The following is a 53,090-nucleotide window of genomic DNA, read 5'->3' as shown; positions in this document are numbered from 1 at the left end:
TCAATCCACGCGATACCATCGTTGAGGCGGTCGAATTCTGCCATAGACACTCAGAACTCGTCCGCCTCATCCTCTAACTTAACGCGACCCGGTGAGCCTGGCAAGCAGTTTTATAATTTCGTTGAGTCTGTCGGCTTGTGAGTAGCGACGTTGAGCCGAGTGACTGGGCACGTCTTGATCCGTGGTTTGAGGCGTACCTCGGCTCCGGAAGCGGTGCGGGGACGCAGCGGTCTGATCGGGAGAGAGTACTCCGGGAACCGGGACAGGAGTGGGAAGCGATTGATTCAGTGGCCCAAGCCGGATTGAACTCAAAGTCCACGCTGTTCTGTAGTCCACCCCTACAAGTTACGAACCAAGACCAATTGACCGAGTGGTGGACCGAACTCGATACGTGGTGGGATACCTTCAGTAAAGCGGGCCACCAGAATGCAATTGAGATCGCTGATCTACTTGAACAATCCAACGAGTCGTGGGCAACATCCGCGGCTCCCTTCGAGACGGACCCGTTGGCTGCGGACATAACGGGGACGCGAACGCTTAGGGGGCCAGTACGACCGAGCGGTGAACTAGACTGGTCGCAGTGGCTCGCGCAGTTACTTGAACCATCTGCGGCGCTCGTCAGAGAATTGTTTGGTGTTCCAAGTGACGAACCACCGAACAAAGTACTCCGTGAGGCTCGACTCCCGAAAGAAGACGGTGGGCGACGCCGGGCAGATATTCTGGTTCGGCATCCCGACTACGGGGTCTCAATCGAAGTGAAACTCGGCGATGAGAACTATCGAAAAACGCCGGAGACGGCGCGGCTCATCGAACGGCACTACGATGACGTGCGGTGGGATCACATCCTCCTGTTACCAAAGCGGCAGCGTGGTCGTCTCAACGCAGTTGTGTCGCCAAGTATCGATGAGCACGCGGACGGGACGCGTGAGATCGTGTGGGACGAATCGGGACCAATTACCGTCCTGTACTGGCAGGACGTCGCTACAGCGGTTCGAGCGGTACTACAGCGAGGTGATGTTGTCGACGATCACTGGGCAGCCAACGCGTATCTCTTCTGTGCGACGGTTGAACAGCACATCTCGGGCTTCCAATCGCAGCCGGTGATCGACCGAATGGTCGATCCATCAGGTGTCGTTGAGACGGTGCGACCGATCGTTGTCTCAGACGCACTCGACGAACAGTTAACATATCTCCGGTCGAGACTCGGCCTATGACCGACGAGTTTCTGACCGAGGGGTTGCGTTCGGATCGCTACCTGAAGGCACTCCAACTGATTTCGCAGTTTGAAGACGAGATCGAGGCACGCCTCCGCGTGTTCGACCAAGCGTTGGTCGACGAACAGCCGGAACTTTTCGACCCGGAGACGGATATTAGCGTGAAGACCAATCGAAGCACCGGGTCGGCGCTCACGATCCATCGCATTAATCACGAGATGGAGGGGCCGAAGGCACCGGCGGATCGCAGGCAGCGACTGAATGTACACCTGTATTGGATGTCCCCGACGGACTACGATCGGACCGATGTCGACGGTGCATTACGAGCGTTCGGCTACAAAATCAAAGGTGCTGACGAAGCTGATGACCAAGCGGTTGTTGACAGCACGCGAGAGGAAGACTGGTCGCTTTCAACTGCCGGTAATCCGTTCGACTCGAACACGGTTTTCTACAAGCATGTCGGATCTGTCGACGAGCTCGAGGCGGCGCAGGCGGAACTCGTTGACCACTTCGCTACATTTGGTGGACGGTACAGCGGGGACTGAAGCCGGGCGGGTTACCGTTGATCATGACCTCGGACGAAACAAGCTCAATTGGGGCAATCAGTCACAAACATATTATATGTGAACTGGTCAGTTAGCATAACAGTCGATGTCCCTCCAATATGACGGTGGAGATCGAATCCGAAATCCGGACCGTACTGATTACCAGGTAGGGAACCGATTCAAAAAGGTTCTAGAGACACTCCCAGATTCGACGGTCCCGGAAGCGTTGGTGATAGTCGGGATTCTGACTCGTGAGCTAACCCCTGTCGATACCGATCCATCAGAGCATCGAGAAACAGCGGCGACGATTACAGACCCACCGTCTGCTGAGGCACCCGTTGAGACGGTTAAGCGAACTCTCTGGTTGCTTAGCAAGGTTCGAGAATCACTTTCGGAGGAGCGCAAACAGGCGATCGGAACGGTACTCTCCGCTTCGGGTTTGAACACGCCAGAAGGGTCTGAGTCCGAGAGGGCCCAAACGAGCGAGACGGGCGAGAGTGTCGACTCGAACGTCGATAGTTCGAACCCGACTACGAGGGACATACACGAAGACGAAGGCGGGCAAAACAATCTTGAGAAAAACTACGAGTGTGAGTTTTGTGCGGAGCCATTTGCTAGGGAGCGTGAGTTGATGTCTCATCTAACGTCGTGTACTGAGCGGCCCGATGGTGCTCGCTTCGGGTGCGACCACTGTGACCGCACATATCACTCTCAGCACGCAGTAGACCGCCATGTCGAACGCACTCATGATCCGGAGCCAGAGGAGAAAACAGTGCATCGCTGCGCTGACTGTGGCGATGAGTTCGATGCGCCGATGGATCTCCTCAGCCACAGAGCGAGTCACACGGGGCACTCGAACAAAACCGCTGACATGGACGACTCCTCAGCACCAACTGGTGGACAGCAGCTGAACGACGAATTCGTGGCTCGGGACGATGTCGGTGTTGTTGACCACTCTAATCCGGAGGATGGGTATGGGTTCATTTCGACAAGTGAGGTGACTGATGATGTGTTTTTCCACGTGAGCGACGTTGCAGGTCGATTCCCCACTGAGGACGACCTACTACAGTATGATATCCGTGAGACCGATCGTGGGTACGAAGCGGTCGATATCGAGCACAAAAAACGAGCAGAGTCAGTAACCGACCCATTCGCCAGTACACGTACGCGCTGGGGAGGGAATTGATTTCAGAAGCTCTGTTGAAATACTATTTTCAGACATAAATTGAGATGAAACACCCAGTCGCTGAAGGGTGCTTATACCGTGGTCAGTTGGTCTCGTTTTGTGTAGACAATGAGGGTAATGTAACCACCAAACACTGTGTGTGCGGCATACAGCGTCTCTCTTTCAATCATGCCGGAATACCGTGTGACTGCTAACATAAAGAATACGCCGTATAGGAGACAAGGGAGCGTAATGTATACTGTAATAGCCTTCTTCGGGGTCATGTTGCTTCATTTTCAACAACAGCATTAAAACCGTCAGATACGGGTGATTTCCACTTCGTCTGTACTGACCACACTCCGGTCAGAATGTATCACTTCCTAAGGGTTTCAACAGACCCGATAGAGTGTATATTCAGACCTATCAAAACGAATCCGCTAGAGATAGCTTGAGTCGCCTGCTTACAACCGTTTACACTCGGGACACCCCCCTCCCCCTTGGAGACAATCGTTGGAGGAGTGATTCATTTCGAACGCGATCAGTACCAGTTTTGAGCATCGTCCCCATCAGAACTCTACCAAAATGAGACCTTGGTTCAGGTCGATAACGATATGCGATTTTTTGATGGCTAGCTACGTTCTCTCGGGTCGCTTGACTACTCTCTACAGACCTTCCTGATGGTGTCGAGATGTCTTTGGGGGACCGAAGATACTCTACTACCACTCCACGGCACGGGTTTATTCGTCGCAGACGGATGGCATGTTTATGGACGAACTGACGGCGAACATCTCGTTTGATCGGTTCGCAGATATGCCAGAATTCTACGGGTCAGGTGCGGCGAAGTACCGGTTAGCGATGGTGAAAAGCCGTGATGACTTCTTAGAGTTGTTCGAAGGCGCAGACCACGTGGACGCAGTGACGTACGCGGAGACGCCTGAACTGATGGTGCAGATGCTGACCGAGTACGGTATCGGGTCGCTCGACGTGCTCATCGGGAACGCCGACGATTACGCCGGTCAGGTGAACGAGGTGGCGACGGCTCGGTCATTGGTACAGCTCCGGCAGGACGACCGGCTCGTTGTGCGTCTGAAGAATCGGAAGACAGTACACTCGAAGATCTACCGGATCGTCATGCCGGACGACACGGTGAAACTCGTTCAAGGATCGGCGAATCTGTCGCGGAATTCGTGGGAGTACCATACGAACCAGATCTCGGTGATGACAACCGAACTCGGCACGGAGTTGGACGAGTCGTTCGAACGGTTCATCGATCAATACCGAGAGGGGTACAGTAGCCAGACGCTGCTCGAGGGACTGGTCGAAGCGCTCGAAGATGCGGACTCTCCCGAAGAGCGTGAAAATCGGATCGAGTACTGGGTCGGAGCCGGCGACCTCGACGTGAGTGACACTGCGGCACTCAATCAGGACGCGGTCGAGGATCTGAAAGCGGTCGCAGACCACGTCACGGCCGTCGTCGATGATCCTGACGAGGCCGAGGAAACAGTCGCGTTCGTCGAAGACCCCGACACTGCTGATCGAACCGTCGTCGAACCAGAAGAGACCGAAAGCGAGGACTCCGACGAACCCGACGACGAGGAGACGGAACCAGACGTGGGGCTCGTCGAATCAGAGCACGAAACCGGGCTGACGGACACGCTCGATCGCCCTCGTGTCAGGACGCCCGACGAGCGGATACGGATAGGGACGAGCAAGGTCGATAAAGACACGGCGGACGAGTTCGGGGCGAGTCTCCGCGATCGCGGCGCGACAATTGAGGATCACAGCATCACCGCGCCGCTCAGCGCATACAACACGCAGGTGAAGGAATCGACGGCGATTCCGACAATGACGGTGTTGCCGGACGCGGAGCAAGTCGTGATCGGTGAGCAAGATGAGATGATTCTCGTCGCTACCGAGGAACCGACTCCTGCGGTGTTGGATCACTGCCTCGAAACGATCGAGGACTACATCGAGACCGTGGAAAATCACGGCCACACGCAGTCCGAGACGGCGGTGATGGCACAGATGTACGAGGCGTTCCTCTACGGGTTCTGGGCCCCGTTCGCAAACCAGTACGCCGAAGCGTTATCATCGCCGTCACGCACACTCGATAACGTCCTGCAGCACCTGTACATCGAAGGGAAGAGCGACGCTGGGAAGGACAAACTCACCGAGTACATCCTCCGACTGGTGTCCGACAACACCGTGATTTCCGGGGTGGACGCCGACGACGTCGGCGTCAAAGAGATCCGCGGGATTCGTGAGTGGAACACGAGCTTCCCCTACGCTATCATTGACGCGGAGAAAGAGAAGATACAGCGGTGGAGCCCGATCCGGAACTACTGGGGCGATTGGACGCCGACGAGCGTCGATCAGCCGTGCCTGATTTTCACGACGAACGATGCGCTCCCGAAATCTGAGTTCCGGAACAGAATGAAGATTCTCAGCATGGACGTGTCGTTCCCGTCAAACCCAGAGGATCCGGGATTCCGCGAGGCGCAAGAAGACCTCGCAGACGTGCTCGAACGGCAGAATCCGATCTTCAGTTACGTCGCGCGACGCATGCTCACCGACAAACCGTGGACCGACGGAAACGGCACGATCGAAGACGTTCGCCGTATCGTTCGGGAGTTCTACAAAGAGGCCGGAAGAGAGCAACCGGAGTACTTCCCTGCCGACGAACCTGCTGAGAAAACGTACGACACGGGGCGGCTCAAATGGCAGCGCGACATTCAGGGCGGCCGCGTCACGTTCGAGTCGGAGCCCGACGCGATCACGGCTGATTTCGACCGCGAGGAGTACGAGGTGTACGACTACGAGAAGCGACTCCCTAAGCGGTTCATGTCGGAGAAGTCCTCAACGAGCGTGTACATCGGCGCACCGAACGAGTTCGCAGAATGGATCGGGTACTCCGTCGAAGATCTTCTCGGGAATCCCGCGGAGACCGAGACACGGCCAGAACACTCAGTAGAAAACGAAACCGACGACAGCAACGCTGACGAGTCAAGCGGGTTCCTCTCTCGGCTTCTCGGCAGGTCATAGCGATTGCGGCGTCGGAGCGTTTCGGGTAGTATCCATCAGAATACCTCGAACTCGGTACGATACTCTCACACTTCTCTGTACACCAACCATGGGGCCTCATATTGGGTCTAAAATCGGAACGGTATTTCAGAAATCACGATTTCGGAAATCGTCGTTTCCGAAACTGGGAGCTCCATTTTGTGAGGGCGTGTTACTTGGAGAGGGTTTCAATAGACCCTTTACAGCGGAACTGACACATTGGAGTACACTCGATGTCTGTCCTCGATGATCTCTCCGGATTCGAGTTCGAGGACGTGATGGAGGACGTCTTCCGGAACCTCGGGTACGAGAACGTCCGGCAGGCGGAACGGACGGCCGACGAGGGGCGCGATATCCTGATGGAAGAGGTCGTTGACGGAACCCGGAGAGGGATTGTCATCGAGTGTAAGCACACGGGAACAGTCGGGCGGCCAGTCGTGCAGAAACTGCACTCAGCGATTGCAACCTTCGAGTTCGATGGGCCGAAACGCGGGATGGTGGCAACGACCGGTCGATTCACCGGCCCGGCCATCGACTACGCCCAGCGGCTGCGGCGGAACGACGACCCGTACCCGATCGAGCTCATCGACGGCGAGGACCTGCGTGAGATCGCTGACGAGATCGGGTTGGACCTGTACAACGGTCGGATAGAAATCCTGTGCGACGAGACGCTCCGGCCGTACGATCCGGCGACGTCGGTGACGGCACCCGTCAAGGAAGCGTTCCACGACATCGACAACATCGAGTCAGCGGATCTCCCCGATCCACATTCTCAAATTACGTTCCGGCCGGTCGTTGCTGTGACAGCGGACACAAACGCGGTCTTCGAAACGTCGGTCGGCGTGATTCACCGGGTCAACGACCGGTCTCAGTTAGTTGCCCACACCGAACGCGGCCACCCGAAAAACGCGGGAGAAGACGTCTCGGATCTGGTGGTAGAGAACCTCCACGCGACCGTCGATCTCGACACGGAGCAGTTCAAGAAGCTGTACGATACCATCGAAGAGCGACGATTCGGGCAGACGCAGACCGAGTACAAAGACTGGGCTGTCGACCGGCTCAGAGAACGCCACACGACGACGGTCTCCTACACGGGAGACAACAACGTCACGTACACGAAAACGTGCGAACCGAAGAGCTCCGACGTCTCAGTACAGTCGATCGAACCGGTGTATCTCCCGCAGGTACGACACACGACTGAACTGCGGGAGTACGCGTATCCGTACGAGTACTTCGCGGCGGGACCGTCACGCGTGACGAGCGAAGACGGGATTCATCAGTGTGTTCACTGTGATACAGCCGGACCCAATAACGACTACACGTACTGTGCGAACTGCGGGAGTATCAACTGCGACTCGCATATCAAGACCGAGCGGTTGGAGGGCACTCCCGTCTGTACCGGGTGCGCGGTGACCGAGCGGTTCGCGTTCAAGACCAAGTACTTCTACGACGCGGAGAACCGGGACGCGTTCCGCGAAGAGTACGAGTCGATGCCGTTCTACGAGAAAGCGATGGAGAACACGCTACTCGCCGTCGGCACGGTCGTCGTAGCCGTGCTCATCTTACTCGGAGTGCTGGTCAGTCTCGGTGGAATATAACCCGGTTAGTCCGCGTGTAGTTCCGTTTATAAGCGCAACCGCAGATTCGTTATTGGAACAGGGGTGCGCACCGAATACAACCCGTCGTATATATAAACGAACGGCGGAATCGCCGAACCCGGATCGTTGCCCGTCGCTGTCTCGACGGGCAGTCACGCGGGTCGCCCACCCCCCGGTCAGAAATCGACCCGCCGAGTCGAATATTACTCTAGGGCAATTACCTGGGTCCCTTTTTAACCTGCAGACCATATGGTCGCTCACACGGCGAAAAAACGGAGTTTCAGACGTCGGATCTGAACGAGGGCGGATCAATGCCGCACAGGCAACGGTAGCCCTCTCACGGCAATGACCTGGGTTCGAATCCCAGCCGGAGCATCCTAATCCGACGCCTTCTCCCGATTTTTGCCGTGAACTAACCAGAGGTAAACCGATGTTCACGGGCAATACGACTCCAAAGGTGTATCGAACCTACCGCTGTCTGGCGATTAGTAAAAGTGAGGCAACGACCGAGGGTATCGCCGAGAGGGCCAAGCAGCGACGCCGAGTGACGGATTCACCGCCCACCCGGACGGGTTCGGGCCTGAGCACACGGACAGCTCCCTCCCTCACCGAGCGAAGTCGGTAGACTGAGCGAAGTACGGCGGGGGTGGTGACCAGAGTCTAAGGGTGCCTACTGATTTATTCAGCCTCGTCAGTTAGTTATGGCAACCGTTGACTATTCACGTGCTGAGTGATGGCAGTAGCATATGGCGATTGACCGTGTGACCGTTTCACTCGATAAGGATGCGAAGGAGGCACTTGATGATCTCACTGAACGAACGGGACACGGGCAAAGCGAGCTACTGCGGCGTGCGTTGACGTTCTACGCGGCTAATTACCAGGCCGCAGCGACTGACGCGGGGACGAAACTCGGCGATTATCATAAAATGCTCTCGGGCGGTGAACACGTTCTTCTTGACGTCGACTTCCTCCACTGCTTCCTCGATTACGTGTCCGATAGCGACGACGAGCCGGATCCCGACTTCTTAGCGAAAGCGGACCAAGTCTCTGAGTATCACGCACACGAGTACGACGGTGAGTTTGAGACGCTCGATGAGTTGCTGGAGTGGCTCTCGCTGTGCGGGTTTTTGAGTGTCCGCCGTAGCGACGATAATCGGTATCACGTCGTGTTCCCGTCAGATCAGATCCGATGGTTTATGACTCGCTTCATCGAACGGAGCGCGGCGAATCTCCCCTTCGACATCGTCATTGAGGAGGGGTTAACGAAGGTGCTAATCACTGAGACGAGACCGGACAACTGAGAGCAATCCCTGGTCGGTAATCGGCGATACTCCAGTAGTATGCAGAATTCATACTGATTCATACGGCAACATCGCGCGGCGCATTACGTGTGAGTTTCTAACAACTATATATTTATACAGAGATACATATGTGTCTCGTAGCCATGTCAGATGATAGCACGTTTGCGGTGCGGCTCAAACGGCGCCGGTTCGTTCGGCTGAGTGGAGCTGCCGGCGTCGCAGCCTTGGCAGGGTGCAGTAGTCAGGAGGACCTCCAAGGCGACGGTGGTGACGGTGGAGACGGCGGTGACGGGTCCGACGACGGCGATGACGGTGATGATGGCGGTGACGGCGACGACGGCGATGACGACGGGTCAAACGGCGGCGACCCGATCGGTGTCGGTGTCGTGATCCCGTTCAGCGGTGATCTGAGTGACTTCGGGCAACCGATGTTGAATGGCCTGGAAATGGCACAAGAGGATATCAACGCCGCCGGTGGGCCGCTCGGCAGAGAGATCGAACTGTTCGATGAGGATTCGGAAACCAATTCGACTGCGGGGGTCAACTCGGCGAACTCCCTCGTGAACACGCAGAATGTCTCAGGACTGATCGGGGCGGTTTCGAGCGGCGTGACGATCAGTATCGCCCAGTCAGTGAGTATCCCGAACGAGATTCTACACATCACGTCCGCGTCGTCGTCACCGACGATCAGCACGCTAGACGACAACGACCTCGTGTTCCGGACGCGGACGAACGACCGGTTTATCGCACAGGTCATGGCGCAGGTCATCGAAGACGAGGGAGTGGACTCCGCGGCAGTTCTCTACATTAACAACGATTTCGGGGCGGCGCTCGCGGACACGTTCGAGGAAACGTTTAGCGGGACGACGACGGCCACGGTCGGGTACGAGTCCGGACAGTCCTCGTACCAGCAGGCGTTGTCCGAGCTGTACGCTGACGACCCGGAGTTCATCGCGTACGCAGGGTATCCGGAAAGCGGGACCACCATTCTGAATCAGTGGAACGAAGAAGGGTACGGTGGGAACTGGGTGCTGCACACGAGTCTCCTCTCACAGGACTTCCTCACCAACGTCGGCGCGGATATCCTCAACGGGATGTACGGCGTGCGGACGCTCCCGCCGACCGGCGACGCAACGAGTACTTTCGAGGAGGATTACGCCGACGCGTACCCGGACGCCGACCTGTTCTCGCCGTACTCGTGGAACTCGTACGACGCGCTCGTCTCCTACGCGCTCGCGGTCCATCACGCTGGCACGACCGATCCCAACACGGTCAAAGAAAGCATGCGGCCGGTCTCGAATCCCGAGGGCGAGGGCGTGAGTTACGCGGCGGTCGGTGACGGGTTCGACCTGATCGATGACGGGACGGCGATCGATTACTCGGGGCCGAGCGGCGAGGTGAATTACGACGAGAACGGCGACGTCGCCAGTGACATGGTCATCGTGCAAGTCGAAGACGGCGAGTTCGTCGATCAGGAAACGATCCCGGCCGGTGACCTGATCTAACGGTTTCGCATCCTGTAGCCGCACTACGGGATGCCCGCGCTCTATCACCAACCCATCCATGACTAGCAGCTACACTCAACGGGTGCATCGACCGCTCCGCGGCGGGGGAGCCAATGACTGACAGCGATATCCGTGTCGGTGTGGATATCGGGGGCACGTTCACCGATCTTGTCACGATCTCGGACGGAACGCTTGACGTTACGAAGACGTCGTCGACGCCTGCAGCGCCGGAAGACGGAGTAACGGATGGCCTCGAAAAAACGCGCGAGAAAACCGGGGTTCAGTTCGATGCCGTCGATTTCTTCGCACACGGGACGACGGTCGCGACGAACGCAGTACTTGAGGAAGAGTGGGCGGACACCGCGTTGGTCACGACCGGCGGGTTCCGTGACGTGCTCGAAATCGGCCGGCAGGCGCGCCCCGACATCTACGATTTCCAAACGGAGAAACCGGCGACCGTCGTTCCGCGAAACCACCGGTATGAGATCCCGGAACGGCTAGACGAACGGGGCGACGTTTCGACACCGCTCGATGAAGCGGCCGCTCGTGACGTCGCAGCGCGACTCGTTGACGCGGATATTTCGAGCGTTGCGATCAGCCTCCTCTTCTCGTACGAGAACGACGTGCATGAGCGTCGTATCAAAGAGATACTGCAGGCAGAGGGCGTTGACGCGTCGTTCTCGTTGTCGAGCGAGGTACTGCCCGAGATCCGCGAGTACGAGCGGACGCTGACGACAGCGCTTAACGCGGCGCTGAAGCCGGTGATGGACCGGTATCTCGGAAGTCTCGAAACCGAGATCGCCGATCTCGGTATCCGCCCGGATCTTGAGATCATGCAGTCGAACGGGGGTATCATCACCGCCGATATCGCACGGACGCGCCCGGTCAACACGCTGCTTTCGGGCCCGGCAGCGGGCGTCCAGGGGGCGAGTTACGTGGCCGGGCTCGCCGGGATCGAGAATCTCATCACGATGGATATGGGCGGCACGTCGTGTGACGTCTCGCTCGTCGAGGGCGGCGATCCGATGGTCGCCACCGACGTGGAGGTCGGCGAGTACCCGGTCAACGTACCGATGATCGATATCCACACGGTCGGTGCCGGCGGCGGCTCGATCGCGTGGATCGACGACGGTGACGCGCTCCGCGTCGGACCGCGGTCCGCGGGCGCTGAACCGGGGCCGATCTGTTACGGTCGCGGCGGGACCAGCCCGACAATCACGGACGCGCAGCTCCTCTTAGGGCGTTTGAACCCGGACGCGTTCCTGTCCGATGCGCTGTCAGTCGATGTGGATCGCGTCGAGGAGATCTTCGAACGGGAGCTCGCCGGCCCGCTCGGGAAGTCCGTCGAGGGTGCCGCGCAGGGCGTGCTCGACGTCGCCAATGCGAGCATGGAGCGGGCGTTACGCGTGGTGTCGGTCGAACGCGGGTACGACCCGCGGGAGTTCGGGCTCGTCGCGTTCGGCGGGGCCGGGCCGCTCCACGCGACGACGCTCGCGGCTGAACTCGATATCCCGCGGGTACTCATCCCGCGGACCGCCGGTGTGCTTTCTGCGCTCGGGTTACTGATCAGCGACATCCTGTACGACTACAGTACCTCCCGCGTTCGGAACTGGGAGAGTGTCGATCCGAGCTCCCTCCAAGCGACCTTCGACGAGTTCGTCGCTCAAGGCCGCGAGCAGCTGGAGAACGAGAACCTGGCGGAGTCACAGATGCGGTTCGAGCGGTCAGTCGATCTGCGCTACGCCGGGCAGTCCTTCGAACTGTCCGTCCCAGTCCCTGACGGGGAACTTGATTCACAGACCAAAGCCACGATTCGAGACCGGTTCCACACCACGCACCGGCAGCGCTACGGGCACGCCTACGACGACGAGCCGATTGAGTTGGTCACGCTTCGCACACGCGCTCGCGGCCTCGTCGAGACGCCGAATCTCCGGCACGACACGACCACGGGCGACACTGCGGACGCGATCACCGAGGAGCGCCCGGTTCACTTCGACGGCGAGGTGCGTGACACGCGCGTGTACCGGCGGGAGCAGTTACCGGCCGCTGGCAGTTTCACCGGGCCGGCGATCGTGGAAGGCGCAGAGAGCACGGTTGTCGTCCGTCCGGAGCAGTCCGTCGAGGTCGACGAGTACGGCAGTCTCATCGTGGAGGTCCAATCATGAGCGACTCCCCACCCATCGATTCGGTAACGCTTGAGGTGACCCGGAACGCGGCCGCGGCGGTCTGCGAGGAGATGAACGCGAACCTGATTCGAACGGGGTACTCGCCGAACATCAAGGAACGACGCGACTGCTCGTGTGCCCTGTTCGACGCGGACGCCGAGATGATCGCGCAGGCGGAGAACATGCCCGTCCACCTCGGTTCGATGCCGTTCTCGGTTCGGGCCGCGATCGATCGGTTCCCGCGAGAGTCGCTGGACCCCGGCGATGCGATACTGCTTAACGACCCGTTTTACGGCGGGGCGCATCTCCCGGATCTCACGCTCGTCACGCCGGTGTATCACGACGGCGAGCTCATCGCGTTCACCGCGAACCGCGCGCACCACGCGGACGTCGGCGGGTCACACGCCGGGAGCGTCTCCGCGGATTCGACCGAGATCTATCAGGAGGGTCTCCGGATCCCGCCGGTGAAACTCTTCGAAGGGGGCGACCCGAACGACGCCGTTTTCGAGATGATCCTCTCGAACGTCCGGACGCCAAACGAACGCCGCGGCGACCTCCGGGCGCAGGAAGCCGCGAACGAGACCGGGCGGCGTCGCTTCGGCGAACTCGCGGACCGGTACGGGGCAGCCAAATTGGGAGTCGCGCTGGAAGAGATCAAAAACTACTCCGAACGCCGCATGCGGTCGGAGATCGAGTCGCTGCCCGACGGGACGTACTCGTTCGCGGACGTACTCGATGACGACGGCGCTGGGAACGTCGACCTCCCCATCGAAGTCGCGCTGACGATCGACGGCGACGAGATCCTCGTCGATTTCACCGGCTCCGCAGATCAGACCGCTGGTCCAGTCAACGCGGTCTTCGCCGTGACCGCGTCCGCGACGTACTACGCGGTTCGATGCGTGACCGACCCGGAGATACCACCGAACCACGGGTGTTACCGACCGATCACGATCGATGCCCCGGAAAAGAGCATCGTGAATCCGGACCCGCCCGCGGCCGTCGTCGGCGGGAATCTGGAGACGTCGCAACGCGTGACGGACGTCGTGTTAGGCGCGTTCGCCGACGTCGTCCCTGAGAAAGTCGTCGCGGGGTCGCAAGGCACCATGAACAACGTCACCTTCGGCGGGGAGGATCCCCGGTCGAACGAACCGTACGCGTTCTACGAGACCCAGGGCGGCGGGTTCGGTGGACGCGCCGGGAAAGACGGACTGGACGGTGTGCACGTCCACATGTCGAACACGATGAACACGCCGGCGGAGGTGCTCGAAACCGCGTACCCGCTCCGCGTTGCCCGGTACGAGCTCCGAGAGGATTCGGGCGGGGCGGGCGAGTTCCGCGGTGGACTCGGACTGCGTCGTGACATCACCGTCAGGGACCACACGGCATCATTTAGCCTCCTCGCGGACCGGCAAACGCACCGTCCGTACGGACTGCTGGGCGGCACCGACGGTGAGTCCGGGAGCGCAGTCCGTATCGACCCAGACGGTGGGACTGAGCGCCTGCCGCAGAAATCCACTCACTCACTGCGTCCGGGGACGACGGTGAGTATTCGAACGCCCGGAGCCGGCGGGTACGGCGATCCGGCCGCCCGGTCGAAGGCGGCGATCGAACGGGACCTTCGCACGGAGAAACTCTCGATCGAGCAGGCCCGAGACGCGTACGGTGACGTGGTTATCAACGAGATCACTGGGTCGGACACCAACTCCGTGAACAACGGTGGACAATCCGATGAATGAGCCACACCAACTCCCCGCTTGGCCTGCGGCTTGCGCCTCACCTCGCCGTTGTGAGCATGGGCTACGTGATGTTCGGGTACGCCGGCGTCCCGGACTTCTATCTGAATCAGTACGACATCAGCTACGCGTCGTTCGGCCTCATGCTCTCAGCGACCCTGCTTCCGTTCGTCTTGGTGCAGTGGCCAGCGAGCAGACTCGTGGAGCGAACCACGACGACCCGACTGCTGATTACTGCGACGGTCGTCCAAGCGGGGCTCGCGGTGACCGTGGACTTCGCTCCGACGTTCCCAACGGTACTCGGCCTCCGGTTCCTGTGGGGAATCGCCGCCGGGCTGGTTCTCAGTGTCGGTGCGACACACGTCGCTCGCCTCTACAGTGGGGACGCCGCGAGCCGGCAGCAAGGCGTGTACGGCGGGATGCTGACGCTCGGCGGGGCATTCGGCTTCCTGATCACGCCGTGGCTCGTGACGGCGACGAACGGGATCGGTATCCACGCGCTCGGCACGCTCATTGCGATTCCCGCCGTCGGGACCTTGTATCTCAATCGTGCCGACCGACTGACAGCCCCGTCGGAAACGGCGTCCGACGCAGCCGGCGCATCGGTGCTGACGAACCCGGTCGTCGTTCTCGCGTCGCTCTGCTACGTCGCCGCCATCGGGTCGTACCTGACGCTCTCAGCGTTCATCACCTCGTACTTCGAAGACCTCGGAATCCTCGGTCCGCTGAACGCGCTCGTTCTCGGGGTCGCAACGCTCGGCCGGGCGGCCGGCGGAAGCGCAGTCGTCGGCTTTCGGATAACCGACCCGAAAATCATCGCGGGAGCGTCGACAGTGGCCGCACTCGGGTTTGGCACACTCGCCGCAGCGCCTTCGGGCCAGTTTCGCGTCGGACTGCCGCTCCTCACCATGTTGGCGGTGTCACTCCCGTTCGGGGCGATATACAACGTCGCCGCGGACACGACTGCCGCCGAAGGCAGCGCGCTAGCGATGGTCATCGCGGTCGGCAATCTCGTCGCACTCGTGTTGCCGGTCGTCACCGGCTCCATCCGGGACGCCACCGGGGGGTACGAGGGCGCATTTATGCTACTGGTCGGACTGAACGTACTCGCAATCGGTGCAGCGGTCCTCATCACACGAACACGCTAATGACACGACACTCGCCGCCATACCGGAGTCGTCCCGCTTGCGGAGGTGCACTCCATGGTTAGCGCCGGTCTCCTGGACGCGACGGTCCAAGGGCTAATCACCGGTGCAGTGATCGCCGGCGGAGCGCTGGGACTCTCACTCATTTACGACATCGCGGAGGTCCCGAACTTCGCACACGGTGACATGATCACGATCGGCGCGTACCTCGCGCTCGTCTTCAACAACCCGGGAGAGATACCGTTCCTCCCGGACTTCGGATCCGTGCCGTTCGTGCTCGCAGCGATCATCGGAGTCGTACTGGCCGGGGTCCTCGGCGCGGTGTACGAACTCGCTATCTTCCGGAAGTTCCGCGACAACGACGCAGACCTGATCACCATGGTGATCGTGTCGCTCGGCCTCGCGCTCGTGTTACGGAACGCCGTGTTGTTCCTCGTCGGCTCGAAGAACATCCAGTACCAAACGCCGCGCGTCATCACCACGAACTTCGATTTCCTCGTCACGCAGACCGGTCTCACCGTCATCACGACCCAACGACAGGCCGGTGAGCTCGTCACGACCGGGGAGTGGGGGTACCCGTGGTGGCTCATCGTCGCCGGGATTCTCGCCGCCGTCGCGGTCGGGTACGCGGTCTTCGCGCTCTACCGCGAAGAGGAAGATTTCACCACGGTTTCCCTCATCCCGCCGAAAATCCTGGGTGCCGCCGGGAGCATCGGTACCGTCCTCCTCCTCGGCGTGTTCGCCCGGCTCGACCCGCAGGGTACCGATTACATTCTCGGCACGCAGATCGGTCTGAACGTCAAGCACATCACGATACTCGCGGTGGTCATCGTGGCGATGTTCATCCTGAACGTGATCTTGAAAACCACCAAACTGGGGCGTGCGATGCGCGCGACCGCGGACAACATGGCTCTCGCGGAGGTCCGCGGCGTTGACGCTGACAGAGTTCAGCTCGTCGTGTGGGTCGTCGCCGCGATGCTCGCCGCGCTCGCCGGGATCCTCACCGGGTGGTTCGCAACGAACCTCACGCCGAACATGGGATTCGCGTTGTTGCTGCCCATCTTCGCGGCCGTGATTCTCGGCGGGATCTCCTCGCCGTACGGGGCCGTCGCGGGCGCGCTGATCATCGGGCTGAGCATGGACGTCGGCGTCTATCTGATACCGGGCTCGTCGACGTACAGAGTGGCGATCGCGTTCGTCATCCTGATCGGCGTCCTGCTCGTCAAACCCGAAGGCATCTGGGGTGATGTCTAATGGCGGTCGCTGACTTCATCATCTCGCTCCTGACGTTCATTGCGATTTACAGCCTGTTCGGTATCGGGCTGAACCTCAAATTCGGGTTTACCGGCCTCATCGACTTCGGCCACGTCGCGTACTTCATGATCGGCGCGTACGTGACCGTGGTCCTGACGATGCCCGCCGGTGCCGCCGGGTACAGCGGCATCGGCGGATTCGCACTCCCGGAGCTATTCGGTGTGCTCGGCCCGATCGGGAGTCTCTTCGGCTGGCTACTCGGCGTCCTCGGCGGCATGATCGCCGCCGCGTTAGTCTCTCTCGCAGTGGGGGTCCCGACGCTGCGCCTCCGGGAAGACTACCTGGCGATCACGGCGCTCGGAATCGCCACGATCCTCACCACCGTGGTGAACGACGAGGAATGGCTGTTCAACGGGCCCTTCGGTATCAACACCGTTCACGCACCGCTTCGAGACGTCTTCCCGCTCAGCCTGGGCAGCTTCACGCTGAACATGGCCGTCTTCGGTATCCTGTCACTCGCCGCGTTCGGGCTCACCGGCTACTGGCTCGCGAGGGCGTTCCGACGACAGGGTCGCCGCGGGAAACTCGTCCTCGGCGTCTTAGTTCCCCTCGTCGCCGTCTGGTACTTCGTCCTTCCGACGCTGAGCGACGGCATGGTCGAACTGACCCGGAACACGCTCTGGCTGTTCGACCCGACGGCCGGCCCCAAGGGCGGAATGGATTACGACCGGTTCGTCCTCCTGCTATCGGTCGCGGCGCTCGGTGGCGGGTACTGGTTAGTCGAACGGACGATCAACAGCCCGTACGGCAGGGTCTTGCGAGCGATCCGCGAAGACGAAGACGTCCCGCGAGCGCTCGGTAAGGAGACGTTCCAGTACAAGTTGCAAGCGCTGATGCTCGGGTCGGCGCTCGCGGGGGCCGCCGGGGCGCTGTGGGCGATCAACATCGGGTTCATCGCGCCCGACCAGTTCGCCGCGACGATCACGTTTTACGCCTTCACGGCCGTCATCGTCGGCGGCACCGCCAACAACAAAGGCGTCATTCTCGGCACCGCGTTCTTCTGGGGCATCCGCAACGGAACGCGGTTCATCGACGTCCCGTCTCAGTACTCCATTCAGCTCGCAGCGTCCCGGCTCATGCTGATCGGCGTCGTGCTGATACTCATCCTGTACTACCGGCCCGAGGGCCTCCTCGGCGAACAGGACTACGACATCCCGCTACCGTCGCGGGACTCCTCGGGAGGGACCGACGATGTCTGAACAGAACACACCGACTCCGACACCCGGCGTAACGCCAACTGACAGCCCGAAAATCGGAGACGACGGCGACCCGATTCTCCGAATAGAAGGGATCACAAAGCAGTTCGGCGGCATCACAGCGCTCGACGGCGTCGATCTGACCGTCGATCCCGGTATCACCGGACTGATCGGCCCGAACGGTGCCGGGAAAACGACCCTGTTCAACTGCCTCACCGGCTTCCATAAGCCGGACGACGGGCGAGTCCACCTGTACGAGACGGATATTACTGGTAAGGAGCCGCCGGCCATCGCCCAGCAGGGCATGGTTCGGACCTTCCAAATCCCGCGTGAGCTCGCCGACATGACCGTGTTCGAGAACCTGCTGCTGGCCCCGATGAACCAACACGGTGAACGGCTCCGCGGGGCGTGGATCCGGGGAGACCAGTTCGTCGAGGAAGAGCAGGTGATCCGGGACCGAGCCCGCGAAATCGCGGTGTTCTTCGAGATCGACCACCTACTCGACGAGCCCGCCGGCAGCCTTTCAGGAGGCCAGCGGAAACTCCTCGAAATCGCCCGTGCGCTGTTGACTGACCCAGATATCGTGTTGTTGGACGAGCCGTTGGCCGGGGTGAATCCGACCCTCGAACAGAAGATTCTCGGTCGGATCGAAGCCCTCGTCGAGGATGGCTACTCGTTCCTCCTCATCGAGCACGACATCGATCTCATCATGGACAACTGCGAGCGCGTCGTGGTCATGCACCAAGGCGCGGTCCTGACGACGGGCGCTCCGGAAGCGGTCCAGTCAGACGAGCGTGTGATCGAGGCGTACCTCGGCGGTGATGACGTATGACGGTGCTCGAAATCGAGGGGTTGGACGCCGGGTACGGAGACCTTCAGATCCTCTCGAACGTCGATATGACCGTTGAAGACGACGAATACGTGACGATCGTCGGGCCGAACGGCGCGGGGAAGTCCACGGCGATGAAATCCGTCCTCGGGCTGACGACGTACATGGACGGGTCGATCACGCTCAACGGAGAATCCGTCGAGGGCATGGACACGAACGCCGTCATCGAGCGAGGGGTTAGCTACGTGCCACAGAGCGACAACCTCTTTCCCTCGATGACGGTTCGAGAAAACCTCCTTATGGGCGCGTTCAGTCTGCCGGAGGTCCCCGAGGACCGGCTGGAGGAGATTCTCAACCGGTTCCCGATTCTGAAAGAGCGACAACGGCAGCGCGCCGGAACCATGAGCGGCGGCCAACAGCAGATGCTAGCGATGGGGTCGGCGCTGATGGTAGACCCAGACATCCTGTTACTGGACGAGCCGTCCGCGGGGTTAGCGCCAGACCTCGTCGAGGACATGTTCGACCGGATCGACGAGATCAATGCTGCGGGAACAGCGGTTCTGATGGTCGAACAGAACGCCAAGAAGGCCTTACGACGGTGCGACCGAGGGTACGTCCTCGTGAACGGCGAAAACGCATACGAAGGGCTGGGCGACGAGTTGCTACACGATCAGGAGGTCCGCGAGCGGTTCCTCGGCGGGTGATCAGCGTAGGCACCCGCTCGGCGCAACTGCACCGTCGGCGTGGACTGATCGGCGGTCGTGTCAGTCGGTGACACGTTTGTCGAGAAAGCGTTGCCGCGAAGGCGGTGACAGACGGGTACCGTCCGTTCCTCGATACCCGTCTTGGATGATCTCTCCGGTTTCGAGTTCGAGGATGTGATGGAAGGCGTCTTCCGAAACCTCGTGGACGAGAACGTGGGGTCCGCCGACCGGCCGCTGCCCCTCGCGCCCCGTCACAGGCGAGACGCGGAGACGCCGAGGTCCGCGAGCACGCCCTAGACGTTGCGCACGTTCGCCTTCCAGAACGCGTCGAAGAGCGTGCCGACGCACGGGGTCGAGGCGCTGACCAGGTCGCCGGTGACCGGGACGACGTCGAGAATCGGATCGATCCCGACGCTGGCGTTCGTCCCCGGAATCTGGACGCTTTCGTCCAGCGCGTGCGCGACGATTTTCATCCGGCGGAGCGCCGCCTCGTGTTCCCTCCGGCGGAGCGCCGCCTCGTGTCGGGCTGCGCACGCACAGCCGCAGCGGAACAGCCCGTCGCCGCAGCGCATCCGTGGACCGCTCCGTGCTCGCCGCCGCTGACGCCCCGGTTTGCGGTCGTCCCCGTCCGAGGGAGTCGAGACCGCCGGGATCGACGATACGGATTTACCGCCGGGGCGTCTAGCGGAACCAATGACACAACGATCCCTCCTCGTCCGTGCGCTGTGGTTCGTGTTCGTCGGCTGGTGGGCGACGCCGATCGTCGTCAACACCGCGTGGCTGCTCAACGTCACGGTCGTCCTGCTTCCGATCGGCATCAAGCTGATCAACCTCGTGCCGACGGTGCTCACGCTCGCGGAGCCGCGGTCGCTTTCGGAGCCCGAGTCGGCGAGCGGGCAACGCTCGCTCGTCGTCCGGGCGATCTACTTCGTCGTCGTCGGGTGGTGGCTGAGCCTGCTGTGGGCGAACGTGGCGTCGTTCCTCGCGATCACCGTCATAGGGCTCCCGGTCGCGATCTGGATGCTCAACCGGCTGCCGTACGTCACGTCGCTGTACCGGTTTCACGGGTGACGCCGACGGCTACCGCTCGCTCGGCGGTGTTCGAAACGAACGCGAGAATTCGGGAGCGCTCCTGACTCTGCTCACAGCGATCGCGAGCCGTCGAGCGCGACGAGGACGGCGTTCGCACGCGGCGTAGCGCGGTACATCCGCCACTTGCCCTCCTTCCGGCGCGTGACGAGACCGGCGTCGGTGAGCTTCGAGAGCGCGTGGCTGATCGCGCTGTCGCTCACGTCCAACAGCGGCGAGAGCTCGCACACGCACAGCTCCTCGTCGTCGGCCGTGTGGAGCATCCGAACGATCTTGTACCGCGTCTCGTTCCCGAGCGCCGACAGCAGTTCGATGTCGGTCTCGAGGGCTGACCCGCCTGCGGCATCGGTCAACTCCTCCAATTCCGCCAGCCGTTCAGACAGATCCTCGTCGGTACAAGAGCCGCACTCGTCGGCGACGTACCGCCGCAGCCGATCGGTCGATGACATACAGTCGATTGAGCCGATACGAGATTAAGCGTTGTGGACTCCCGTCTCAACTCCGGTAGCCATCGACACAGACGATAGAGAGATCGTTCAGCCGTACCGTCTCGTTTGAGACGGTCGAACCGACGCCGAGACCCGTGAGGAGTGTGACGGCGAACGGCGTTCGTCCCGGTGAGAGTCCCGGTTCGACGGCGTTCAAAAGCGTCTCGTGCGACGGATAGAGATCACAGCTACCAACAGATCGAGTGTGCTGTGCCGGACCGTACTGAGCTCTCGACCGCACGGCCGACACGGGAAACCCGACCGAAGCCCTTATCATTGTATGAAGATTTGTTCAGATGAATCGGTCGCAGCGGACGCGCGGACAGCGCGTCTCCCTGTGAACGACAGCTCAGGCGATCGACGACGATCCGACTCCACCATGACCGAACTCACCCTGTACGAAGAAGCGATGTGTTGCTCCACCGGCGTCTGCGGTCCCGACCCCGACGACGAACTCGTCGAGGTCAGCGCGGCGCTCGACCAGCTCGAGGACGCGTTCGACGACCTCGAGGTCACCCGTGCGAACATGCAGCACAACATCGACCAGTTCCTCGAAACACAGTGGATCTACGACCGCGTCCAGGAGGACGGCCCGTCGATCCTCCCGATCACGGTCGTCGACGACGAGATCGTCGCCGAGGGCGAGTACCTCTCGTACGACGAACTGACCGCGGCCATCGACGAGAGCCCGGCGCCCCAGGAGGCCTAACGAATGGCACAATCACAGTCGACGGCGACGAGCGCGCGTGACGTCGTCGAACCGAGTAGCGACGAGACCGAGTTCGTCTTCTTCAGCGGGAAAGGCGGCGTCGGCAAGAGCACGGTGAGCTGTGCGACCGCGACGTGGCTCGCCGACAACGACTACGAGACGCTGCTGGTGACCACCGACCCCGCGCCGAACCTCTCGGACATCTTCGGGCAGGACATCGGCCACGAGGTCACCGCGATCGACGGGGTCGGGAACCTCTCGGCGATCGAGATCGACCCGGACACCGCCGCGGAGGAGTACCGCCAGGAGACGATCGAGCCGATGCGCGAACTGCTCGGCGAGGAGGAGATACAGACGGTCGAAGAGCAGCTCAACAGCCCCTGCGTCGAGGAGATCGCCGCCTTCGACAACTTCGTCGACTTCATGGACAGCCCCGAGTACGACGTCGTGGTCTTCGACACGGCGCCGACGGGTCACACCATCCGGCTCATGGAGCTCCCCTCCGACTGGAACGCCGAACTCGAGAAGGGCGGCTCGACCTGTATCGGGCCGGCGGCCTCGATGGAGGACAAAAAACAGGATTACGAGCGCGCGATCGACACGCTTCAGGACGACGAGCGCACCTCGTTCGCCTTCGTCGGCAAGCCCGAAGACTCCTCGATCGACGAGGTCGAACGCAGCGCGAGCGACCTCGCTGATCTCGGGATCGAGTCGCAGCTGCTGGTCCTCAACGGCTACCTCCCTGAGTCGGTGTGTGACGACCCGTTCTTCGAGGGGAAACGCGCGGACGAGCAGGCCGTCGTCGAGCGCGCGCGAGAGGAGTTCGACGCCGACGCGACGGCGACGTACCCGCTTCAGCCCGGCGAGATCGCCGGCCTCGACCTGCTCGCGGACGTGGGTGGCGTCCTCTACGATGGCAGGGAAGCGACCGTCGACGTCGGCGCGGCGACCGACGCTGAGGAGACGGGCCGCGTCGACGCCGACGGCGCGGTCGACTTCGATTCGATGGCGGACCCCAACGCGGTCGTCGACCAGCTCACGCCGGGCGAGGAGACGCAGTACCTCTTTTTCACCGGCAAGGGCGGCGTCGGTAAGAGCACGATCGCCTCGACGGCGGCGACGAAGCTCGCTGAGGCGGGCCACGAGACGCTCGTCGTCACGACCGACCCGGCCGCGCATCTCGAGGACATCTTCGGCGAACCAGTGGGCCACGAGCCCACCTCGGTCGGCCGGGAGAACCTCGACGCGGCGCGGATCGACCAAGAAAAGGCGCTCGCCGAGTACCGGGAGCAGGTCCTCGACCACGTCACCGAGATGTACGCGGACAAAGAGGACACCCAGATCGACGTCGACGCCGCAATCGCGAACGTCGAAGAGGAGTTGGAGTCCCCCTGTGCCGAGGAGATGGCCGCCCTCGAGAAGTTCGTGAGCTACTTCGACGAGGACGGCTACGACGTGGTCGTCTTCGACACCGCCCCCACGGGCCACACGCTCCGCTTGCTCGAACTCCCCTCCGACTGGAAGGGGTTCATGGACCTCGGCTCGCTGACGAAGGGCGCCGCCCCCGCGAAGGGCGACCAGTACGACGAGGTCATCGAGACGATGAAAGACCCCGAACGGAGCACGTTCGCGTTCGTGATGTACCCCGAGTACACGCCTATGATGGAAGCCTACCGGGCCGCCGCCGACCTCGAAGATCAGGTCGGCATCGAGACCTCGTTGGTCGTCGCCAACTACCTCCTCCCCGAGGAGTACGGCGACAACGCCTTCTTCGCGAATCGGCGCGCTCAGCAGGCGCGGTATCTCGAGGAGATTCGCGACCGCTTCGACGCGCCGCTGATGTCGGCGCCGCTCCGGCAGGACGAACCGATCGGGCTCGACGAACTCAGCGCCTTCGGCGAGGAGATCACCGGGCTCGCGGACATCACCGAGGCAGACGCACCGGAGGTGACGCCCTCGTGAGCGACGCGCAGGATGCAGACGACGCGACTGAGGGCGTCGCGAGTGGACCCGACGAGGACGCCGTGGAGACGAACGTCGAGGCGGCGCTCCGCGAGTTCCTCGACGCTCTCGGCGAGTCGGAGACGTACCAACAGTTCGTTGCGGCCGACGAGGCGTTACAGGACGACGACGACGCGATGGCGCTGCTTCGCGAGTACCAGCGGAAGCAACAGGAGCTGCAGCGCGGCGGCTTCGACGACTCGGTGATGGCCGAGCTGAAGCAGCTCCAGACCGAGCTGTCGAACGACGAGACGATCCAGCGTCAGCAGGCCGCACAGGCCGAGCTGATAGCACTCCTCCAGCGGACGAACGACGCCATTAGCGACGTGATCGGCGAGGAGTTCGCGCGGTCCACCGGAGGTGGGTGCTGTTGAGCGCTTCCGATCAGGGCGCCGTCGAGGACGGGGTCACGGACGACGAGGTCGTCGCGGCCGCCGAAACGCTCGGCGAGGCGCTCGCGGCGGCGAGAGCGTCGTCCTCGGAGTTCGAGTTCACCACGATGGTGAGGCAGTGTAACGAGGCGATCGGCGACGAGACCGGGATCGACTACGGCGGCGTGTGCGACACCGACGACTGCTGTTGACTGAGTTCTGGTCGGTGCGAGCGTCGCACCCGCTCGCGTTCAGTTGACGTCGATGATTTCGACGTCGAACTTCAGCGTCTCGCCGGCGAGGCGCGGGTTGAAATCCACCCGGACGACGTCCTCGTCGACGTGGACGACTTCGCCTTGGCTGCCGTTCTGAGCCTCGAGGTACGTGCCCTCCTCGGGCGTCTGGCCGCCGAGCATCTCGCGGAGCTCCTCGGTTTCGAACTCCTGAACGCGGTCGTCGCTGGGCTCGCCGTAGGCCTTCTCCGGCGGGATCGTGAGGGTCTCCGTCTCTCCGGCCTCCAACCCGATCAGCCCCTCCTCCATCCCCTCGATGACCTGTTCGTCGCCGACGTCGACGGTCAGGGGCGCGTACTCGCGGTCGGGCTGGGCCTCGGTGAGGCCGGCCTCCTCGGCGACGGATTCCCGCGAGGTGTCGAACACCGTTTCGTCGTCCAGTCGACCCGTGTACTCGAGCGTCACCGAATCGCCGATAGCTATCGTCATACGAAAACGAAACGCGCCACACGGAAAGTCTGTTGCATCGAGAGATCCGTCGCCGCCGCGTCAGCTATTTGATCGGTCGGACCGATACTCCGACATCGCATCGAACACCGCTCCGGACGACCCGAACGGACCGACCGCCTCATCGGGGGCAGACGACTCGGACGGCACGGCCGACGCCTCAGGCGGTGTCGTCACTCGCCGGCGACTCCTCCTCGGTCTCGCGGGCGGCGTCGGCCTCCTCGGGGGCGGCGGGCTCTACGTCGCGCGATCGCTGGACGGCGATTCCGGCGGGTACGACGCCCCGGAGACGCAGCCGATGGTGACGACGCGAGGGCGTCTCGACGCGGCGGACCCGACGGAGCGAGCGGGCTCGTGGGACTTCGGCGGGGCCGACGCGGTGGTCCTGTTCGTCCACGGACTGGGCGCGGACGCCGAATCGGCACGCGATCTGGCGTACACTGCCCGGTTGGGGCTCGCGGCGGCGACGGGGGCTGCCGCGGCCGCTGACGCCCCGCCGGTGGTCGGCTACTCGTGGGCGTCGAACGTCGACTGGGGGCCGGCGAAGCGGACCGCGGACGCCAACGCCGCTCCGCTCGCCGACTGGCTGACGGCGTGGGCGGCCGACGACGGTCGACCGGTCCACCTGTTCGCCCACTCGCTCGGTGCCCGCGTGACGGGGGCGACGCTCCGGGAGCTCGCCGACCGCGGGCGGGCGGACGCCCTCGCCTCCGTGTCGCTGTTCGGCGGGGCGATTCCGAGCGACGGCGTCGCGGTCGACGGGCGGTACGGGTCGGCCATCGCGGCGGTCGACGCTCCCGTCTTCAACTTCCACAGCCGGAACGACCGGGTCTTGGGGTGGGTGTACCGCGCCTCGGACCGGACCCGGGCGGTCGGCCACGGCGGGCTCGCGGCGTCCGCGAGCCCGCCGGCCGGGTACGCGGACGTCGACGTCACCGATCTGGTCGCGGACCACTACTCGTACGTCGAGCCCGAGGAGGGGTGTCTGGCGCGCGCGGTCGACCGAATCGGGCTCGAGTGAGTCACCGGGAGCTCCGCGTTGCAGCCGTGAGGGGGTCGTCTGAGACGGCCGGTCGCTGAGGGCGGAAGTCGCGCCTCAGCGGTCTCTGAACTCCACCGTGTAGCCGTTGTCGCGGAGCGCTTCGACGAGGTCGTCCTCGGGTTCGATTTCGAACTCGTGGAACGAGTTGGAGGGGCTGTCCGCCGAGTACAGCTCTGAGTCGATGTTCTCCGGAATCTCGTTCTGATGGGTGTCCTCTTGGACGACGACCGGCTGACTGGGAACGCGGTTGGAACTGCCGTCTTTTGTCATTCGGATACATGCGGTTACGACCGTCCGGCTATTTGCATTCCGATCGCGGTTCCCGTCGAACCGACCCCGCGGCGATGGCCCAAGAGACGATCCCGGCCGGAGCCTCCGACGTCGGCGTCTCGCGCTTTCTCACGAGCCCGAGGCGCCGGAGAACGCGTCGGGACCGTGGTCCGGGTCGCCGACGTAGCCGTCCCCGAACGTCGGGTCGTCGACGCTCGGGATGGCGACCTTCGGGAGCACGGAGACGACGTTCGCGGTCGGACCGTCGGTGACAGGCGTCAGCGTCGGTGACAGGCGTCAGCGTCGGTGACAGGCGTCAGCGTCGGTAACAGGCGTCAGCGTCGGTCTCGACGTCGGCGTACTCGTTGGCGTAGTGGACGCTCGCGGCGACCGGCAGGAGCGCCGCCAGCCCGAGCGCGACCGCTCCCGCCTCCGCCGTCGCCCCCGCCCGAGCGCCATCGCGACGCCGAGGGTGTACACGAGCGCGATCAGCGACGATCTGTGCGGGCCGCGACATCCGCCAGAGGGCGACGAGGACGGTGCGAGGGTCTGACCCGCCCATCCCTCAGTCGTCGCGCAGCGCCCGGATCTCGTCGAGCAGGTCGTCGATCTCCGGGCGGTCGGCGGGCATGCGGCCCTCGTAGGTGTACGCCACCCGCGGCTCGCCTGACCGGGTATCGAGCACCAGCGCCACCGGCATCCGCCCGACGAGGTCGTGGAGCGAGCCGAGGACGCCGAACCGCACCGGCTGGTCGTACGCGTCGCTCACGTCGGTGTTCGGGTCCGCGAGCAGCGGGAAGGGGAGGTCGTACGAGGCCTGCCAAGAGCGGGCGCGCTCGATCGACTCCGGAAGGATCGAGACGACCGAGGCGCACAGCGCCTCGAACTCGCCGTATCGGTCGGCGACCGCCTGCACCTGCTTCCGGCAGTTGCCGCAGTGGTAGTCCCGCTGGAACAGCAGGACGATCGCGTCGGTGTCCGAGTCGGCGGCGGCCGCGGCCAGCGAGAACGTGTCGGGACCGGCCGCGACGTTCCGCAGTTCGAAATCGGGCACGTCGGCGGTCCGGGACGCGTTCGTGTCGCTCATGCGTCCGATACGCGGAGCCGCGGGATAACGTCGGGTCGGTCTGACGCGCGGCGCGCCAGACCGCGGCACCTATTCGCACGCGGAGACAAACCTCTCCACATGACTGTTCCCGAGTCGACGCTCGCGCCGGACTCGGTCCGCGGAGTCGACGACGCCCCGGCGCTCGATGCCGACTCAGCCCGAGAGCCCGACGGGGCCGACCTCGTCGCGGACTCGCGACGGTTCCTCCGCTCGGTCCGGTCCCCCGGCGATCACGGGTCGGCGCTCGACGCCGTCCGCGAGCGGCTCGCCGACGCCCCGCAGGCCGCGCTCGACGCGCTCGGTCCCGACGAACGCCTCGCCTTCTGGCTCAACGTCTACAACGCCGCGGCTGGGGACGCGCTGCTGGCGGACCCGGACCGGTTCGCGGACCGTCGCCGGTTCTTCGGGGAGCCGGTCGTCACCGTCGCCGGGACCGACCTGAGCCTCGACCGGATCGAACACGGGATCCTCCGCGGGGCCCAGTGGAAGTACGGGTTGGGGTACGTCCCGAACCCCGTCCCCACGGCGTTCGTACGGCGACACCGGGTCGCCGACCCCGACCCGCGCGTCCACTTCGCGCTCAACTGCGGCGCCGCCTCCTGTCCGGCGGTCGTGGCCTACGACACGGGCGACGTGGACGACCAACTCGACCGCGCCGCCGCTTCGTATCTGAAAAGCGAGACGGTCGTCGAGGGCGGGACCGCCCGCGTCCCCCGACACCTCCTGTGGTACCGCGGCGACTTCGGCGGCGGGTCGGGCGTCCGCGCGCTCCTCCGGAAGTACGACGCGATCGACCCCGACGCGGTCTCCCGGATACGGTACCGCGAGTACGACTGGTCGCTCGCGCTCGACGCCGTCCGCGACGGGGGGAGCGACCGGTGAGCGACGACGGCCTGTTGGGCTCGCTGTCGGTCGTCGGACTGCTGAGCCTCTGTTGTATCGGGTTCGGCGGGATCGCCGGCGGCGCGGCCCTCGCCGGCGGGACCGCCTCCGCCACCGTCGTCACCACGGGCGCGTCGAGCGCCCGCGGTGCGCTGATCTCGGGGGCCGTCACCTTCGCGACGGTGTTCGTCGCGGCCGTCGCGATCCGGTGGCACCTGAACCGGTGAGCCGATGGCCCGGACCCTGCGGACGCGCGGCGGCGCTGACCGGCCTCAGAGGACTCCCGCGCCGCCGAGAATCAGCCGGACGCCGATGAGCGTCAACAGCCCGAGGACGGTCCCGCGCCGGAGGCGCTTGCTCACGCGGCCTCGGAGGCGCTTCCCAACGGCGACGCCCGCGACCGCGGGGACCGCGGCGGCGACCGACGCGAGGACGAGGCCGAGGCCGGGATAGAGCCCGAGCGCGCCGGCGGCGACGACGCGGAGCCCGTTGATTCCGACGAACACGAGCGCGACGACGCCGACGAACAGGCCGTGCGAGAGGTCGAAGCTCCGGACGAACGCGACGAGCTGCACGCCGACGTTCGTCGCGCCGAACAGGACGCCGGAGACGGCCCCGACGGCCGCCATGACGAGGGGCGACTCGGCGAGCGTCCGGTCGGTCGGCCCGGGGAGCGCCGGGAGCGGGACCGCCCGCTGGGCGGTCGCGACGAAACCGAGCGAGACGAGTCCGAGCAGGACGCGGAGCGGGGCCGCCGGGAGCCGGTCGAGCAGCGCCATCCCGGCGATGGTCCCGACGAGCGCGGCGACGAGCAGCGGGGCGAACCGGGTTCCGCACGTGCGGAGCTCCTCGCGGGTGAGCTCCCCGACGAGCGCGACGTTCACGGCGAACATCGGGAGGATCATGAACGCGACGGCGGTGGCCGGGTCGAGCGCCGACGCGAGCACCATCGTCCCGACGACGGCGAAGCCGAACCCCGCGACCCCGTTGACGGCGCCCGCGACCGCGACGACGAGAGCGATCGTCGCCACCAGTTCGACGGAGAGCGCGAGGGTCATACGTCTGAGACGGGGCGGGCATTTATAAACCGCAGTTGGGTGTGCGGCGGCGAGACACGCTCGGCGGTCGACGACGGCGTCGGTTCTTTCCATCGGTCCCTTTCGCATGTGTGTGACGAACCCGCACGATCGGCCGAGCCTCATACGGGTCGCCCGCCGAGTTTCAGGTATGCTCCAGACCGGACAGAGGGCGCCGACCTCACCGACGTCGAGTACGGGGGCGTCGGGCGTGGCGAACGGCGCTCGCCGTGATCGACAGAACCGGCGCCGGTCGGGTGAGCCGCCGCGGCTCCGGCGACGACGACCCACTATTTAAATAGCGGACTCGAACGAGGGCGCATGGAACGCGTCAGCGTCGACGACGTCGAGAACTCAGTCCAGCCGGCGGCCGTGATGCGGCCGCTCACGGACGCCCTCGGGCTCACCGACGCCGCGATCAACTACTACGAGCTGGACCCGGGCGACAGCTTCGCGTTCGCCTACCACAGCCACGAGATCCAGGAGGAGGTGTTTTACATCATCTCCGGCACGGCGACGTTCGAGACGGCGGACGGGCCGGTCGAGTTGGGCTCCGACGAGGCCGTGCGGTTCAATCCCGGGGAGTTCCAGCGCGGGTGGAACCGCGGCGACGAGCGCGTCCGCGCAGTCGCGATCGGCGCGCCGCTGGAGTACGGGAGCCAGGAGACGCTCCGGTACTGCGCGGCGTGCGACGCCGAGACGGACGCCGACCTGAGCGCCGTCGAGGACGGGGAGGACGCCGTCGTCGCCCGGTGTGTCGAGTGCGGGGCCGAGACGGGGCGCTGGTACCGCGGGTCGATGGACGGGGAGGTCCCCTGAGTCGACGGGGCGCCGATCGCGGCTCAGTCGCCGCCGTACGTGTGGAAGTCGACCGCCTGTTCGAGCAGCTCGTCCGGGATCCCGGGGACTTCCTTGTCGCGGACGGGGCCGGCCTCTCGCAGCGCGTCGACGGGAGCGGCCGGGTCAGGTGGAACTCGAACCTCCAACGGAGCCAGGCGGCGTACGTGCTGCTCGTCGAGAGCCACGTCCGCGGCGAGGCGTTCGGGCTCGCGCCCGACGGGGAGGGAGACTGACCGGCGGCCCGCCGAAGCTCACCGGGGGTGACGGGCTCCAGCGGTCCCGCCGATGGGACGCGCCGACACCACGGTTATCGGGCGGGACCGCGTACGGAGTCCATGACGGGTGAACGGGAGAGCGAGCTCCTGACCGAGTTCGATGAACGGATAGCGCGCCTGCCGGAGTCGGTCGACCGAGCGGCGATCGAGCGGATGCGGTTCGCGGCGTACGTTCTCGACGAGGGAGTCCGCGTTCCGGGGACGAACTACCGAATCGGTGTCGATCCGCTGCTCGGCGTCCTCCCGGGCGCGGGCGACGTGGTCACCGGCGGGTTCTCGCTGTATATCGTGCTCGAGGCGGCCCGCCTCGGCGTGTCCTACGCGACGCTGCTCAGGATGATCGCGAACGTCGCCGTGGACGTGGTCGCGGGGACGGTCCCGGTCGCGGGCGACATCTTCGACGCCGTCTGGAAGGCCAACAAACGCAACTTCGAACTGGTATTGAACGACCTCGCGGCGAAGTAGGACCGACCGTGCGGTCACCGAGCGATACGGTGTCGCAATCGAGCGACCCGCTACGTCCAACGGCCTCGGGAGCGGCGCTACGCGTGCTCGATGAGCACCACGCGGACGCCACCGGGATCAGTCAGGAACGCGATCCGCAGGTCGCCGAACGCCGTCGACTCCATCACGAACTCGACGCCGGGCTCGCGCGGTTCGTCGTGCTCCAGCCCCGTCACCGACGCCCGGACGGGCACGTCCTCGCCGTCGTCCCGCGGAACCGTCAAGTTCCCCGCGCCACTCCCCGGACTCCGCGACCGCGGGCCGGTGTCGGCGTCGACGCCGGCGCCCTCCGCAGACGCGTCCGCCCGGTCGCGGGTCCCCGACTCCGCCCTCTCGCGGGGCGGAACGCCGCGAGCGACTCCCGGAGGCGAGTCGTCCGCTCGGCGGGCCCGCCGAGCGGCCATTTAATATCAGATCTGAATGATACCTCGATTCCTTATGTATCTGCCCTCTCGTCGCTCGCGAAGCGGCGCCGAGCCCCGTGGAGCGCTGGTAACACGCTCGCCGAACGCCGCGGATCGCTTATAAATGCTCGCGGGCGCCGGTTCACTCGTCGTCGCCGGGCTCGGACCCCGCCGTGCACTCGCAGCCGCCGCGCCGGATCAGTTCGCCGACCGGCGCGTCGGCCCCGCAGTTGGGGCAGACGGCGCGCACGTCGACGAGCACGTCGTAGTCGCCCCGGTCCAGTTCGTCCGCGTTCGCGAGCGAGGAGATGGCCGACTCGGCGACCGCGGAGACCCGCCCTTGGAGCTTCTCGATGGTCTCGACCTTCCGGTCGGCCATGCCGTCGGCGGCCGCCGGGAGGCTCGCCTCGCGCTCCTTCGTGAGGTACGTGTGGACCGCCTGGTGGGTGACGAAGTTCCCGGTCAGCTCGTCGACGTCGACGCCCTCGCGTTCCAGTCGGCGGCGCGCCCGCGTCGACGACGAGCCGGAGTCGCCGCTGAGCGCCTCGTACGTGCTCGACACGTCGACGCTGAGCGACGAGACGCTCGCCTCGCGGAGGGCCGCCTCCAGCACCGCCTCGTTGAACTCGTCAGCGAGGTCCCGCAGGCTCGTCCGCTCGCCCGCCTCGCCGGTCCACGCGGCCTCCAAGCTCGCGCCCATGCCCTCGAGATCGTACTCCCGGATCACCCGGGCGACCTTCGTGTTCGTCCCGCTCGCTTCGTTGCTCATACTGTGACTTCACCCCCGAGCGTGACAAAAACATCGGTGTTCCGACCCGGCGATGCGACCCCCGGCGACTCGGCAGCCCGGCGACTCGGCGACGGCGACTCGGCAGCCCGGCGACTCGGCAACCCGACCCTCCGACCACTCGGCGGTCCGACCCTCCGACCACTCGGCGACGGCGACTCGGCGGCCCGACCCTCCGACCGCCCGGCGACGGCGACCGCCGGGCCCGTCCGCTCGTCCCGATCGAGGACCGAGCGCACCGAACTGCGCTCCGGACGAGAAGTTATTTCAGAATACACATAATTCGTCGAACGTGCAATATACAGATAACATCGGCGACGGCGCATCGGACCGACACCGGCCGTGACGCGACCGACTTACCGCGCGCTTGCCGACCGCCGGGCCGTTCCGTCGTTGCGACCGGACACTGTTACAAACGTAACTTTGTAATTTTTCTTCCCAACGGCTCCTTGAAAACGGGCGGGTCGTCGCGGATCCGGACCCGCAGCCGGGCGTCGATCAGTCGATCTGTTCGACGTAGGCGTACTCGTCAGAGAGGGCGGCGGCGTCCTCCGGCAGGAGCGCGGCGACGAAGTAGTCGGCGTGCGTCCGGAAGTAGTCGACGACACGCGCGATCCGGTCCGAGTCGATCGCTTCGAGCGAGTCGAGCAGGACGAACGGGACCGTCTCGTGGACGTTGTGGACGAGGTACCCCGCGAGCGCGAACACGAGCCCCGTCACCTCGCGCTCGCTCTCCGAGAGGTGGTCGACCGTGTCCTCGTAGGCCGTCCCGTCGGGCGACGAGCGGACGATATGGAGGTCGAACCGGGTGCGCGTGACCTTGCGGCGCCCCTCGCGTACCTCGGTCTCTCGGCGCTCGATCCAGATCCGGTCGAGGTTCTCGTACTCCAGGATGTCGAGGACGGTCTCCATGTGCTCGTTGAACTCCTCGACGGCGTCGTCCTCGATGCGGTCGACGCGCGTCCGCAGCTCCGTCAGCCGGTCGGCGAGCTCCTCGCGCTCGGCCTTCAGGTCCTCGCGGCGATCAATCGCGGCCTCCCGCTCGTCGATCTCCGCGTCGATCTCGTCGATCTCGTCTTCGAGCCGCTCGATCCGGAGCTCGATCCCGTTCGCCTCGCGGTGGAGCTCCAGCGCCTCGTCGTAGCCGTCGACGTCGACTGACTCGGCTTCTTCCTCCAGCTCCTCGATCTCCGCTCGTTTCGACTCGATCCGCTCTTCGAGGTCGGCGATCCGCGACTCGGTCGACCCGATCTCCTCGGCGACCGCGTCGAGCCGCTCCTCGGCGCGCTCGATCTCGCGCTGGGCCTCGCGGATCGACGACTGCCGGTCTGTGAGCTCCTGTATCTCCGCGCGGATCTCGTTGCGCTCGTCGAGCTTGTCGGAGCGGAGCTGGCGGAGGCGGTCGAGGGTCGACTCGATCTGGTCGGTCTCGACCTCGGACCCGCAGGTCCAACACACCGTCCGGTCGCCCGTGGTCAGCGCGGCCGTCGGGTCGTCGCCGGCCGCCTCCTCGTCGATGTCGACATCGATGCCCGAGCCGTCCACCAGGTCCTCGTTGAAGCCGATGACGCTGCCGAGCTCGTTGATGTCGTCGTCGAGCGAGCGCTTCCGGCGGCGGAGCTCGTCGATGCGGCCGGCGAGGCGATCCGGGTTCTCGTCGGGGTCCTCCGCCGCTTCGACCGTCTCCTGCAGCTCCTCGCGCTCCGATTTGAGCTCCGTGAGCGTCGAGCGTTCCGTTTCGAGGTCGAACTCGAGGTCGTCGAGCTCGGACCGGGCGTCACGGACCCGCTGGAACGCCTCCTCCATCTCCTCTTTGCGCGTTCGGCTCTCCTCGACGCCGGCGTCGAGCTCGTCGAGCTCCTCGCGGACCGACTCGAGCTTCTCTTGTGCCGCCTCCAGCTCCTCGGCCTTCTCGCGGCGGTCGGCCTCGAGGTCGGGCAGGTCGCGTTCGAGGCTGTCGAGCTGTTCGATTTCGCTCTCCAGCTCGTCACGCTCGCGCTTGCACTCGCGGATCTCCGCGTCGATCGCGTCGGTGTCGATCGGACGCATGATGATCTCGCGGAGGTCGTCGCCGCGCGCGACCGCGCGGCGCGCCTCGTTGTCCTCTAACAGGAACGCGAACAGGTCGGCGAGTTCCGGGTCGTCGAGGTAAGGATCGCCGCCGAACGCGACGGAATCGCCCCGACGTGTCAGCGTCCGCGTGTACGTTTCGTCGCCGAGTTCGAGCGTCACCCCGCCCTCCTCGGCGTCGCCTTTCAACGAGGTCTGCCGGCTCCCCAGTCCGGCCATCAGCGCCTGCAGGAAGGACGTCCGGTTCGTCGCGTTTCGCCCGGTCAAGATCGAGACGCCGTCGGAAAGCGTGACGGACGCCTCGTCGATCCCGCCGACGTTTCGGACGTCGACGTGAACGGAGGGTTTCGAGATCTGAGCCATCGATATGGACCGAAAACGATGTTCGTGGTGTTAAATGTATCCTTCGTTCACCGGGCCACCGAGGTGACGAGCCGATCCGCCGGCGTCGGTTCGCGGGGGGTCGGCGGACGGATATCAGCCCGCGTCGTCGCAGACATTATTTATGAAAATGTAGTATTTAGAAATGATATAAGAATAAATATATTATTTCGTTACTGGAATTCGAGATAGACAAGGATCAGATATTTGGTCAAAACTTCCGTATTCGCATGCAGAAATACACTGTACAATCAGAAATGGCAAGAATACCGAATAATTGGTATATAGAGCCCATGTTTTAAATAAACACATAAATTTAGTGAGTTCTACCAGTTTATTTAGACACAAGATTCCGCCGAATTCACTGTGTGCCGCTCATTACTGTGCCTCAGATTCAGATCTCGTAGCGTCAGTGGAGTGAATTTGACAGATAGTAGCAAGACTAATTAGCAGATACCTTTTTAATACTGAGATATGATATATTGACAGAGACACACGAACAGACCCAGTCGCTCACCCGAAAAGACTCGGATTCGTTCGGGAATCGGATCCGAACCGGTAACTCCCCCCGTGTCCCACGCCCGGACATGGACCGCTTCCAGAACACGGGGCAGCCGGACTGGGACTGGTGGGGTCGGGTGTGGCCGACGCCGGGCGCCACCCTCAGACGGCTCGGACTCTCGCCGGGGGACCGCGTCGTCGAAATCGGCAGCGGGAACGGGTACTTCGCGCTGCCCGCCGCGCGGATCGCCGACCCGGCGACGGTGTACGCCGTCGACGTCGACGGGTCGCTGCTCGACGAGCTCGCCGCGCTCGCGGCGGAGCAGGGGATCGACAACGTCACTACCGTCGAGGGGGACGCACGCGCCCTTCCGGAGCTGCTTCCGGAGCCCGCGGACGTCGCGCTGCTCGCGAACGCGTTCCACGGGGTCGGAGGCCGCGCCGCGTTCGTCGAGGCGGTCTCGGCGGCGCTCGCCGTCGACGGTCGATTCGTCGTGGTGAACTGGCACGATCGGCCGCGAGAGGAGACGACGATCGGCGGCGAGCCGAGGGGACCGCCGACCGACATGCGCCTCGGGCCGGAGGCGACCCGGCGGGCTGTCGAGGAGGCGAGCGACCTGCGTCTCGCGCGGGAGGTCGACCTCCCGCCGTATCACTACGGGCTCGTCTTCGGACGCTGAGCGGGCGCGGAGCGCGTCAGTCCAGCGCCGCCAGCGCCTCCGCCGCCTCGCGAGCCGCCCGCAGGTGGTCGCGGGCGCGGCGCGGGTCGTCCGTCTCCTCGGCCGCGCGAGCGAACCGCGCCAGCGTCCGCGTCAGCGACGCGCGGGCGTCGGCGACGGTTCCCGGCTCGGCCGGCGCTGCCGGCGCTGCCGGCGCTGCCGGCGGGCCCGAAGCCGGTGGCTCGCCCGACTGCTCGGCGTTCGACGCGGGCGAGGGCGCCGCGTTCGGGGGTTCCGGGACTGCGTTTGCCGCGTTCGCGTTTGCCGCGTTCGCGTTTGCCGCGTTCGCGCTTGCCGCGTTCGCGCTTGCCGCGTTCGCGTTTGTTCCGCTCTGAGCCGTCGCGTCCTGACTCGCGGTCGAGGGAGCCGTCTCCCCTCCCCCCGGAGCCGTCGACGTGTCTCGGCCGTCCCCCTGCGGCGGGCGCTTCGCGTCGGCGTCCGCGGGCTGTGCGTCGTCACCCTGCGTCCCGCCGCCCGAACCGGTCGCCTGACAGGTCGGACAGAACTCCTGCCCGTCGTGGCGGAAAATCGGGTCGCCGCAGTCGTCGCAGTGGCGGTTCGTCATCGTTGCGCCCTGCAACAGCAGCTCGGACATCCGCTGGGTGTGTTCGCGCTTCTGTTCGTCCTCCGCGAGCTTCTCGCGGAGCTTCTCGCGTTCGGCCTCCTTGTCGAATCCGTCGCTCATGGGCGGACGAACGTGACTCACGAGCAAAAGTCCGGTGGGCTCGGGACGAGCCGGAGCGCGTCGGGCGGAGGGCGGGCGCGTCGAGCGGAGCGAGGCGAGCTGGGGGGAGGCGCGTCGAGCGGAGCGAGGCGAGCTGGGGGGAGGCGCGTCGAGCGGAGCGAGGCGAGCTGGGGGGAGGCGCGTCGAGCAGAGCGAGGCGAGGCGGCAGCGAGGGCGTCAATCCTCGGTCTTCGTGCGGTCGTCGGGGTCGAGCTCGCCGCGGTGGATCTTCGAGCCGTCCTGCGCGACCTGCCGGCCGAGCACCGCGCACTTCACGCGCATCGGCGAGATGTCGACGCCGAGCATCTCGGTGACGTCGTCCGTGTCGAGCGCGTCGAGCTCGTCGATCGACATCCCGTGGAGCCGCTCGGAGAGCATGCTCGCCGAGGCCATCGAGATGGCACAGCCATCGCCGGTGAACCGCACCGCGTCGATCGCCTCGCCCGCGTCGTCGAGCGCGACCTCCATCCGGATTGTGTCGCCGCAGGAGGGGTTCTCGCCGACGTGGGTGAAGTCGGGGTCCTCGAGCTCCCCGTAGTTACGCGGGTTCTTGTAGTGGTCGAGGATCTGCTGCCGGTACATGTCCGAGCCCAGTCCCATATCGGTCACGAGTAGGTCCGTGCGAGTCAAAAGGGTTCCGTCGTCCCGAACGACGGGGTCACTCCTCCGAGCGGACCGTCTCCGAGAGGGCCGACGAGCCGGCGACGGACGTCGGCTCAGCCGGCTCGGACCGACGCGGGTCGCGCTCTTCGACGAGGGCCCGGAGCCGGTCGAGAATGCGTTCGTACTGCCCGCACGCGGGTCGCTTCTCGAAGTACGCATCCGCGCCGGCGCCGAACGCCCGCGCCTCCATCCGCTCCTCTCGACAGGTGGTGTGGAACACGACCGGGAGGTCGCCCGCGGTGCGCTTGAGCCGCTCGACGAGTTCCACGCCGGAGCCGTCGGGGAGCCGCTGTTCGGTCACGACGCAGTCAGCGCCGTCGACCGCGGCCAGCGCCGCCGCCGCCCCGCCCACCGATCTGACGGCGACTCGGCCGCCGACGTGCGCCGCGAACGCCGCCAGGAGCTCCGCCGACCGCGGGTCGGGCTCGACGTGGAGGACGGTGAGCGAAGCGGGGCCTCTGTCGACCGGACGCGTCGTCGCGCCATCGGACGCGACAGGTGACGCGGCGGCGGAGTCGGTCAACCGGCTCGGTTCAGGGGTATCGGACGGCGTGGGCGGATTTCGGTCGGGCATAGTGGGATCCGGGCGACGGGTCGTCAGCGCGGTGCGACGTGGGTTGGTATTCTTCTCCGCGTGAATTATCGGTCACGGAGGAGATAACGGTAGTGGGACCACCGTTGTCACGGCTCAGATCGAGGGATCTGGTTCGAGGCGCCGATCGGACGTCCGTTCGGGTGCCCGAACCCGCGCGTCGAATCGGGCGGAGGCCGCCGCCGGACCAGAGTTAAGACGACGCCGGACGATCCGTTCGCCATGTCGACACCATACGGCGAGTGGCCCTCGCCCATCGCACCCGAGGACGTCGCCGAGGGCGGGCGCGGCTTCGCCGACGTCCGCGTCGATGGCGGACACGCGTACTGGCTCGAGCGGCGCCCCTCGGAGGGCGGGCGCGGCGTTCTCTGCCGGTCAGCCCTCGGGAGCGCCGGGGGCGACTCCGCCGGAGACGACGACGCTCCGACCGAACTCGCCCCGGCGGAGTTCGACGCGCGGACGCTCGTCCATCAGTACGGCGGCGGCGACTTCGCGGTCGCCGGCGACGCCCTCGTCGCCGCGAGCATGGACGACCAGCGCCTCTACCGCCTCCCGGCGGACGGGAGCGCCGACCCGGTTCCGATCACGCCGGAGCCCGCCGAGCCGCTCGCGCTCCGATACGCCGACGTGGCGATCGCCCCCGACGGGGAGACGACGTACGCGGTCCGCGAGCGACACGCCGGTCCCGGCACCGACGACGAGCCCGTCAACGAGGTCGTTCGGCTCCCGCTCCGGCCGGGAGGCGATCCCGGCGGCGGTGACGCGATCCCGGACCCGACCGTCGTCGCCGCCGGCGGCGACTTCTACGCGGCTCCCCGGGTAGCGCCTGACGGCGACCGGCTCGCGTACCTGCGGTGGGACCACCCGAACATGCCCTGGGACGGCACCGAGCTCGTCGTCGCCGACCTCGACGACGACGGTGACCCGGTCGAGGGCTCCCGCCGGGTCGCCCTCGGCGGTCCCGACGAGTCGGTCTGCTCGCCGGCTTGGTCGCCCGACGGCGTCCTCCACGCCGTCTCCGACCGGACCGGCTGGTGGAACCTCTACCGGGTCGGGGACGGCGACGCCGAGAACCTGTATCCCGCGGACGCGGAGTTCGGGGTTCCCATGTGGACGCTCGGGGTATCGACGTACGCCTTCCTCGACGACGGGCGGATCGCGACGCTGTACACCGAGGCGGGCGAGCCGAGCCTCCGGCTGCTCGATCCCGGCTCCGACACTGGGGCGTTCGACCTCGTCGACCCCGACCTCCCGTACACCTCGCTCCGGCCGGCGGCGGTCCGGTCGGCCGGCGACCGCGTCGCCTTCCTCGGGCACCGGCCCGACGCTCCGAGCGCCGTCGTGGAGTGGGCGCCGCCGGACGAGGTCGGCACCGGCGGGCCGGGCGAGGCCGACGCGTCCGTCGAAACCGACGCGTCCGTCGAAACCGACGCGACCACCGAGGCCGACGCGTCCGTCGCGCGCCTCCGCGAGTCCACCGACGACCCGCTCGATCCCGCGTTCGTCTCGGTCCCGCGGTCCGTCACCGTGCCCACCGGCGACGCGGTCGGCGCGGACGACGCCGTCGCGCACGCGTACTACTACCCCCCGCACAACCCCGACGTGACGCCGCCGGAGGGGGAACGGCCCCCGCTCGTCGTCACCGTTCACGGGGGACCGACCAGCCGGTCGGACGCGACGCTGTCTCCGTCGACGCAGTTCCTCACCACGCGCGGGATCGCCGTCCTCGACGTGAACTACCGCGGGTCGACCGGGTACGGCCGCGCGTACCGCGACGCCCTCGACGGCGAGTGGGGCGTGCGCGACATCCTCGACTGCGTCAACGCCGCGCGCCACGCGGCCGAGGAGGGACTGGCCGACCCCGACCGGCTGGCGATCTCAGGTGGGAGCGCCGGCGGGTTCGCCGTGTTGAGCGCGCTGGCGTTCCACGACGCCTTCGACGCCGGCACGAGCTACTACGGCGTCGCGGACCTGCGCGCGCTCAGCGAGGAGACGCACAAGTTCGAGTCGCGCTACCTCGACGGGCTCGTCGGGCCGCTTCCCGAGGCCGAGGCGACCTACCGCGAGCGCTCGCCGCTGACCCACGCGGCGGGGATCTCCGCGCCGCTCCTCCTGTTGCAGGGCGGCGAGGACGAGGTCGTGCCGCCGGCGCAGGCGGCGTCGATGATCGACGCGCTCGTCGCGAACGAGACGCCGTACGCCTACGTGGAGTTCCCCGAAGAGCGCCACGGCTTCCGCGACGCCGACAACATCGCCCGGGCGCACGCCGCCGAACTCGCCTTCTACGGCGAGGCGTTCGGGTTTGAGCCGGCCGGCGGTCTGGCCGGCGTGAAACTGTTGGTCGGCGAGCGGCCGCCGGAGCTCGAGTGAGGTGATCGTAGGCGTCCGCGACGTGAGCGTTTATAAACAGCACCTCGATCGTGCTGATCCTTACGCGAACAGGTCGCGCGCCTCACCCACCGCATCGACGAGCGCGTCGACCTCCTCGGTGGTGTTGTAGAGGTAGAAGGAGGCGCGCGCGGAGGCGGCGACTCCCAGCTCGTCGTGGAGCGGCTGGGTGCAGTGGTCGCCGGCGCGGATCGCGACGCCGTAGTCGTTGAGGATGCTGGAGAGGTCGTGCGCGTGGACGCCCTCGACGTTGAACGCGACGAGGCCGCCGCGGTCGTCGCCCGGCGGGCCGTAGATCTCCACGCCGCCGAGCGCGTCGAGCTCGTCGTACGCGTACTCCGCCAGCAGGTCCTCGTGGGCCCGGACGTTCTCCATGCCGATCTCCTCTATGTACTCGATCGCGGCCGCGAAGGCGATCCCCTGCGCGATCGACGGCGTGCCGGCCTCGAACTTCCACGGGAGGTCCTCCCACGTGGAGTCCTCGAAGGAGACGCGCCGGATCATGTCGCCGCCGTAGAGGTACGGCTGCATGGACTCGAGGATCTCCTCCCGGCCGTACAGCGCCCCGATGCCGGTCGGACCGCACATCTTGTGCCCGGAGAAGGCGAGGAAGTCGACGCCGAGGTCCTCGACGTCGACCGGGCGGGTGGGGACCGACTGGGCGCCGTCGGCGAAGACGTACGCGTCGTGGTCGTGCGCGAGGTCGGCCAGCTCCGCGATCGGGTTGATCGTGCCCAGCGTGTTCGAGACGTGGACGACCGACACCATCTGCGTGTCGTCGTCGATGCACTCGGCGGCGTGCTCCATGTCGAGCCGGCCCTCGTCGGTCACCTCGATGAAGCGCACGTCGGCGCCGGTGCGCTTCCCGATCTGCTGCCACGTCACGAGCGACGCGTGGTGCTCCATCTGCGAGAGGACGACGTTGTCGCCCGGCCCGAGCTCTTCGAGCCCCCACGCGTACGCGACGAGGTTCATCGCCTCCGTGGTGTTCTTCGTGAAGACGATTTCCTCGCGGCCCGACGCCCCGATGAAGTCGGCGACGGTGTCGTGGGCCTCCTCGTAGGCGACGGAGGCCTCCTGGCTCAGCTGGTGGATCCCGCGGTGGACGTTGGCGTTGTAGCTGCGGTAGTAGTCCGCGATCGCGTCGACGACCGGGTCCGGCGTGTGCGAGGTCGCCGCGCTGTCGAGGTAGACGAGCGGGGTGTCGTCGCCCGGACCTTCGCCCGGCGACTCCGGATCGCCGCCGACCTTCCGATCGAGGATCGGGAAGTCGGCGCGGACGGCCTCGACGTCGAACGGGTACTGTTCCTGAACTCCCATTACCCGGATTTGGGCCCCGAGCACTAACACACCTTCGGTCCGGTACGTGTTGCCAGTGTCTGCGAGGCGGCTTCGTTGGCCCCCACCGCTGGTTCGGCCTTATTAACCCCGTTATGACTCTCGCACAAGAGAGTACGTTTCGTGTGTTCTTTGCTGTGTGGTAGGGATCGCAGATAAACAAGGCGGAAGCCCACGACTGAAGTCGCGGGTCACTGACTCAGAGCACTGACTCAGAGAGTACATTTCGTGAGTTCCTCGTGACTGAGAGACCCCGGCCGTCCCACAGATCAGCAAGGTCGAAACCCGCGACTCCAATCGCGGGTCACTGACATCGAGAGAGTACGTTTCGTCTGTTCCTCAGCAGACTCGGAAGTGATCCCGTCCACATTCGGAGAGAGTACGTTTCGTCTGTTCTGTGAAAGACGGTGGGTACCTTCGAAGAGAGTACCTTTCGTTTGTTCTTCGGTTCCGTATCTAACTGCAGACTTGCGGCCGAAAATCCATTCAGCTGGTCTGCTCAACGATCTTCTGCCGTGTTTGGACGATGATGTCCGGATCGAGATCCAATTCGTACTCGTAGTACTGTCCGCCGCTTCGGCCCTGGTTCTGTTCGTGCCGGATGAGAAAGCCGAGCATGTGGAGATCGGAGAGGTGGTCCTGCACGCTTTTTAGCGTCGTCAACGGTGACGCCCCGTGGGCGTTGGCAACCGTCTCGTACACCGTCTGGATCTCCTTCGATCGCGCCGGAAGTTCATCGCTCTTGGCCAACGTGGCGATCGCTTCGAGAATATACTGGCCATGCTGGGTCTGATCACGGATCTTGTTCTGGAGACGGCCCCGCTGGACGAGCGCCCGCGCGCGCTCGATGTGATCATCGATCACGTGTCGGTCGCCCTCCCGCTCTGCGACTTCTGATCCGACACGGAGGAAGTCGATCGCTTGTCGTGCGTTCCCCATGTCCTGTGCGGCGAGTGCCGCCGCCTTCGCGATAGCCGACTGGTCGCAAACACCGTCAACGAACGCCGTCTCCGCCCGGTGACGAAGGATCGTTTGGAGTTCGCCCGCGTCGTACGGGCTAAACGAAATCTCCGTCTCCATCAGCGTATCCTTGACCTTCGGCGACAGCGACTGGCGAAACGTGTAGTCGTTGCTAATGCCGACGATACCGACGAGCGCCTCCGAGATGTGGTTGTTCGCACGTGCCCGCGGCAGTTCGTACAAGAGCGTGTTTGCGTCGTCGAGGTGGTCGATCTCGTCGATGACAAACAGGTGGGTCCCACCGATTCGGTCGAGCTGTGTGTACAGTTCGTCGAACGCGTCGCCCGTCCCGAGCCCCCGCTTTGGGAAGTCGCTCGCCCCTTCGGGTAACAGCCGGTTGACTAACTGCCGAACGACCATAAAGAGCGTTCGACCGTTACAGTTTATCTGGTGGATGTGCAGGTCGTCCGCCTGCTCACGGGTCGCTGCCTCTTCCCGCAACTCGTCCATCATGTACTCGGTGACAGCGGTCTTCCCGAGACCGGCCTTTCCGTACAGAAAGACGTTCTCAGGCTCGCGTCCGAACAGTACGTCCTGAAGAGCATGGCTGTACGCTTCGATCTCCTCATCGCGTTCGAGGATCGTCTCCGGTTGGTAGCTTTCCGTGAGAACCGACTTGTCGGCAAAAATCGTTTCCGTAATATTGCTGAAGGGCCCCGACATCCGTTGAGAACAGCAACTACCTATTTATTTATAAAACTACTGTTCGTGAGTTTCGTGTGATACCGATCCGTACCGTATCTTCTACAACCGGCCTGCCTGCACTCGGTTTTCTACGTTGGTTTCTCAAGAACACACGAAACCTACTCTCTCACTGTGAGCAGTTCGCGGATATCGGCTACCCGATACACCACGTAAACGTCTCACGAACACACGAAACCCACTCTCGCAATTCGTCGGACTGGATATCCGACACAGCCTGCAACCGCCTCGGAGAACACACGAAATGTACTCTCTCACTGTCAGCGACGGTTCAGACGGTTTCGGGCTCGCGATGATTTTGTTCCGCACATCCTCGACTAGAATGTTGGTTATAAGTCGTTGACACCGGATCGACGGCGAACACCGCCAAAGCCCCAGCCGAGCGCGGCTACCCTTTTGAGTCCCGCCCGCCCCGCACAGCAACCGCACCTCACACCTCCCCAGCCTCGTCAGTCGCCTCCGCTTCGCTCCGGCGACTGACTCCCTCGCGCGTGCTCTTCGCGGCCGCCAAAGGCGGCCGCTCGGAGGCACGCGCCACCGCAGCACATTTCCACCGCAGTACATTTCCACCGCAGTACATTTATAAACCCTCACGTCGGGCTCCCGCTGTTCCGCCGGCATCCCACCGCCACGGCCGAACTAGTGCGCTTTTGAACGCGGGGGACCTCACTTCGGGTATGACCGATACGCTCAGGCTCGCCACGCGCGGGTCAGACCTGGCCCTCCGACAGGCCGGGACCGTCCGCGACGCCCTGTCGAGCCGCCGCCGCGACGTGGAACTCCGACGCGTCGAGACCCGCGGCGACCAGATCCCCGACGAGCTGATCCACCGCCTCGGCAAGACCGGCGCCTTCGTCCGCGCGCTCGACGAGGAGGTGCTCGACGGCGACGCCCACCTCGCCGTCCACTCCCTGAAGGACGTGCCCACCGAGGGGATGGACGACATGGTGATCGCCGGCGTCCCCGAGCGCGCCCCGTCGGGCGACGTGGTCGTCAACCCCGAAGGGCTCGGCATCGAGGATCTCCCGTCCGGCTCCGTCGTCGGGACCGGCTCGCTCCGCCGGACCGCCCAGATCAAGGCCGCGCGACCCGACCTCGTGGTCGAGCCGCTCCGGGGGAACGTCGACACCCGGATCGAGAAGCTGCTCGCCCCGCGTCTGCAGGCGGAACACGAGCGCCGGCTGATCGCCTCGGGCGAGTCGCGCGCGGCGACGGCCGAGAAGGGCGGCGAGGGGAGCGACGGTGACGAGAGCGACGGAGACGCCGACGAGCCGAACTGGGACGCGCTCGGCGAGGGCGACGAAGGAGACGCCGACGAGGAGAACGAAGTCGACGAGGAGTTCGACCAGAGCGTCGAGGAGTGGTTCGACTCGCTCTCCGATCTGGAGCGCTCGGCGATGGAGCGGAAGGTCGAGACGGAGTACGACGCCATCGTCCTCGCGGAGGCCGGGCTCCGGCGCTCGGAGCTGTTCTACGAGGTCCCCACGACCCGGCTCCCGCGCGAGGAGTTCGTCCCCGCGGCCGGGCAGGGCGCCATCGCGGTGACCGCGACCGACCCGGACGTGATCGAGGACGTGCGCTCCGCGATCGACCACCCGCGGACCCGGGTGGCCGTCACCGTCGAGCGCACGATCCTCGCCGAGCTCAACGGGGGCTGCGTCGCCCCGATCGGCGTCTCGGCGCTCGTGCAGGGCGAGCACGTCCACACCCGCGTCCGCGTCCTCTCGACCGACGGCACCGAGGAGGTGGCCGACACCCGCGACCTCCCGATCCGGTCGCACGCGAAGGCCGCCGAGGAGTTCGCGGCCGATCTGGCCGACCGAGGGGCCGCGGACCTCATCGAGGCCGCCCGCGAGGAGGCCGGAGTCGACGAGGGAACCCGCGAAGGGGCGGACGATGAGTGAGGGAGACGCCCTCGGAACGGTGTACCTCGTCGGCTCCGGGCCGGGCGACCCGGACCTGCTGACGGTGCGGGCCGCCGAGCTGATCGAGTCGGCCGACGTGGTCCTCCACGACAAGCTCCCCGGCCCGGAGATCCTCGGACAGATTCCGGAGGCGAAGCGCGAGGACGTCGGCAAGCGCGCCGGCGGCGAGTGGACCCCGCAGGAGTACACGAACCGGCGCCTCGTCGAACTGGCGCGCGAGGGGAAGTCGGTCGTCCGCCTGAAGGGCGGCGACCCGTTCGTCTTCGGGCGCGGCGGCGAGGAGGCCGAACACCTCGCGGCGGCCGGAGTCCCGTTCGAGGTCGTCCCGGGCGTCACCTCCGCGATCGCGGGCCCCGCGGTGGCCGGGATCCCGGTGACGCACCGCGACCACGCCTCCTCCGTCTCCTTCGTCACGGGCCACGAGGACCCGACCAAAGAGGAGTCAGCGGTCGACTGGGACGCGCTCGCGGCCACCGGCGGCACCATCGTCGTGCTGATGGGCGTGGGCAAGCTCCCCGCCTACACCGCGGAGCTCCGCGACGCGGGCCTCGACGGCGACACCCCCGTCGCGCTGGTCGAGCGCGCGACGTGGCCCGACATGCGCGTCGCGACCGGCACCCTGGACACGATCGTCGACGTGCGCGACGAGGCGGGGATCGAGCCCCCCGCGATCACCGTGATCGGCGACGTGGCCGCGACGCGCGACCGGGTGGCGGAGTTCCTCGAGAACGACGGGGATCGGGGTGGCGACGCGTGAGCGACGAGTCCGACGGCACGGGCGACGGCGACTCGGATACCCCTCGCGTCGCCGTCTTCCGGCCCGACGACGAGCGGATCGACGACGCCGAGTCGCTGTTGGCGTCGCTCGGCGCCGACCCCGTCGCCGACCCGATGCTCGCGGTCGAGCCGACGGGTCAGACCCCCGAGTCGGCGCCGTGCGTCGTCCTCACGAGCAAGACGGGCGTCGAACTCGCCGCCGCGGCGGGCTGGGAGCCGGGCGACGCGACGCTCGTCGCCATCGGCCCCGCGACCGCGGACGCGGCGCGGGCGGCGGGCTGGACCGTCGACCTCGTCCCGGACGAGTACACCTCCGCCGGGCTGGTGGCGGCGCTGGAGGGCCGCGTCGACGGCGAACGCGTCGAGGTGGCGCGCTCGGACCACGGCAGCGACGTGCTCTTGGCGGGGCTCCGCGAGGCCGGCGCGACGGTGAACGAGACCGTTCTCTACCGCCTGACGCGCCCGCAGGGAGCCGGGAGGTCCGCGGAGTTGGCCGCCGCGGGCGACCTCGACGCCGCCGCGTTCACCTCCTCGCTCACGGTGACCCACTTCCTCGACGCCGCGGCGGCGCGCGGGGTCCGCGAGGCGGCGGTCGGGGGCCTGAACGACGCGGTCGTGGGCGCGATCGGACCGCCGACCGCGGAGACGGCCGCGGACAGCGGGATCGACGTCGACGTGGTCCCCGACGATGCCGACTTCGAGGCGCTCGCGCGGGCCGTCGTCGACGCGGTCGGCGGAGGCCGAGGGGACGGAGAGAGAGGCGGAGAAAGCGGAGAGGGAGGCGCGGGTGACGACGAGGGAGGCGCGGGTGGCGACGAGGGAGCCGCGGGCGGCGACGACCGGAGTTCGCGGTGAACGCGCAGACCGCTCGTCGAACGATCGCTCGAACGGACAGGTCTCAGGATCGATAGTGGGACGTGAGACAGTCGTCGCACCAACGGCAAAAGTGTTCTTTTTGGCTCTATACGGCGTTTCGGTGGGGTTCAAACGGTACTTCGCAGCTATCTAATTATCTTATCTGATACTGAAGTGCGCACATTTATTAACCGACACATGCGAAGGGTTAGCATGGAACCGAGCGAGCGATGGTCGATCCGGGTCGACGACGGGGTGCTCGTCGTCGAGCTCCCGCACGGGACGGGGCTCTCCCCGTCGGACGGCGAGGCGCTCCTCGATCGGTGGCGGACGCTCGCGGACGAGCGGCGGGTCGACGCCGTCGTGCTCGTCGTGCGGACGACGCGCCCCTGCTCGGACGCCGGCCGGCAGACGCTCCGGCTCGCCGCGCGGGCGGCCGCCGAGCGCGGCGTCTCGCGGTTCGCGGTGGTCGCCGAGCGTCCCAAGCGGCGGTACCTCGAGCGGACGATGGACGTCAACGGGGTCGACGCCGAGCCTTTTAACGACGCCGCGGCCGCGCTACGGTGGGCGAAGTGTCCCTCGGAGCCGGCGGTGTCAGTCGTCTCGGAGTGAGCGGTCGGCGTCGCTCGCGGCGCCGTCTCCGCTCGGACTACCGTACCCTCCTACCGCCCGCTTTCGACCGCGACGTACATGTCCGTCGCGAGCCGCTCGGCGCGGTCGGCGTCGGCGGACTCGGCGTAGATCCGGATCTTCGGCTCGGTGCCGGAGGGGCGCACGAGCACCCACGCGTCCCCGTAGTCGAGCCGGTAGCCGTCGGTCGTGTTCGGCTCGGCGTCCGCGGTCTCGACGTAGGCGCGCGCGGCCGACAGCATCTCGTCGCGCTCGTCGTCGTCCGCGTACTCGACGTTACGCCGCACGAAGTGGTAGTCGGCGTAGGGGGCGACCGCCTCGCTGACCGAGCCGTCGGCGGCCGCGAGCAGTTCGAGGAAGCGCGCGCCGATGTACGCGCCGTCCCGCGAGAGCCGGTACGGCGGGNGGGAAGAACACCCCGCCGTTCCCCTCGCCGGCGATGGGGACGTTCGTCCCCTCCTCGTGGAGCTCGCGGGTCCGCGTGATGATGTTGGTCGCGCCGATGGGCGTGAGTTCGAGGTCGGCGCCGTTGGCGTCGCAGACGTCGACGAGCCGCTGGGAGACGTTCACCGCGCTGACGACGGCGTCGCCGGGGTCCAGGCAGGCGTCCGCCATCGCCGCGAACGAGGTGTCGCCATCGACGAACGCCCCGGTCTCGTCGACGAACACCGCGCGGTCCGCGTCGCCGTCGTGGGCGATCCCCACGTCGGCGTCGGTGGTCGCGACGAGCCGCTGGAGGTCGGTGAGGTTCTCCGGGACCGGCTCCGAGAGCCGGCCGGGGAAGTGGCCGTCGGGCGTCGCGTTGACGGTCAGCACCTCACAGCCCAGTTCGCGGTAGATCCGCGGCGACGACACCGACGCCGCGCCGTGACCGGGGTCGACCGCCACCGTGAGGTCCGCGTCGGCGATCGCCTCGCGGTCGACCGCCTCGACCAGCTGGTCGACGTAGTCGTCGACGGCGCCCTCGACCCGCGTCGTGGCGCCCGCGTTCCGCCAGTCCGCGTGGTCGTAGTCGTCGTCGAGCACCCGCCGTTCGACGCGTTCGAGCACGTCGACCGACAGCTCCACGCCGTCGTCGCCGACGAGCTTGATCCCGTTGAACTCCGGCGGGTTGTGCGAGGCGGTGACGAGCACGCAGGGGACGCCAGCGGCCTCGCAGTAGTTGCCGACCGCGGGCGTCGGGACGACGCCGAGCCGGTCGACGTCGCAGCCGACCGCCGCCAGCCCGCTCGCGGCGGCGTTGGCGAACAGCTCCCCTGTGGTGCGGGTGTCGCGGGCGACGGCGACCCGGTCGGCGTCCCAGGTCGTACCGGCGGCCTTCGCGATGTCGAGGACGAGCTCCGGCGTGAGGTACCGAAGCGCGACCCCGCGAATGCCGCTGGATCCGAACAGCTCCATGGGCGACCATCCGCCGGCCGACGGGAAAGCGGTTCCGAACGCGGGGCGGGAGGGAGGCGTGCTCACACGGGCGGCGCCGACGCGTGCGGTTCAAGCCGGCCGCGCCCCAACGTGCCGTCATGCAGCGCACGCGACGCGATCTGTTGGCAACGGGCGCGGCGACCCTCACCGCCGCCGGCTCGGTCGGGGTCGCCGGGTGTCTCGACTTCGCCGCGGGCGACGGCCCGCAGGGCCCCGAAGGAGTCCCGGAGACGCTGACCTGCGAGGACGACGCGTTCGTTCGGCTGACTCCCCCCTTCGACGAGCCGGTCGAGGGGACCGTCGTCGACGCCGCGGGGACGCGGTTCGAGCTGGCGACCGAGGGGAACGCCGAGACGTACGGGCAGTCGATGCGACTCGTGTTCCGCAACACCGGCGACGAGCCGGGGAGAGTCCTCGGCAAGCACGCCTACTCGCTCCAGCGCGAGACGGGCGAGGGCTGGCTCGAGGTGCGGGGGTCGAGCTCCGGCGAGACGGTCGAGCTTCCCCGGACCGAGGAGACGCTCGACCCGAGCGGCGCGTACATCTGGTCGATCGACCTCGAGGAGGCGGTGATCGCGTCGGCGGTCCCCGACCGGGACCTCGCGGTGTGCCCGCCGCTGGGCGCCGGCACACATCGGTTCGTCTACTGGGGGATCGTCGACGGCCCGCCGCTGGGCGCCGAGTTCGAGCTGGTCGGGTGAGGCGTTGACACCGGCCGGATATTTTAAAACGGGATCCACTCGGAGGGCTGTCCGACCCGGCCGCGGACGCGGAACTCCCGGTCGTCGCCCTCGACGCGAGTCTCGGCTATCACGTCGAACGGCTCGTGGAGGGTGTGGACCACCTGCTCGTCGTGGGCGGTGGAGTTGACAACGCCGACGAACGGCCAGCCCTCTCCGGACGTCTGCGAGGTCATCACGCGGGTGAACCGGTAGATTCGCTCGGGGTCCCAGTACATCAACAGCTGAGACAGCGAGTAGATGCCGACGGCGCGGTCGCGGCCGGCCGACGACTCGACGACGTCGGTGAACTTGATCCCGATATCGGTGAGGTTGCCGGCGCTGGCGACGTATTTCGTCGTCGGGGTGTCCTCGCGCTTGTCGCCCTGCTCGTGGGTGACGCAGTCGATGACGACCACCTCGTCCCCGTCGCGGTCGGTGATCGCCTCGTAGTCGCCGCGGACCTTCTCCGCGGTGCGGCCGGTAGAGATGACGACCGGCCCGGTGGACCACTCGGCGAGCAGCCGGTTGAACAGGTCGTACTTCCCGCTCATCGGCGGCCCGGTGACGAGCACGCTGTCGGCGTCGCGGACAGCGTCGGGAAGTACTGTCATGTGTCTGGGTTGAGGGGGTATCGGGTAAAACCCTTCCGAGGGATCACTTCCGGAGCATCGACGGGAAGTCGAGTGACGACGGGGGGCCCTCGCGGGGGCGCCGCGTGAGTGTCAGTTCCGTTATCGCTCCGGGCAGCGCCGCCGACACGGGCGAACCGCGGGGAGCGCCGGTAGCGTCGACGAGCCGGTCCCAGACCGCCTCGGCGTCGTCGGCCTCGGGAGCGGCCTCGAGCGCCTTGGTCCGCCCCTCGTCGTACGCGAGCTCGATCAGGCTCCGGTCGTACGCGTTCTCGAAGGCGTCTAGGACGCGGTCGAGCTCGGCCGGCCGCGCGCTGCCGACGCCCGCCGCGACCCCGAGCGCGAAGGAGCGCTCGACCGCCTCCTCGCGGGAGAGGTCGTCCCACTCCGTGCCGAAGGTCCGGTCGTACATCAGCGGCTCACCGTCGCGGCCGAGCCGACCCGGAGCCCCCCGTCGGTGAACTCGACGCCCTGGATGTCCGTGTCGACGTCCGTCCCGCGCATCTTCAGCACCTGGATCCCGCGGCGCATCCCGTCGTCCTCGAGGTAGTTGTGCATGAAAACGACGCCGTGCGCGAGGTAGTGCTCCTCGGAGTAGGCGCTCGGGTCGGTCATCTCGGAGATGAGCAGGGTGGTCGCGTCGGTGCGCTTCAGCGAGGAGAGCAGCTGTATCATCGTGTCCTCGTCGTCGTCGAGCAGGAACCGCAACAGCATGGTGGAGTCGAAGACGACCCGGTCGATGTCTCGAGAGTTGATGAAGCCGGTGAGCCGGTTCGTCACTCCCGAGTGGTCCCGCCGTTCGCCGGGCAGGCCGAAGAACCGGCGGCCGTCCGAGGAGAAGGAGTCGAGGAAGGTGATCCGGTCGGTGTCGAGCGCGCGGTCGAACCCGAAGTCGTAGCCGCCCATGTCGCGGCGGATCCCCTCTTTCGTCTCGTGCATGCTGATGTACAGCACGTCCTCGCCGTTACGGGCGCCCTGCGCGGCGAACTGCGAGCAGAACGTCGTTTTCCCGCTGCCGGGAGGACCGCTGACAACGTACAGGCGATTCTCCGGGAAGCCGCCGGCGACGAGGCCGTCGAACCCGGGAACGCCGCTTGAGGCGCGCATACGGATCGACTTGTCGGTCGTCAGATAAGGGTTGTCACCCGGTTCTCACGGGTGAGAACGATCGACGGACGGTCCGGACGATCGACGGACGGTCCGGACAAGCGCCGGTACCCCCCGCGGTCTGGCGCGCTCTCAGTCCGGCGCGCTCTCAGTCCGGCGCGCTCGCGGTCTGGCGCGCTACGCGTCGGCCTCTTCGCCGTCCGCGGCGAGGTCGGCGGCGTCGAGGTCCTCGACCTCGTCGACGTCGGGGGAGACCCATACCACGAAGCGGTCGTCGGACTTGACGATCCCGTTGACCCCCTCGTCGTCGACGGTGGTCGCCTGGTCGACGTCTTCCGGCGCCACATCGCGGACCTGGAACACCTCGTCGACCATCCAGCCGACGGTGCCACCCTCGTCGATCTCCTCGTTGTCGAACACGACGATCCGCTCGCGGGGCCCGTCCTCCTCGATCGCGAAGAGGGTCTTCGGGTCGACGATCGTCGTCGTGCGCCCGCGCAGGTCCATCACGCCCTCGACGTGGTCGGGGGAGTTGGGGATCCGCGTGAGCTCGCCGGCGTCGACGATCTCGTCGATAACCCCGATGTCCAGACAGTACGTCCCGTCGCCCAGCCCGAACTCCAGCACTTTCGTGGGTTCGGCGTCCGTCTCGATGGCTGCCATGGAAGAGCCTGCGGCGAAGGGACCAATAACCGTGTCCCCTGAATTATCAGGTGTGATTACCGGGTCCGTGCATTTATGCTGATTCTGGGCCCGCTTCCGTACATGAGTAGGACGACGGATCGGCGAGGCGGTCGGGACGACTCCTTGCGGGTGGTCGTCGTCGACGACTCGCCGTTCATGCGAGGGCTGATCTCCGACCTCTTGACCGACGCGGGGGTCGCGGTCGTCGGCGAGGCGGGCGACGGCGCCGAGGCGCTGTCGGTGGTCGCCGAGACGCGCCCGGACGTCGTGACGATGGACGTCGAGATGCCCGGGATGGGCGGGCTCGAAGCCGTCGAGCGGCTGATGGACGAAACGCCGACCCCGGTGTTGATGCTCTCGGCGCACACCGCGGAGGGCGCGGAGGTGACCTTCGAGGCGCTCGAACGCGGCGCGGTCGACTTCTTCTCGAAGCCCGGCGGCGAGGTGTCGACCGGGGTCTCACGCGAGTCGGAGCGGCTCGTCGAGGCGGTCCGGTCGGTCGCGGACGCCGACCTCGACGCGGCGACGCGCGACCGCCGCGAGCGCGAGACCGCCGACAGCGGCCCGCAGTCGACGGCCTCGACCGCGGCGAGCCCCGCAGCGCCGACCGCGAGCGCCGAGGTCGACGGCCCGCTGACGGTCGTGATCGGCGCGTCGACCGGCGGACCGAACGCCGTCGAGCGCGTCATGGCGGCGCTGCCGATGGCCGACTGCCGGGTCGTCGTGGTCCAGCACATGCCGGAGGCGTTCACCTCGCGGTTCGCCGACCGGCTCGACGAGGCCTCGGCGTACGACGTGCGCGAGGCGAGCGACGGCGCCCGGATCGGCTCCGGCGAGGCGCTCGTCGCCCGCGGCGGGAGCCACACCCGCATCGACAGCTACCGGTCGGGACGGCTGCGCGTGAAGCTCGTCGAGGACGACTCGCAGTCGGTCACGCCCGCCGCCGACGTGACGATGCGCTCGGCGGCCGAGGTGGTCGACGGGCCGCTCGTCGGCGTCGTGTTGACCGGGATGGGCGCCGACGCCGCGGAGGGGATCCGGGCGATGGCCGACGCCGGCGCGCGGACGATCGCGCAGAGCGAGGACACCTGCGTCATCTACGGGATGCCGAAGCGAGCCGTGGAGACGGGCGGCGTCGACGAGGTCCACGACCTCGACGACGTGGCCGGCGCGATCGTGGGGGG

The 53,090-nt window shown here is 65.8% G+C and carries 53 protein-coding genes and 1 pseudogene; 33 read left to right on the top strand and 21 right to left on the bottom strand.

Features of this window, described 5'->3' with window-relative positions:
* Positions 1–137: 137 nt before the first annotated feature.
* The gene (locus tag C468_RS18955) at positions 138–1,214 is read left to right on the top strand and encodes a hypothetical protein (RefSeq protein WP_241430971.1); all 1,077 of its coding nucleotides are present in this window, start codon (positions 138–140) and stop codon (positions 1,212–1,214) included.
* Entirely contained in the window at positions 1,211–1,759 is a 549-nt protein-coding gene (locus tag C468_RS04590; RefSeq protein ID WP_008847702.1) for a hypothetical protein, read from the top strand. Before C468_RS18955 ends, C468_RS04590 begins: the two co-directional genes overlap by 4 nt.
* A 640-nt stretch (positions 1,760–2,399) precedes the next feature.
* Here C468_RS04590 and C468_RS04585 read toward each other — a convergent pair.
* Entirely contained in the window at positions 2,400–2,591 is a 192-nt protein-coding gene (locus C468_RS04585) for a hypothetical protein (RefSeq protein ID WP_008847701.1), read from the bottom strand.
* 39 nt (positions 2,592–2,630) lie between these two features.
* Here C468_RS04585 and C468_RS17455 point away from each other — a divergent pair, with 39 nt between their 5' ends.
* The 12 genes from C468_RS17455 to C468_RS04525 all read left to right on the top strand — a co-directional run bounded on the left by C468_RS17455 (position 2,631) and on the right by C468_RS04525 (position 19,474).
* Complete coding sequence (locus C468_RS17455) at positions 2,631–2,945, top strand: cold shock domain-containing protein (RefSeq protein ID WP_161609719.1); 315 nt, start codon at positions 2,631–2,633, stop codon at positions 2,943–2,945.
* A 744-nt stretch (positions 2,946–3,689) separates the two neighbouring features.
* On the top strand, positions 3,690–5,966 hold the full coding sequence (locus C468_RS04575; RefSeq protein WP_008847700.1) for a hypothetical protein: 2,277 nt from the start codon (positions 3,690–3,692) through the stop codon (positions 5,964–5,966).
* Positions 5,967–6,217: 251 nt separating this feature from the next.
* A complete protein-coding gene (locus tag C468_RS04570) occupies positions 6,218–7,582 on the top strand; it encodes a restriction endonuclease (protein ID WP_008847699.1) in 1,365 nt (454 codons plus the stop codon).
* A 746-nt stretch (positions 7,583–8,328) separates the two neighbouring features.
* Positions 8,329–8,883, top strand: a complete 555-nt coding sequence (locus tag C468_RS04565; protein ID WP_008847698.1) for a ribbon-helix-helix protein, CopG family — start codon at positions 8,329–8,331, stop codon at positions 8,881–8,883.
* 143 nt (positions 8,884–9,026) lie between these two features.
* Complete coding sequence (locus C468_RS04560) at positions 9,027–10,388, top strand: ABC transporter substrate-binding protein (protein ID WP_169330896.1); 1,362 nt, start codon at positions 9,027–9,029, stop codon at positions 10,386–10,388.
* Between the two features lie 113 nt (positions 10,389–10,501).
* Positions 10,502–12,553, top strand: a complete 2,052-nt coding sequence (locus tag C468_RS04555; protein ID WP_049912014.1) for a hydantoinase/oxoprolinase family protein — start codon at positions 10,502–10,504, stop codon at positions 12,551–12,553.
* Entirely contained in the window at positions 12,550–14,289 is a 1,740-nt protein-coding gene (locus tag C468_RS04550) for a hydantoinase B/oxoprolinase family protein (protein ID WP_049912012.1), read from the top strand. The genes C468_RS04555 and C468_RS04550 overlap by 4 nt, the downstream gene beginning before the upstream one ends.
* Entirely contained in the window at positions 14,286–15,434 is a 1,149-nt protein-coding gene (locus C468_RS04545) for an MFS transporter (protein WP_049912011.1), read from the top strand. The genes C468_RS04550 and C468_RS04545 overlap by 4 nt, the downstream gene beginning before the upstream one ends.
* A gap of 54 nt (positions 15,435–15,488) precedes the next feature.
* The gene (locus C468_RS04540; RefSeq protein ID WP_049912009.1) at positions 15,489–16,685 is read left to right on the top strand and encodes a branched-chain amino acid ABC transporter permease; all 1,197 of its coding nucleotides are present in this window, start codon (positions 15,489–15,491) and stop codon (positions 16,683–16,685) included.
* Positions 16,685–17,944 (top strand): branched-chain amino acid ABC transporter permease, encoded by a 1,260-nt coding sequence (locus C468_RS04535; RefSeq protein ID WP_008847692.1) that lies wholly within the window; start codon positions 16,685–16,687, stop codon positions 17,942–17,944. Before C468_RS04540 ends, C468_RS04535 begins: the two co-directional genes overlap by 1 nt.
* Positions 17,937–18,773 carry an ABC transporter ATP-binding protein gene (locus C468_RS04530; RefSeq protein WP_008847691.1) on the top strand — a complete coding sequence of 279 codons (837 nt, stop codon included), beginning with the start codon at positions 17,937–17,939 and terminating at the stop codon, positions 18,771–18,773. Before C468_RS04535 ends, C468_RS04530 begins: the two co-directional genes overlap by 8 nt.
* Positions 18,770–19,474, top strand: a complete 705-nt coding sequence (locus C468_RS04525) for an ABC transporter ATP-binding protein (protein WP_008847690.1) — start codon at positions 18,770–18,772, stop codon at positions 19,472–19,474. The genes C468_RS04530 and C468_RS04525 overlap by 4 nt, the downstream gene beginning before the upstream one ends.
* A 293-nt stretch (positions 19,475–19,767) precedes the next feature.
* On the opposite strand, the gene C468_RS04520 is transcribed toward C468_RS04525, so the two are convergent.
* Positions 19,768–20,046, bottom strand: coding sequence for a DUF4112 domain-containing protein (locus C468_RS04520; protein ID WP_008847688.1), 279 nt, complete (start codon positions 20,044–20,046; stop codon positions 19,768–19,770).
* A 121-nt stretch (positions 20,047–20,167) separates the two neighbouring features.
* On the opposite strand from C468_RS04520, the gene C468_RS04515 reads away from it, so the two are divergent.
* Positions 20,168–20,545 carry a YccF domain-containing protein gene (locus C468_RS04515; protein WP_008847687.1) on the top strand — a complete coding sequence of 126 codons (378 nt, stop codon included), beginning with the start codon at positions 20,168–20,170 and terminating at the stop codon, positions 20,543–20,545.
* 71 nt (positions 20,546–20,616) lie between these two features.
* Here the strand turns inward: C468_RS04515 and C468_RS04510 are convergent, their stop codons facing one another.
* A complete protein-coding gene (locus C468_RS04510) occupies positions 20,617–21,012 on the bottom strand; it encodes an ArsR/SmtB family transcription factor (protein WP_008847686.1) in 396 nt (131 codons plus the stop codon).
* A 418-nt stretch (positions 21,013–21,430) separates the two neighbouring features.
* Here C468_RS04510 and arsD point away from each other — a divergent pair, with 418 nt between their 5' ends.
* The 4 genes from arsD to hcsS are packed head-to-tail and all read left to right on the top strand — an operon-like array spanning position 21,431 to position 24,344.
* The gene (arsD, locus tag C468_RS04505) at positions 21,431–21,760 is read left to right on the top strand and encodes an arsenite efflux transporter metallochaperone ArsD (RefSeq protein ID WP_008847685.1); all 330 of its coding nucleotides are present in this window, start codon (positions 21,431–21,433) and stop codon (positions 21,758–21,760) included.
* A gap of 3 nt (positions 21,761–21,763) precedes the next feature.
* A complete protein-coding gene (gene arsA, locus C468_RS04500) occupies positions 21,764–23,722 on the top strand; it encodes an arsenical pump-driving ATPase (protein WP_008847684.1) in 1,959 nt (652 codons plus the stop codon).
* Positions 23,719–24,135: a halo-CC-star protein HcsL gene (hcsL, locus tag C468_RS04495; protein ID WP_008847683.1), complete on the top strand. Its 417-nt coding sequence runs from the start codon at positions 23,719–23,721 to the stop codon at positions 24,133–24,135. Before arsA ends, hcsL begins: the two co-directional genes overlap by 4 nt.
* The gene (gene hcsS, locus C468_RS04490) at positions 24,126–24,344 is read left to right on the top strand and encodes a halo-CC-star protein HcsS (protein ID WP_008847682.1); all 219 of its coding nucleotides are present in this window, start codon (positions 24,126–24,128) and stop codon (positions 24,342–24,344) included. Before hcsL ends, hcsS begins: the two co-directional genes overlap by 10 nt.
* 39 nt (positions 24,345–24,383) lie before the next feature.
* Here the strand turns inward: hcsS and C468_RS04485 are convergent, their stop codons facing one another.
* Complete coding sequence (locus C468_RS04485) at positions 24,384–24,830, bottom strand: FKBP-type peptidyl-prolyl cis-trans isomerase (RefSeq protein ID WP_008847681.1); 447 nt, start codon at positions 24,828–24,830, stop codon at positions 24,384–24,386.
* 340 nt (positions 24,831–25,170) lie between these two features.
* On the opposite strand from C468_RS04485, the gene C468_RS04480 reads away from it, so the two are divergent.
* Positions 25,171–25,893: a DUF726 domain-containing protein gene (locus C468_RS04480; RefSeq protein WP_049912026.1), complete on the top strand. Its 723-nt coding sequence runs from the start codon at positions 25,171–25,173 to the stop codon at positions 25,891–25,893.
* A 75-nt stretch (positions 25,894–25,968) separates the two neighbouring features.
* Here the strand turns inward: C468_RS04480 and C468_RS04475 are convergent, their stop codons facing one another.
* The 3 genes from C468_RS04475 to C468_RS04465 all read right to left on the bottom strand — a co-directional run bounded on the left by C468_RS04475 (position 25,969) and on the right by C468_RS04465 (position 27,271).
* A complete protein-coding gene (locus tag C468_RS04475) occupies positions 25,969–26,184 on the bottom strand; it encodes a hypothetical protein (protein WP_008847679.1) in 216 nt (71 codons plus the stop codon).
* A 316-nt stretch (positions 26,185–26,500) separates the two neighbouring features.
* Positions 26,501–26,746, bottom strand: a complete 246-nt coding sequence (locus tag C468_RS04470) for a hypothetical protein (protein ID WP_008847678.1) — start codon at positions 26,744–26,746, stop codon at positions 26,501–26,503.
* Between the two features lie 3 nt (positions 26,747–26,749).
* On the bottom strand, positions 26,750–27,271 hold the full coding sequence (locus C468_RS04465) for a peroxiredoxin family protein (protein WP_008847677.1): 522 nt from the start codon (positions 27,269–27,271) through the stop codon (positions 26,750–26,752).
* Between the two features lie 99 nt (positions 27,272–27,370).
* Here C468_RS04465 and C468_RS04460 point away from each other — a divergent pair, with 99 nt between their 5' ends.
* Positions 27,371–28,174 carry a DUF547 domain-containing protein gene (locus tag C468_RS04460; protein ID WP_008847676.1) on the top strand — a complete coding sequence of 268 codons (804 nt, stop codon included), beginning with the start codon at positions 27,371–27,373 and terminating at the stop codon, positions 28,172–28,174.
* On the top strand, positions 28,171–28,401 hold the full coding sequence (locus tag C468_RS04455; RefSeq protein WP_008847675.1) for a hypothetical protein: 231 nt from the start codon (positions 28,171–28,173) through the stop codon (positions 28,399–28,401). The genes C468_RS04460 and C468_RS04455 overlap by 4 nt, the downstream gene beginning before the upstream one ends.
* A 45-nt stretch (positions 28,402–28,446) precedes the next feature.
* On the opposite strand, the gene C468_RS04450 is transcribed toward C468_RS04455, so the two are convergent.
* The gene (locus tag C468_RS04450) at positions 28,447–29,232 is read right to left on the bottom strand and encodes a TSUP family transporter (RefSeq protein ID WP_008847674.1); all 786 of its coding nucleotides are present in this window, start codon (positions 29,230–29,232) and stop codon (positions 28,447–28,449) included.
* Positions 29,233–29,571: 339 nt separating this feature from the next.
* Here C468_RS04450 and C468_RS04445 point away from each other — a divergent pair, with 339 nt between their 5' ends.
* The 3 genes from C468_RS04445 (at position 29,572) to C468_RS04435 (ending at position 30,830) form a co-directional block, all read left to right on the top strand.
* Entirely contained in the window at positions 29,572–30,069 is a 498-nt protein-coding gene (locus C468_RS04445) for a cupin domain-containing protein (RefSeq protein ID WP_008847673.1), read from the top strand.
* A 41-nt stretch (positions 30,070–30,110) separates the two neighbouring features.
* Positions 30,111–30,323, top strand: coding sequence for a hypothetical protein (locus C468_RS18505; protein WP_008847672.1), 213 nt, complete (start codon positions 30,111–30,113; stop codon positions 30,321–30,323).
* Between the two features lie 102 nt (positions 30,324–30,425).
* Positions 30,426–30,830, top strand: coding sequence for a DUF4112 domain-containing protein (locus tag C468_RS04435; protein ID WP_008847671.1), 405 nt, complete (start codon positions 30,426–30,428; stop codon positions 30,828–30,830).
* A 77-nt stretch (positions 30,831–30,907) separates the two neighbouring features.
* Here C468_RS04435 and C468_RS04430 read toward each other — a convergent pair whose 3' ends face one another.
* From C468_RS04430 to C468_RS04420, 3 genes are all read right to left on the bottom strand, one after another.
* Entirely contained in the window at positions 30,908–31,273 is a 366-nt protein-coding gene (locus C468_RS04430) for a hypothetical protein (RefSeq protein WP_008847670.1), read from the bottom strand.
* Positions 31,274–31,415: 142 nt separating this feature from the next.
* On the bottom strand, positions 31,416–32,042 hold the full coding sequence (gene rdfA / locus C468_RS04425; RefSeq protein ID WP_008847669.1) for a rod-determining factor RdfA: 627 nt from the start codon (positions 32,040–32,042) through the stop codon (positions 31,416–31,418).
* Between the two features lie 516 nt (positions 32,043–32,558).
* Positions 32,559–34,493, bottom strand: coding sequence for an archaea-specific SMC-related protein (locus C468_RS04420; protein ID WP_008847668.1), 1,935 nt, complete (start codon positions 34,491–34,493; stop codon positions 32,559–32,561).
* A gap of 605 nt (positions 34,494–35,098) precedes the next feature.
* Here C468_RS04420 and C468_RS04415 point away from each other — a divergent pair.
* On the top strand, positions 35,099–35,692 hold the full coding sequence (locus C468_RS04415; protein WP_008847667.1) for a class I SAM-dependent methyltransferase: 594 nt from the start codon (positions 35,099–35,101) through the stop codon (positions 35,690–35,692).
* 16 nt (positions 35,693–35,708) lie between these two features.
* Here C468_RS04415 and C468_RS04410 read toward each other — a convergent pair whose 3' ends face one another.
* The 3 genes from C468_RS04410 to C468_RS04400 all read right to left on the bottom strand — a co-directional run bounded on the left by C468_RS04410 (position 35,709) and on the right by C468_RS04400 (position 37,692).
* Positions 35,709–36,416, bottom strand: coding sequence for an Sjogren's syndrome/scleroderma autoantigen 1 family protein (locus C468_RS04410; RefSeq protein ID WP_008847666.1), 708 nt, complete (start codon positions 36,414–36,416; stop codon positions 35,709–35,711).
* 216 nt (positions 36,417–36,632) lie between these two features.
* On the bottom strand, positions 36,633–37,055 hold the full coding sequence (sufU, locus tag C468_RS04405; protein WP_008847665.1) for a Fe-S cluster assembly sulfur transfer protein SufU: 423 nt from the start codon (positions 37,053–37,055) through the stop codon (positions 36,633–36,635).
* A 58-nt stretch (positions 37,056–37,113) separates the two neighbouring features.
* Positions 37,114–37,692: a response regulator gene (locus tag C468_RS04400; protein ID WP_193788244.1), complete on the bottom strand. Its 579-nt coding sequence runs from the start codon at positions 37,690–37,692 to the stop codon at positions 37,114–37,116.
* Positions 37,693–37,932: 240 nt separating this feature from the next.
* Between C468_RS04400 and C468_RS04395 the strand changes: the two genes are divergently transcribed.
* The gene (locus tag C468_RS04395; RefSeq protein ID WP_008847663.1) at positions 37,933–40,080 is read left to right on the top strand and encodes a dipeptidyl-peptidase 5; all 2,148 of its coding nucleotides are present in this window, start codon (positions 37,933–37,935) and stop codon (positions 40,078–40,080) included.
* A 60-nt stretch (positions 40,081–40,140) separates the two neighbouring features.
* On the opposite strand, the gene C468_RS04390 is transcribed toward C468_RS04395, so the two are convergent.
* The gene (locus C468_RS04390) at positions 40,141–41,418 is read right to left on the bottom strand and encodes an aminotransferase class V-fold PLP-dependent enzyme (RefSeq protein WP_008847662.1); all 1,278 of its coding nucleotides are present in this window, start codon (positions 41,416–41,418) and stop codon (positions 40,141–40,143) included.
* 504 nt (positions 41,419–41,922) lie between these two features.
* A complete protein-coding gene (locus tag C468_RS04385; protein ID WP_008847661.1) occupies positions 41,923–43,119 on the bottom strand; it encodes an orc1/cdc6 family replication initiation protein in 1,197 nt (398 codons plus the stop codon).
* A gap of 716 nt (positions 43,120–43,835) precedes the next feature.
* On the opposite strand from C468_RS04385, the gene hemC reads away from it, so the two are divergent.
* From hemC to C468_RS04365, 4 genes are all read left to right on the top strand, one after another.
* A complete protein-coding gene (gene hemC / locus C468_RS04380) occupies positions 43,836–45,062 on the top strand; it encodes a hydroxymethylbilane synthase (protein ID WP_008847660.1) in 1,227 nt (408 codons plus the stop codon).
* Entirely contained in the window at positions 45,055–45,840 is a 786-nt protein-coding gene (gene cobA / locus C468_RS04375; RefSeq protein WP_008847659.1) for a uroporphyrinogen-III C-methyltransferase, read from the top strand. The genes hemC and cobA overlap by 8 nt, the downstream gene beginning before the upstream one ends.
* A complete protein-coding gene (locus tag C468_RS04370; RefSeq protein WP_008847658.1) occupies positions 45,837–46,715 on the top strand; it encodes a uroporphyrinogen-III synthase in 879 nt (292 codons plus the stop codon). The genes cobA and C468_RS04370 overlap by 4 nt, the downstream gene beginning before the upstream one ends.
* Before the next feature lie 213 nt (positions 46,716–46,928).
* A complete protein-coding gene (locus tag C468_RS04365) occupies positions 46,929–47,327 on the top strand; it encodes a hypothetical protein (protein WP_008847657.1) in 399 nt (132 codons plus the stop codon).
* A gap of 50 nt (positions 47,328–47,377) precedes the next feature.
* On the opposite strand, the pseudogene glmM reads toward C468_RS04365, so the two are convergent.
* Positions 47,378–48,743, bottom strand: a pseudogene (glmM, locus tag C468_RS04360) (phosphoglucosamine mutase).
* Between the two features lie 119 nt (positions 48,744–48,862).
* Between glmM and C468_RS04355 the strand changes: the two are divergent.
* On the top strand, positions 48,863–49,465 hold the full coding sequence (locus C468_RS04355) for a hypothetical protein (RefSeq protein ID WP_008847656.1): 603 nt from the start codon (positions 48,863–48,865) through the stop codon (positions 49,463–49,465).
* Positions 49,466–49,488: 23 nt separating this feature from the next.
* Here C468_RS04355 and C468_RS04350 read toward each other — a convergent pair whose 3' ends face one another.
* The 4 genes from C468_RS04350 to C468_RS04335 all read right to left on the bottom strand — a co-directional run bounded on the left by C468_RS04350 (position 49,489) and on the right by C468_RS04335 (position 51,885).
* On the bottom strand, positions 49,489–50,097 hold the full coding sequence (locus C468_RS04350; RefSeq protein ID WP_008847655.1) for a DUF7504 family protein: 609 nt from the start codon (positions 50,095–50,097) through the stop codon (positions 49,489–49,491).
* 43 nt (positions 50,098–50,140) lie between these two features.
* Positions 50,141–50,527 carry a hypothetical protein gene (locus C468_RS04345; protein WP_008847654.1) on the bottom strand — a complete coding sequence of 129 codons (387 nt, stop codon included), beginning with the start codon at positions 50,525–50,527 and terminating at the stop codon, positions 50,141–50,143.
* The gene (locus C468_RS04340; RefSeq protein WP_008847653.1) at positions 50,527–51,222 is read right to left on the bottom strand and encodes an RAD55 family ATPase; all 696 of its coding nucleotides are present in this window, start codon (positions 51,220–51,222) and stop codon (positions 50,527–50,529) included. The genes C468_RS04345 and C468_RS04340 overlap by 1 nt, the downstream gene beginning before the upstream one ends.
* Positions 51,223–51,399: 177 nt before the next feature.
* The gene (locus C468_RS04335; protein ID WP_008847652.1) at positions 51,400–51,885 is read right to left on the bottom strand and encodes a chemotaxis protein CheW; all 486 of its coding nucleotides are present in this window, start codon (positions 51,883–51,885) and stop codon (positions 51,400–51,402) included.
* A gap of 102 nt (positions 51,886–51,987) precedes the next feature.
* Between C468_RS04335 and cheB the strand changes: the two genes are divergently transcribed.
* Positions 51,988–53,090: chemotaxis-specific protein-glutamate methyltransferase CheB (cheB, locus tag C468_RS04330; protein WP_193788243.1), on the top strand; the 1,103-nt coding region annotated here is incomplete at its 3' end.

Source organism: Halorubrum kocurii JCM 14978, assembly GCF_000337355.1.
GTDB lineage: Archaea > Halobacteriota > Halobacteria > Halobacteriales > Haloferacaceae > Halorubrum > Halorubrum kocurii.
This window is presented reverse-complemented; position numbering and strand designations above follow the sequence as displayed.

Excerpts from the sequence above, each read along its gene's own strand:
- C468_RS04590 (WP_008847702.1), top strand. The coding sequence starts at position 1,211 with ATGACCGACGAGTTTCTGACCGAGGGGTTGCGTTCGGATCGCTACCTG.
- C468_RS17455 (WP_161609719.1), top strand. The coding sequence starts at position 2,631 with ATGGACGACTCCTCAGCACCAACTGGTGGACAGCAGCTGAACGACGAA.
- C468_RS04575 (WP_008847700.1), top strand. The coding sequence starts at position 3,690 with ATGGACGAACTGACGGCGAACATCTCGTTTGATCGGTTCGCAGATATG.
- C468_RS04570 (WP_008847699.1), top strand. The coding sequence starts at position 6,218 with ATGTCTGTCCTCGATGATCTCTCCGGATTCGAGTTCGAGGACGTGATG.
- C468_RS04565 (WP_008847698.1), top strand. The coding sequence starts at position 8,329 with ATGGCGATTGACCGTGTGACCGTTTCACTCGATAAGGATGCGAAGGAG.
- C468_RS04560 (WP_169330896.1), top strand. The coding sequence starts at position 9,027 with ATGTCAGATGATAGCACGTTTGCGGTGCGGCTCAAACGGCGCCGGTTC.
- C468_RS04555 (WP_049912014.1), top strand. The coding sequence starts at position 10,502 with ATGACTGACAGCGATATCCGTGTCGGTGTGGATATCGGGGGCACGTTC.
- C468_RS04550 (WP_049912012.1), top strand. The coding sequence starts at position 12,550 with ATGAGCGACTCCCCACCCATCGATTCGGTAACGCTTGAGGTGACCCGG.
- C468_RS04545 (WP_049912011.1), top strand. The coding sequence starts at position 14,286 with ATGAGCCACACCAACTCCCCGCTTGGCCTGCGGCTTGCGCCTCACCTC.
- C468_RS04540 (WP_049912009.1), top strand. The coding sequence starts at position 15,489 with ATGGTTAGCGCCGGTCTCCTGGACGCGACGGTCCAAGGGCTAATCACC.
- C468_RS04535 (WP_008847692.1), top strand. The coding sequence starts at position 16,685 with ATGGCGGTCGCTGACTTCATCATCTCGCTCCTGACGTTCATTGCGATT.
- C468_RS04530 (WP_008847691.1), top strand. The coding sequence starts at position 17,937 with ATGTCTGAACAGAACACACCGACTCCGACACCCGGCGTAACGCCAACT.
- C468_RS04525 (WP_008847690.1), top strand. The coding sequence starts at position 18,770 with ATGACGGTGCTCGAAATCGAGGGGTTGGACGCCGGGTACGGAGACCTT.
- C468_RS04520 (WP_008847688.1), bottom strand. The coding sequence starts at position 20,046 with ATGCGCTGCGGCGACGGGCTGTTCCGCTGCGGCTGTGCGTGCGCAGCC.
- C468_RS04515 (WP_008847687.1), top strand. The coding sequence starts at position 20,168 with ATGACACAACGATCCCTCCTCGTCCGTGCGCTGTGGTTCGTGTTCGTC.
- C468_RS04510 (WP_008847686.1), bottom strand. The coding sequence starts at position 21,012 with ATGTCATCGACCGATCGGCTGCGGCGGTACGTCGCCGACGAGTGCGGC.
- arsD (WP_008847685.1), top strand. The coding sequence starts at position 21,431 with ATGACCGAACTCACCCTGTACGAAGAAGCGATGTGTTGCTCCACCGGC.
- arsA (WP_008847684.1), top strand. The coding sequence starts at position 21,764 with ATGGCACAATCACAGTCGACGGCGACGAGCGCGCGTGACGTCGTCGAA.
- C468_RS04480 (WP_049912026.1), top strand. The coding sequence starts at position 25,171 with ATGGTGACGACGCGAGGGCGTCTCGACGCGGCGGACCCGACGGAGCGA.
- C468_RS04475 (WP_008847679.1), bottom strand. The coding sequence starts at position 26,184 with ATGACAAAAGACGGCAGTTCCAACCGCGTTCCCAGTCAGCCGGTCGTC.
- C468_RS04470 (WP_008847678.1), bottom strand. The coding sequence starts at position 26,746 with ATGGGCGGGTCAGACCCTCGCACCGTCCTCGTCGCCCTCTGGCGGATG.
- C468_RS04465 (WP_008847677.1), bottom strand. The coding sequence starts at position 27,271 with ATGAGCGACACGAACGCGTCCCGGACCGCCGACGTGCCCGATTTCGAA.
- C468_RS04460 (WP_008847676.1), top strand. The coding sequence starts at position 27,371 with ATGACTGTTCCCGAGTCGACGCTCGCGCCGGACTCGGTCCGCGGAGTC.
- C468_RS04450 (WP_008847674.1), bottom strand. The coding sequence starts at position 29,232 with ATGACCCTCGCGCTCTCCGTCGAACTGGTGGCGACGATCGCTCTCGTC.
- C468_RS04445 (WP_008847673.1), top strand. The coding sequence starts at position 29,572 with ATGGAACGCGTCAGCGTCGACGACGTCGAGAACTCAGTCCAGCCGGCG.
- C468_RS04435 (WP_008847671.1), top strand. The coding sequence starts at position 30,426 with ATGACGGGTGAACGGGAGAGCGAGCTCCTGACCGAGTTCGATGAACGG.
- C468_RS04430 (WP_008847670.1), bottom strand. The coding sequence starts at position 31,273 with ATGGCCGCTCGGCGGGCCCGCCGAGCGGACGACTCGCCTCCGGGAGTC.
- rdfA (WP_008847669.1), bottom strand. The coding sequence starts at position 32,042 with ATGAGCAACGAAGCGAGCGGGACGAACACGAAGGTCGCCCGGGTGATC.
- C468_RS04420 (WP_008847668.1), bottom strand. The coding sequence starts at position 34,493 with ATGGCTCAGATCTCGAAACCCTCCGTTCACGTCGACGTCCGAAACGTC.
- C468_RS04415 (WP_008847667.1), top strand. The coding sequence starts at position 35,099 with ATGGACCGCTTCCAGAACACGGGGCAGCCGGACTGGGACTGGTGGGGT.
- C468_RS04410 (WP_008847666.1), bottom strand. The coding sequence starts at position 36,416 with ATGAGCGACGGATTCGACAAGGAGGCCGAACGCGAGAAGCTCCGCGAG.
- sufU (WP_008847665.1), bottom strand. The coding sequence starts at position 37,055 with ATGGGACTGGGCTCGGACATGTACCGGCAGCAGATCCTCGACCACTAC.
- C468_RS04400 (WP_193788244.1), bottom strand. The coding sequence starts at position 37,692 with ATGCCCGACCGAAATCCGCCCACGCCGTCCGATACCCCTGAACCGAGC.
- C468_RS04395 (WP_008847663.1), top strand. The coding sequence starts at position 37,933 with ATGTCGACACCATACGGCGAGTGGCCCTCGCCCATCGCACCCGAGGAC.
- C468_RS04390 (WP_008847662.1), bottom strand. The coding sequence starts at position 41,418 with ATGGGAGTTCAGGAACAGTACCCGTTCGACGTCGAGGCCGTCCGCGCC.
- C468_RS04385 (WP_008847661.1), bottom strand. The coding sequence starts at position 43,119 with ATGTCGGGGCCCTTCAGCAATATTACGGAAACGATTTTTGCCGACAAG.
- hemC (WP_008847660.1), top strand. The coding sequence starts at position 43,836 with ATGACCGATACGCTCAGGCTCGCCACGCGCGGGTCAGACCTGGCCCTC.
- cobA (WP_008847659.1), top strand. The coding sequence starts at position 45,055 with ATGAGTGAGGGAGACGCCCTCGGAACGGTGTACCTCGTCGGCTCCGGG.
- C468_RS04365 (WP_008847657.1), top strand. The coding sequence starts at position 46,929 with ATGGAACCGAGCGAGCGATGGTCGATCCGGGTCGACGACGGGGTGCTC.
- C468_RS04355 (WP_008847656.1), top strand. The coding sequence starts at position 48,863 with ATGCAGCGCACGCGACGCGATCTGTTGGCAACGGGCGCGGCGACCCTC.
- C468_RS04350 (WP_008847655.1), bottom strand. The coding sequence starts at position 50,097 with ATGACAGTACTTCCCGACGCTGTCCGCGACGCCGACAGCGTGCTCGTC.
- C468_RS04345 (WP_008847654.1), bottom strand. The coding sequence starts at position 50,527 with ATGTACGACCGGACCTTCGGCACGGAGTGGGACGACCTCTCCCGCGAG.
- C468_RS04340 (WP_008847653.1), bottom strand. The coding sequence starts at position 51,222 with ATGCGCGCCTCAAGCGGCGTTCCCGGGTTCGACGGCCTCGTCGCCGGC.
- C468_RS04335 (WP_008847652.1), bottom strand. The coding sequence starts at position 51,885 with ATGGCAGCCATCGAGACGGACGCCGAACCCACGAAAGTGCTGGAGTTC.